The following is a 55645-nucleotide window of genomic DNA, read 5'->3' on the forward strand; positions in this document are numbered from 1 at the left end:
GCCCGGACCAGCTGCGTGCGCTGGGGCCGGCCGCGATGACGCTCGGACAAGCGGAGGGGCTGGATGCCCATTCGCGCTCGATTGGATTGCGCCTCAATCTGTCATGACCCAGCCGCCCGAACAGGACGACTCGCAGAACCGCATCGTCGGCGTCACGCTCGACGAGGACTCGATCGGCCGTTCCGGGCCCGACATCGAGCATGAGCGCGCGATCGCGATCTACGACCTGATCGAGCAGAACCTGTTCGCGCCCGATGGCGCGGACGGCAAGGGGCCGTTCACGCTGCATATCGGCATCACCGGCAACCGGCTGATGTTCGACATTCGCCGCGAGGACGGCACCCCCGTGGTTGCGCATCTGCTCTCGCTGACGCCGTTCCGGCGGATCGTGAAGGACTATTTCATGATCTGCGACAGCTATTACCAGGCGATCCGCACCGCGACCCCCGACAAGATCGAGGCCATCGACATGGGCCGCCGCGGTATCCATGACGAGGGTTCGCGCACGCTGCAGGAGCGGCTGAAGGGCAAGGTGCGGGTCGACTTCGAGACCTCGCGCCGGCTGTTCACGCTCATCACTGTCCTGCACTGGAAGGGCTAGGGCATGGCCCGGAAAAGTGTGCAGCGGTTTTCCGACAAGGCCATGCCCTCTACTAAAAGGGTCTAAGTGCGATGGCGGGTCCGCCACGCGCACGCGATCCGCAATCGGTGCTGTTCGCCTGCGCGATGAACAGCGTGCGCTCGCCGATGGCCGAGAGCCTGCTGCAGCACATGTTTCCGCAAGGCCTCTACGTGAAGTCCGCCGGCGCCAGGAAGGGCGAGCTCGATCCGTTCGCGGTGTCGGTGATGGCCGAGCTCGGCCAGGACATCTCCACCCACAAGCCGCAGACCTTCGAGGAGCTGGAGGACTGGGAGGGGCTGAATTTCGACCTCATCATCACGCTCTCGCCGGAAGCGCACCACAAGGCGCTGGAGCTGACCCGCACGCTCGCCGCCGACGTCGAATACTGGCCGACGCAGGATCCCACCACCATCGAGGGCAGTCGCGACCAGAAGCTCGCCGCCTACCGCGACGTCTGCGACCAGCTCCTGATGCGGATCCGCAGGCGTTTTGCCAAGGTCGGCGCGGCGTCAGGCTGATCTCGTGCCCCGGACGCAGCGCAGCGTGCAACGATGCGCTGCAGAGCCGGGGCCCATCTCACCATAAGCGCAGGCTGCCGGGTCCCGGCTCAGCGTCGCAGCATTTCATGCCGCGCCGCGTCCCGTAACACCCGCGTCACAGACTGAGGGCACACGCATGTCGGAAACCTCGAATCAGCAAAGTCCGGGTTCCCGGGTTGTGAAATCAGCCCCCTTCCGATAGGTTCCGCGCGCAATTCACCCCCTGCCTCATCCCCCAAATCACTGATGCTCGGCCGCCCCAAATTCGTACTTGCCTCCGGTTCGCCGCGACGCCTGTCGCTGCTCAACCAGGCCGGCATCGAGCCGGACGCGCTCCGGCCGGCCGACGTCGATGAGACGCCGAGACGAGGCGAGCTGCCGCGCGCCTGCGCCAACCGCCTCGCAAGAGCCAAGGCCGATGCGGCGCTCAAATCGGTGCAGCTCGACGATGAGCTGCGCGGCGCCTTCATTCTCTCCGCCGACACGGTGGTGGCGGTCGGACGCCGCATCCTGCCCAAGGCGAACCTGGTGGACGAAGCCGCGCAGTGCCTGCGGCTGCTGTCGGGCCGCAACCACCGCGTCTACACCGCGATCTGCCTGGTCACGCCGCGCGAGGCCTTCCGCCAGCGCCTGGTTGAGACCCGCGTCCGCTTCAAGCGCCTCTCGGAGGACGACATCCAGGCCTATATCGGCTCCGGCGAATGGCGCGGCAAAGCCGGCGGCTACGCCGTGCAGGGCATCGCCGGGTCGTTCGTGGTGAAGATGGTGGGCTCCTACACCAACGTGGTCGGCCTGCCGCTCTACGAGACCACGACGCTGCTCGGCGGCGAGGGCTTCCCGATCCGCTTCGGCTGGCTCAACGCCACGGCCGTCTAGGCCAGCCTCAGCAAAAATCTCGAAAACAACCCCATGCACAGTAGAATGGGGCTCTCCGACCCGGCGGGGACCGCATGCGCGCCTGCCGGAGGAACCGCATTGCCGACAGGCTCTTGAACCCTCTCACCCCGTGCAAGCCGCCGACATCATGGACGACCAGGTCAAAAAGCCCGTCGGGCCCCTCAAAACCTGCCCGATCTGCGGCAAGCCGCAGGCGCAGGCCACCCGTCCGTTCTGCTCCTCGCGCTGCCGTGACGTCGACCTGAACCGCTGGCTGAAAGGCTCCTACGTCATCCCCGGTCGCGACGACGAGGTGGATGACGTTGAATAGTCGAGCAATATCAATTGCTTGATTTGGCGCCCGCTGCGCCGCGCGACAGCCGCGGCCAGCCCGCCCCGGCTTGTGCACAGCGAGGGGATGCCCCGCGAAGCCAAAGGCGAAGCGTGGGTGGACAGGCCGCTCCGAGCCCACTATAAACCGCCCGCTCGATGGGCTTTGGCCCCTCTCTTGGAGCACGCCCAGGTAGCTCAGTTGGTAGAGCATGCGACTGAAAATCGCAGTGTCGGTGGTTCGATTCCGCCCCTGGGCACCATTCCCGAGCAGATCTGCGAACCTGCGGCGCGGGCTGGCCCTTGGGGCCGAATGTGGATCGGATGTCGTCGCTTGAACCGACGATCCGGATTTTCTCCTCCGACACGATGATCGCGTCCATCACGCTGGACAGGTAGGTCCGACGGGCGGCCAGCTCACCCGAGGTGAGCTGCTCGCGCATCAGCCGGGCGTGCGCAGTTGCATGCTCCGACGATGCAACTTCAGCCAGTGCGTGATATCCTGATCCGGGAGGATGGAATTGACCGTCCCGCATCTGGAAGGACATGGCCATGACGTTGTCGTCACGCTTCGTTGCGCGTCCCGCTGTTGTCGTCTCTTCGATTGCGCTGCTCCTCTGCGCCCTCGGCGGCACGGCGATGTCGCAACCGACGCCCGCCGTCGACACCCAGATTCCCGGCGTCACGGTCGATGCGCCGAAGCAGGTGATGCGGCCGCACAGGCCGTCACATCATGTGACAGCCGGCAGGACCATATCGCGGACGTCGCCGGCGATCGCGACGGCTGCGCCGATGACCGATGCCGCTAGACTTGCCAAGCTCGAACGTGAAACGGGTAGCTGTGCCGGCGGTTGCCAATCGAGCTTCAGGACGGCCGACAAGCCCTGGGTCGGCTGCAACGCCTCGGGCGGTGTTTACTCGGCCACGTGCCGCAACGTCGGCAACTACAAGAGCTACGACGAGTGCAAGGAAGCCGGACGCGTCACCGGCTGGCGATCCGGCGAGACCTCGGCCTATTGCAGCAGCGTGGCACTCGCGGCGGGCTGGCGTTGAACTGGCTGCAGTTGTAATTGGCGAGGCCGGCGCCGCTCAAGTCGCCCGGATGAGCGAAGTGTCGGAGCCGGCCTCTCCTCCGATTGGACGAGGTGCGATCGTGAGCGCATCGATCGTCATCGCGTGATTGACGACACATATCATTCCGGCAGGTCGATCTAGCCTGCTGTCAGGTGGCTCGCAGTGATCCACCAGGCAAAGGAAAGACTGATGCGCAATTACATCCTCGTCGCTCTCGCAGCGATCACCTTGGCAGGCGTGGCGGCGCCCTCGAACGCGACGACCATCGTCCGCGATCATCGCGATCCGCCCATCGTGCGCGACCATCGCAATCAGACCATCGTCCGGGACCATCGCAGCCAACCCGAGGTTCGCGACCACCGCCACTAAGCGTCCCCGCAGCGGAGCCGAGCCAAGGCGCGATGAGATCAATCATCATCTCGCTTTGGGCTTTCTGCCTGGGTTGATCTTACTGGAAAGCAGTTTTGTACTTTTCCGGATTATGCCCGGACAGGGTCGGCTCCGCTTCTTTCGTTCGCGGCTCACCGAGGGCCGGTGCCGGGCAAGCCTGTGGCATCAGGCGGGGACAAGACGACGACCTCTCCTGCCTCCAGGCCACTCAGAACCTCCACGCCGGTTTCGGTCGTCGATCCCAGGACGACGCGGCGGTCGATCTCGCGGCCCGCGCCCGGCTCCCGGATTCTCAGCCTCGGTTCCGCAGGGCTGCCGCCGACGGCCTCGATGGGAACGACCAGAGCCTTCGCGTTCGCGCTCAGCGCGATAGTCATCCGGGCCGACATGCCGAGGCGCACCGTCTCGCGCCGCGCTGGGTCAATCGAGAGGGCTGCGCGGATCTCGAATGACGGAACGGAATTGCCCTGTTCGGCATTCGCTTCGGCGCTCACGCCGACGATGCGTCCTGCGATCTCGCCGGTAAAGGCGTCGCTGCTGATCGTCGCGGCCTGGCCGACACGCACGCGATTGACATCAACCTCGTCGATCTTGCCGACCACGAGCAGCGTCGAGAGATCGGCGACGGAAAACAGCGCCTGCCCGCGACTGACCCGGCTCCCGGGCTCGGTCGAGGGCAAGCCCTGAGCGCTCGGTGTGGTGGCGGGCGGGCGGACCAGGATTCCGGACGCAGGTGCGAGCACCGCGCTGCCGTCGAGCTGCTGCTTCAGATCCGTCACCCTGGCCTGCGCGTTCTTCAGGTCGAGATCCGCAAGCTGGCGATTGTCGGCGTTGCCGCGCGCGAGTGTCGTTTGCAGGTCGAGGCGGCTGCCGGCGGCGGCAATCCGTTGTGCATCCCGCTGCTGCACCAGCCCCTCGAATTCGTTGCGCGAGACGATTCCCCGGTCGAACAGGGCCCTGGTCTCGGTCACCTGGCGTTCGAGCACTGCAAGCGCGGCGTCTGCCGCTTCGACCGCGCGCCTGGCGCGCGTCACATCCGGGCTGGTGTCCCACCGGAGCAGGACGTCGAGTGCCATGCCGGCCTTGAGCAGGGCTGCTTGCGCGTCGCGAAAGCGGCTTTGCGTTTCTCCGGGGTCCATGACCAGAATGGTGTCGCCGAGGGCAACACGATCGCCGAGCACCGCCCTGCGCTCGAGGATGAGACCGTCGAACGGCGCCGCGATCGGGACGATTTTTCCAGCTTTCAAGATGCCGGTCATGGTCAGCCGCGAAACGACGGCGCCTGGCGCGACCGTGAAGGTGCGGTCCGTCGCCGGGCCGGCTGGCGTTCGCGGTGGTGCGGCGCTGTCCGGCCAGAGCCACGCCGCCAGACTCAGCGCGGCAATCGCGGGCAGGGCGACCGCGATCACGACGCGTCGCATCCGTCGCGGGGCAAATCCGCTCATGCGCGCGCGCGCCGGGCGCTTCGTCTCCTCGGCGTCGGGCGTCGCGGCGTCCACGGTCAGTCTCTTAACGCGATGCGCCATGTCTCCAGTGTCGTCCCCAATTGGATATCCAGCAGCGTGAGCGCATTGAGGTAGCCGATCATGGCGCCGAGCTGCTGGCTCTCCGCCGACCGCAGATCGTTCTCCAGCCCGCGCACCTGGAAATTGGCCGAGCGGCCGGCCTTCAATTTCTCCTTCTCGATCTCCACAGCCCTGGCGGCGAGCTGACGAGCCCGGCGCGCCACTTCGAGCTGCCGCCAGCGGATGTCCACATCCGTCACCGAACCGCGCACCTGGAGCTCGACGCCCTGACGGATGATCGCAAGCTGCAATTCCGACGTCTGCAATGTGGAAGTCGCCTGCACGAAAGGTTGCTCGCGCCGCAGATCGTTGAGCGGAACGCTGAACGCCGCGCCGACCGTCATATCGGAGATCCGTTCGGCCGCGAAAGTGCCGCCCCCCGTCGTCGTCTCGCGTCCGAACCTGCCGCTTGCGAACACCGACAGGTCCCACAGCCGCTCGTTCTGGGCGACGACGAGGCCCAATTTGTTTTGCTCGACGACGAGAACCTGCCCGAGATAGTCCGGGCGCTGCGCCAGCGCGATCTGCATCAGCCGCGACAGATTGGTCGCGATCCTCGCCGGATCGGTGCTCTCCCTGGCCACGATCGCGGCGCCGAGATCAATCGACAGCAGGTTCAGCAATTGCAGCCGTGCCGCATCCAGCGTCTTTGTCCCCTCGAGCACACGAATGCGCTGGTTCTCGAGGTCGGCCTCGGTCTGTACGATGTCGACCTCGGCCATTCGCCCCGCGGTGATGAGCGCGCGGTTGATGTCGACGAGTTCCTGCGCGCGCATCACCGATGCCTGCGCCAACTTCAGCTCCTCCTGGGCCTGGAGAAGGGAACGATAGGCGAAGATGACCTGGCCGACGGTCTCCGAGACCGTCGTCTTCAGCCGCAGCCGGTTGATCCTTTCGGTCAGGCGGGCGGCCCGCACCGGCGCCATGTTGACCTCGATGCCGCCACCGCGCAGCAAAGGCTGCGACAATGTCAGCTCCGCGATGGAGCTGCGTGTGACGATGCCGGCGGTATCGGTCATCTGATTCGCCCAGGCGAGGCCGAACGTCGCCCCTGTCGGCAGCAGGGCGGTGGCGGCCGGCGTGATCTCGGCACTCGTGGTGTTGATTCCGGCGATCTGCTGACGGGTCGCACCGCCGTTGATCGTGACGTGCGGCGTGAAGCGATCCTCCGCCACCCGCAGATCGAATTTCTGCGCGATCCTGTCGATATAGGCGCTGCGGATCGTCCTGTTGTCGCGCAGCGCAATTGCGATCGCATCGGCAACGGTGAGGGCGATGCCACCCGGCCTTGCAGCGACCGTCTCGGCCGTCGGCGGCAGCGGGGCCGACGGAGGATTGGTACGCCTGGCTTTCGCGGCCGGCTTCGAGCCGGTCTCCTGCGCGGCTGCGCCGACAAGCGGAAGCGCGCCGAGCATCATAGCGAGTGCAACTCTCAACCGGTGCTTCCGCCGCGCGCCCATCTAGTCCGACCTCAAGGCGACAATCGGATCAAGCCGGGCGGCGCGCGCCGCGGGATAGCTTCCGAAGAACAGGCCGACGACGAGTGCCATGCCGGCCCCTAGCGGCAGCGCAGCCGGCGCAGCGGCGAAGGTCCAGCCGGATGATCGGGCGAAGAGCCAGCCGGTCAGCGTCCCCAGCACCGTGCCGATCGCCGAACCGGCCGCCGACAGCAGCAGGGCTTCGATCAGGAACATCACGCGGATATCGTGGCGACGTGCACCGATCGCCAGCCTGATGCCGATCTCCCGCCGCCGCTCCATCACGCTCATCAGCATCACGTTCATCACGCCGACGCCGCCCACCACCAGCGAGACCGTCCCGATCGCCAGCAGCAGGAGGCCGTAGATGCGCATCTGCTGATCGAGGGTCGCGATCAGTTGCCGCGCGGTCTGCACGCTCACGCCGCCGCCGCCGCGCATGCGCGCGCCGAAATATTCGGAGATCTTCTCCGATACGATCGTATCATCGTTCGCGATGTCGATCCGTGCCGCGACATTGGTGATTTGAGGGGACGGGATCAGGCGGCGTGCGGCCGCATAGGGAATGACGACGGATCGGTCGAGATCGAGGCCGAGGACCATATTGGAGTAGACGCCGGCGAGGATGCCGATGACGGTCATGACCTGGCCGTCGAGTGAAATCTGGTCGCCGATCCTGACCAGCCTGCCGGTGCTCGCCGCGATGTCTTTGGCGAGAACGGCCCCGAGCACTGCGAACGGCGCAAATCCGTCGAGATCGGACGTCCGTCGTCCGGTCGCGATCTCGGCCTTGGCGAGCGAATAGATACCGTCCGTCGCGGCGACGAGGTTGGCCTGAAGCGAGGAGCGGCCGATCCTGACGGACGTGCCCGTGAGGATGAAGGGAGCCGCGGCGATTACGCCGACCCCGACAGCGGCGACATCACGAGCGGTTTCGAGGGGGATCACGGCATTTTTCATTCCGTCCGATCTCGGGGTGACGTTCACGAGGTCGATGCCGAGCACGTCGAATTGCTGCATCGTTTCCTTGCGGGCATTGTAGCCGATGTGAAGCATCGCGATCACGGCGGCTGTCCCGATCGCGATGCCGACCAGCGCAAGGACGGTGCGGCCCTTGAGGGCCTGCAAGTTCGAAGCGGCATCGAACGCGAGTTCGCGCAGAACCATGCGATCGCCGCTCATGCCGTCGCTCCGACGCAGCGGAGCTCGCCCCTGTTGTCGTCGACGACGCCGCCGTCGCGCATGATGACGCGCCGGGGGCAACGCGCCGCGAGTGAGGAATCATGAGTCACGATCACCATGGTGACCCCGGACTCGCGGTTCAGGGACAGGAACAGGCTCAGGATGTCGTCGGCGGATTGGCTGTCGAGATTGCCGGTGGGCTCGTCCGCGAGAAGCAACGCAGGCTCGCCGACGAGAGCCCGGGCTATGGCCACCCGCTGGCGCTGCCCTCCGGAGAGTTCATCGGGGCGGTGCGCCAGACGATCCGCAAGGCCGACACGATCGAGAGCGGCGGCGGCAGTCTGCCGGCGCCGCGCGCCCGCGACACCGCGATACAGCAGCGGCAACGCCACATTGTCGAGTGCGGACAGGCGCGGCAGCAGATGGAACGACTGGAAAACAAAGCCGATGTGCCGGTTGCGCAGCCGGGCCGCGTCGTCCTCGCGCAGGCTTGCAACGGATATTCCGTTCAGATGAATCTCGCCGCTGTCGGGCCGGTCGAGCAGCCCCATCAGATTCATCAACGTCGTCTTGCCCGAGCCCGACGCGCCTGTCAGCGCGCACATGTCTCCGGCGTTGATCAATAGCGAGACGTTCCTCAGGACGGGCATCCCGTCCGCAACTCCGGCGTAGCTCTTGCTCACGCGGGCAATGCTCAGCATTCCGCGCGATCTCGGTAAGGATAGGGCTGCGAACCGCGGTGAAGACCTTGGACCAATGAACGCTTTCGATCGTCTGAACGATTGAGCAGGCCGGCCAAATGATCGCGATGTTGCAGCGCCACGGGTGACCCGCGCTGCTGCAACATTGCTAGTTTGTTGGGATTGTCCGGCATGGGCGTCTCGTGCCTACGAGACACCCACAGGGGCAGCATCTCTAGTTCATAGTGGTGACGTTAAAGACGTAGGTGCACGTCTTAGGGTCCTCAGTGACAAGGGCCCATTGGCAGCTTGGACTAGTGCCAGTCCCGTTACCCTTAGAAAAGGTGATGCTCTTGCCCTCACATCCTGGCCCCGGAAATGTGCTGTTCGGTCCGTAGGCGCTAACCACGAGCTGGCACGACTTCCTCGTGAGACCGTCCATATAGTAGAACCGCGTGCTCATGGTGCGAATGTACTGGGTGCTCGCGGCGGTGTGCGTGAGCACTCCGGTCGTGCCGTTGTTGATGTCATGCGGGATAGTGCAAGTGCCGCCGTTGCAGGCGTTGTATGCCGCTGTAAAGTCACGCCCCATGCCGAAGCCGGTGTTGTTGGTCCAGTTGACGGTGATGGTGTCATTGGCATGAGCCGTTGTCGCGAAGGTCGCGACGGCGACAAGGGCGGGTAGGATGGAGCGCAGTATGTTTTTCACAGTGTCTTCTCCGCTGACAGAACTGGAGAGCTGCGAGCCGCAGCATCCGGCGGAGATCTAAAGCGATCATGCGGGTGTATCACAATCTGAGATAATAAAACTTGACACACTCGCCTTGGACATTTCGACAATTTCTATGTCGCGCGCGGGCACGCGTGGCTCTCGAAGAGAGAGCGAGCGTGCGTCGCGCGTCAGGCCTCGATGATGTCGAGGCTGACGGCTCTGGCGATCGACTGCATAAGAGTCGCACATTCGAGCTTCGAGCGCGCGCCCTGGAGATAGAGGCGGACGGCGGTCGATGACAGATGCAGGTCGGCGGCAATCTGTTTCGGGCTGAAGCCGCGCGCGGCGAGCTGAAGAGTCTCGCGTTCGCGCGCGGAAAGCAATCGTTCGAGTCCTTGTGGTCGCAAGCCTGCGAGCTGCACGGCCTGATCGTGAATGAAATGGGCGATGATCAGAAAATCGCGCATGTAGGTCATCCGCCGGTCCGACCAGATCTCGGCGGTGACGTTCGCGGCGATCGACAGGCGTGCATGCTCGCCGCCCGGTCCTCGGATCGGAATAGTCATGCCGCGAACACCCGCTTCGTGAAAGACTGCGCGCGCATCCTGCGCCTCCGGCGCGGCCTGGTCCCAGTCGTATGGCAGGAAGCCGCTTCGGCCGCTTTGAAAGACGGAGCCCATTTGAAGGCCACCGTGCTCGAGGTATTGCCTCGCCAGATCATCGTCGGATGAGAGCAGCATGAGAGGGGTGAGCGGATTGATCTCGGGGCGGTGCGCAGCCTGGTAGGCTACAAGCGTGAGGCCATAGTCTTTCGAAATCCGCGCCAGCGCGCGTTTCAGTTCATCGAGAGTCGTCGCGCCCGTGATGCTTGCGAGAGTTTCTTCGATCGGTGGAAACATTTGCGTTCCCCAGTCTTATTCCAGTCGTGAGTTCGCCGGGGCGTTGAGTATTCCCGGTTGGGTTGTGGTAGTGGCGGGAGCTGGTGCGAAGCCGTTGGTATGGCGTCGCATCGTTTTGATCGCTGTCTCGCGAGCGCGAAATCCGATCGATCCATGTCACGCGTGTTCGCTGCGCGATGGTTCGTCGCGTGCGGGATCTTCGCGGTGCGTCATTTGGACGCTTGAACAGGTCGATCCCGGAGCTCAGCCCCGCCATTTAACAGTCAATTCACCATTGGGGGCTGAGTTGCAATTTCGCAGATTGCGCGGGCTTGACTGGAACCGTTAGCCTGCGAGCACTGATTCGGCTTCGCGCCTTGAGGTTGATCAGCCGTAAGTGCGATGAGCGCGGCCGGGAGCCCTGTCTATGGCGACATGGCGTCCTTATCGATGCATCCGCTTCGGCCGGTTGAAACTGATTGACGCGCGGTTGCTGTCGTGACGACTGGCATGAGGCCAGCCCCCTGCTTGTGACCCGGCAATGATTGGCGGACGTCCAGGTAACACAGACCAGGAGGCCTAAATGGTTGCCATCAATTCCGTCGGCGCGACAGCGCTCACCGTCCTGAAAGCCGCCAACGTTCAGACGGCTGCCGAACCCGACGCAAGTCCCATCGGTGTCATCCCTCATGTTAACGCCGTGTCGTCTCGCCTGGCGCCGGGCGTGTCCGACGCGCTGCTGAAGATCGACGCGCTCATCAACGGAAAGGACGCGCTCGTTAACGCAAAGACGGCCGCGGCGAATGCAGGGAAGTCTGCTGGCAGGGTCATCGCTCGCGACGGCTATGTCGAATCGCCCATGATGAAGCTCTCCGAGCTTCCGGCGGATCAGGCTGAATACGTGAAGAGGTTCGGCGCGGATGCGGCGGTGCGCATTGATGCCGTCGCGGTGAGCGATGCGGACTTCAAGCAAATGGTTCTCCAGTACGGTATGGAGGCCTGGACCGATGAGCCGGGTTTCAACGACGCGCTCGCCAACGGAACGTTGAAGATACAGCGGGCAAGCGACGTGCCCGAAATCGGCTACGAGTCGTTTCAGTACGATCTCTATAGCGGCGGAAACTATTTCGGCGGCGTAGGCTGGAGCGGCATCAACAACAAGAAGCTCTACTTTGAGATCCAGGCGCAAGGCATTAGTCAGGCCTTCGGGTCGATCCGGGGGCAGGAGTTCTACGTGACCTGGCCGGACGCGAGCCTGGCGAAACCTTCGTAGGGGCCCCGGACCAACATCATCGCGCCCTGTCGGTTCATCAGTTTCGACCTTGTCGAAACTGATGAACGTGCGACTGCAATCGTGACGACTGGCATGAGGCCAGCCCCCTGCTTGTGACCCGGCAATGATTGGCGGACGTCCAGGTAACACAGACCAGGAGGCCTAAATGGTTGCCATCAATTCCGTCGGCGCGACAGCGCTCACCATCCTGAAAGCTGCCAACGCTCAGACGGTTGCCGAGCCCGAAGCAAGTCCCGTCAGCGTCGTCCCTCATGTCAACGCTTGAACTCTCGCCTGGCGCCGGGCGTGGCTGACGCGCTGCTGAAGATCAACGCGCTTGTCAACGGAAAGACAGCTGCGGCGAATGGAGGGGGCTCTGCTGGCGGGGTTATCGCTCGCGAAGGCTATGTCGAATCTCCCATGATGAAGCTCTCCGAGCTTCCGGCGGATGAGGCCCAATATCTGAAGGGGTTCGGCGCGGATGCGGCGGTGCGCATCGATGCCGTCGCGGTGAGCGATGCGGACTTCAAGCAAATGATCCTGCAGCACGCTCTGGAGAGCTGGACCGATCTGCCGGGCTTCAATGACGCGCTCGCCAACGGAACGTTGAAGATACAGCGGGCGAGCGACGTGCCCCAACTCGGCTACAAGTCGAATCTGTACGATCTCTATAGCGGCGGAAACCTCCTAGGCAGCGTAAGCTTCGGTAGTGATACCTTCAACAAGAAGCTCTACCTCGAGATCCAGGCGCAAGGCATTCGCCAGGCGACCGGCTCGATCAATGGTCAAGACTTTTACGTGACCTGGCCGGACGCGAGCTTGGCGAAATCTTCGTAAAGGCTCCGGACCAACGCCATCGCGCCCGTGTCGATGCGTCCGCTTCGGCCGGTCGAGCCGACGAACGCGCGACGGCTATCGTGACGACTGGCATGAGGCCAGCCCCCTGCTTGTGACCCGGCAATGATTGGCGGACGTCCAGGTAACACAGACCGGGAGGCCTAAATGGTTGCTATCAATTCCGTCGGCGCGACAGCGCTCACCATCCTGAAAGCTGCCAACGCTCAGACGGTTGCCGAGCCCGAAGCGAGTCCTATCAACGTTATCCCGCATGTTAATGCCGTGTCGTCTCGCCTGGCGCCGGGCGTGTCTGATGCGCTGTTGAAGATCGACGCGCTCATCAACGGAAAGGCTGCCGCGGCTAAGGGAGGCCACTCTGCTGGCGGAGCTATCACTCTCGCTCGCGCGCGCGAAGGCCTTGTCGAATCTTCCATGATGAAGCTCTCCGAGCTTCCGGCGGATCAGGCTGAATACGTGAAGAGGTTCGGAGCGGATGCGGTGGTGCGCATTGAGGGCGTCGAATTGAGCCGGGCGGATTTTGAGCAAACGGTCCTCCAGTTCGGCATGGAGAGCTGGAAGGATCTACCGGGCTTCAACGACGCGCTTGCCAACGGAACGTTGAAGATCCAGCGGGCAAGCGATGTGCCCGAAATCGGCTACGAGTCGTTTGCCTACGATATCTATAGCGGCGGAAACCTCCTCGGAGGCGTAGGCTGGAGCGGCATCAACAACAAGAAGCTCTACTTTGAGATCCAGGCGCAAGGCATTCGACAGGCCTTCGGGTCGATCCATGGTCAGGAGTTTTATGTGACCTGGCCGGACGCGAGCCTGGCGAAACCTTCGTAGAATTGATCTGCCCTGCGGCGTCCGCCCGGGGGGAGCGGGGACCGGCGCTGAAGCAGATCGGCAGCCGCCGGGGCGTGCCGATCTCTCCGGCGAACGCCCTTGAAACGCGACCATCGCCTGCGCATGGCGCCCAAGTCCATTCGCGATTGTGAGGCTCGAGCACGCGCCAGGGGCCCGCCGTCGTGCTATGGCTGCTCCCCGCAACGACGCGAGGCCAGCCATGCTCCCCATTCCCGCCGACATCTTCACCGAGCCCGAGGACGTCTCGCCCGACGGGCTTGCCAATCTCGGGCCGCTGCGCCGGCTTGCCGGCGTCTGGCAGGCCGACAAGGGCATCGACGTCAATCCGAAGGCGGAGGGGCCGGAGCGGCGGACCTTCATCGAGCATATCCGGATGGACCCGATCGATCCGCAGGCGAACGGGCCGCAGCTGCTCTATGGCCTGCGCTATCACATCCACATCAACACACCCGAGGAAGACATCACCTTCCACGACCAGGTCGGCTACTGGCTGTGGGAGCCTGCGACCGGGCTGATCATGCAGACGCTGGCGATTCCGCGCGGGCAGGTGCTGCTCGCCTCGGGCAAGGCCAAGCCGGATGACAAAAAGATCTCCGTCACGGCGAAGCGCGGCGACACCGCTTACGGGATCTGCTCGACCGACTTCCTGGAACAGGCCTTCCGCACCGATTCCTACCGCTGCGACATCACCTTCAACGACGACGGAAGCTGGACCTATCTGATCCAGACCGAGTTGTTCGTCCGCGGCGCGCCGTTCAATCATCACGACAGCAACACGCTCAAGCTCGTCGCGCCGCCAAAACTCAATCCGCTCGCGGTGATCGTCAACGATCGCGCCAAAAGCGGCGGCGGAACGGCGGCGTGAGCCTCGTCCGGAGATCTGCATGAAACCGTATGTCATCTGCCTGATGCATTCGAGCCTCGATGGCCGCACCCATCCCAGCCGCTGGCGCCCGAAAGGCGCGGGCACGGACTGGTTCGAGAAGATCCATGACGAGCTCGGCGGCGATGCCTGGGTGATCGGCCGCATCACCGGCTCGGAGTTCGCCAAGGGCAAGCCCTATCCCGAGACGACGGGCGAGAAGCTTCCCCGCGAAAGCTGGTTCGCGCGGCGTGATGCGAAAACCTACGGCGTGGTGCTGGACGCGCAGGGCAAGATCGGCTGGGGCCGCTCCGACATCGGCGGCGACCCGATCGTCGCCGTGTTGACCGAGAGCGTGCCGGATTCGCATCTCGCGGGGCTTCGCGGCGAGGGCGTGTCCTACATCTTTGCCGGCAAATCCGAGATCGACCTCGCGCTTGCGGTCGACATCCTCAACCGCGAGCTGGGAGTGAAGCGGCTGCTGGTGGAGGGCGGCGGCGTCGCCAATGGCGCCTTCCTGCGCGCCGGTCTCATCGACGAGTTCGACCTGATCCTGAGCCCCGCGATCGATGGCGCCAAGGGCGCACCGTTCGTGTTCGATTCGACGGAGGCGGACAGCGACAAGCGCGCGCCGCTCGCGGCAATGACGCTGGAGGGCGTGCGGGAGCTCGGCGGCGGCGTCCTGCTGCTGCGCTACCTGATCAGGAACGATCCGCAAGCCGTAGCTGGGTGACGCGCCGGCATGTCGGATACGCCTGAGCACATCGTGATCGTCGGCGCCGGCGCGGCCGGCCTGATGGCGGCGCGCGAGCTCGCGCGCGCCGGCAAGAGGGTGACCATCCTGGAAGCGCGTGACCGCTGCGGTGGGCGTATCCATCCGCTGCCGGCGGAGCAGTTCGGCTACCCCGCCGATGGCGGCGCGGAATTCGTCCATGGCGAGGCGCCGGTCACGCACGCCCTGCTGCGCGACGCTGGGCTGTCCCTTCAGGAGATCGACGGCGCTCAATGGAGCTTCGACGGCCAAACACTGTCGCGCGAAACCCGCTACGATCCGCACGAGGCGGAGCTGCATGCCGTGCTCGGTGCATTGGAGGACGACCTCACCGTCGCCGATTTCCTGCGCCGTCATTTTGCCGGGCCCGAATACGGCCGGCTGCGTTACTCGATCGAGCGCATGGTGGAGGGCTACGACGCGGCCGATCCCGAACGGGCCTCCATCCTGGCGCTGCGCGAGGAGTGGATGGATGGCGGCCGTCACACCCAGGCGCGCATCGTCGGCGGCTATGGCGCGCTGATCGATTTTCTGGCGCGCGAGTGTCGCGGCCATGGCGCGACGATCCGTTTCGGCCGCGTGGTGTCGGCCATCGCCGAAGATGGCAGCGCGATCGTCGTTCGCTGCGCCAATGGCGACGTGCTCGGCTGCGATCGCGTGATCGTCACCGTTCCGCTGCCATTGCTGCGGGACATCGCCTGGCCTGCGGTCGCGCGCGAAAAGGTCGCTGCGGCCGACGACATCGGCTTCGGCAACGCGATCAAGATCCTGCTGCGGTTTGCGCGGCCATGGTGGCGCGAGGCGAGCCACGATCTTGCGGATATGATCTTCCTGCTGTCGGACCAGACCATTCCGGTGTGGTGGACGCGCTATCCGGAGCAGTATCCCGTGCTCACCGGCTGGTTCGGCGGCCCGCGAACCGCAGCGCTGCAGGGCCTCGACCCGCAAGGGCTGATCGACGCCGGGCTCTCCTCGCTCGCCGTCATCTTCGGCCTGCCGCGCGAGCGGATCGCGCGGGATCTCGTTGCGGCCGAGGCGGCCAACTGGAGCAACGATCCCTTCGCCCGCGGCGCCTATTCCTGGGCAACACCACGCACGCGCGAGGCGCAGACGATCATGGCGCGCGCCGACGGCCCCGTGCTGTTCGCCGGCGAGGCGCTCTATCGCGGCCGCGACATGGGCACGGTCGAGGCGGCGCTGGCGAGCGGACTGGAGACGGCAGGCATGATATTGCGGCGATGAAAAAAGCCCGCGCAAGCGCGGGCCTTTCGTTCGTCCGTGCCGGCTCGCTTACCAGCGGCCGCCGCCGAAGCTGAATGTCACGCCGGGACCGCCGCCGCCGTAATAGCCGTAGGGTCCGCCGCCATAATAGCCGTGGTGCCGCGGGTAATAGCCGTAGTTGCGGTAATAATGCGGGCGATGATGGCCGTAATGGTGAGGCCGCCAATGATGTTGGCGATGACCATGATGATGGTGCCGGTGCTGCGCGCTGATGTCGGTCGGCTGGCCGCCTCGCGCGTTCTGCTTCGCGCTTGTGGTGCCGGCCGCGTTCGCCGCAGATCCGCCAGCCAGCGCCGCTGCACCGACGGCCATCGCGACAATGAGATACTTCATGTCATCACTCCAGTTGAATGTCGTGAGACAATACATGGGCGTTGCCAGCGTTCCGGCCAGTGCGGGCGTCGAAACGACGCAGCGCGCGATATTCGATCGCGCAAGAATGATTGCAGATCGTGAGATGTATTGTCGCATCAGCAACGCGCGCCGCGCTGCTGTCATCACTTCGCCGCGAATGATGCGATCACGTCGTCCGTGGTGACGATGCGCGCGAATTCGCCGTTGAGATTCGACAGCGTCATCGCATGGATCACCTCGGCGGAATGCGCATCGCCATCGGGCCCGATCCGGTCGAACGTCCAGGTCGCATCGCGCACGAGGCGCGCGTCGAAGCCGAGATTGCCGGCCATCCGCGTCGTGGTCTCGACGCAATGATTGGTCGTGGCGCCGCAGATCACGAGCGTGGTGATGTCGCCGGCGCGCAGCCGCGCCTCGAGGTCGGTGCCGATGAAGGCGCTGTTGACGCGCTTGACGATGACGGGCTCGCCGGCTCGCTCGCGCGCCTCGTCCTTGACCGCGTAGCCGGACCGCGACGGCAGGAATGTGGAGTTCGGCTTGGTGCCTTCGTGGCGGATGTGGAAGATCGGCGCGCGATGCGTCCTGAACGCGGCGAGCAGGTCGACGATGCGTGCCACCGCATCGGGATTGTTGCGACGCTTGCCTGCGGCTTCCCATTCGTCGAAGGCGCGCTGGACGTCGACGACGATGAGGGCGGGGAGGGGCGTGGGCATGATCGCGGCTTTCAGACTTGCTTGCGGTGGCGATTATGCGAGGTGACCGGAAAGGCGCACAATGCCAATCTTCCCTCGTTTTGCGACGCCGTGCAGCTCCGTGCCCCGGACGCAGCGCAGCGTCTCTTCGACGGTGCGCTGCAGAGCCGGGGCCCATGCCTCCAAGACCGCCCTTGTGACGTGGGTCCCGGCTCTGCGGAGCAGCGCTACGCGCTGCGCCGCGTCCGGGACACTGAGAGTAAGTGACGCGGACCGTACTATTCCTACGGGTGCGGATCGGGAAAGCCGTGGCGTTCGGACAGCGCGGCGAGGATCGCGTCCTTGTCGGCGATGAAGGCGCGGCCGCGATGGGTGCCGGTCTGGTGCGGCGAGGTCGCGCCGTCCGCCAGCACCAGCAAAGGCAGCCACTGATTCTCCTCGCCGACCAGCTCGATGACCGGCAGCCGTGGCCGCGGCCACGCGATGCGCTCGACGTCGAGCTTTTCGGCAAGCGCTGGAAACGAGGCCAGCACGCCCTCGATCAGCGCACAATGCCAGCAATAGAAGCGCTGGCCCGGATAGGCCGGGTCCTCGAACCCGGGCCGCAGCAGAAACAGGCGGTCGCGCGTCATGGGGGCGCTCCGAGGCATGGCCGCCTTGCTGAGGATCAAGGTGGCAAGGTCTGGCCAGACTAGTGTCGAGCCCCCAGATTCCAGGGAATCGACGATCAGGAAAGGATCGCCATGCCGGGGCCGATCAGTCAACCGCAGACGCTCGCCGACGTGACGACATTGCCGGGGCTGCTCCGCTGGCGCGTCAAGGCAACGCCGGCGGCTGAAGCCTATCGCCATTTCGATGCGGAGGCCCGCCGCTGGGTCAGCCAGTCCTGGCAGGAGATCGACGCGGAGTTCGAGCCGTGGCGGCGCGCGCTGGCCGCGGAGGGCTTTGCGCCCGGCGAGCGTGTCGCCATCCTGATGCCGAACGGCATTCCGCATATCGCGATGGATCAGGCGGCGCTGTCGCGCGGCCTCGTGCCGGTGCCGATGCATGCGGTCGACAACCCCGACAGCATCGCCTACATCCTCGCCGATTCCGGCGCGCTGCTGCTGTTCGTCGACACGCTGGAGCGCTGGCAGGCGATCGTGGCCACGGGCCAGAAGCTCGATACGCTGAAGCGTATCGTCTGTGCCGATATGGCTGGGCCGTCGCCTGCCGATGCGCACATCGTCGCGCTCGACGCCTGGCTTGCGGCCGTACCGAGTGCGACCGAACCCTTGCCCGACGTCGCCGTGGATCCCGACGATCTCGCCGCCATCGTCTACACCTCGGGAACGACCGGCCGTCCCAAGGGCGTGATGCTGTCGCACCACAACGTCGTCGCCAATGTGAAGGCGATTGCGCAGCGAATCGCGGCGGCACCCGATGACGTGTTCCTGTCCTTCCTGCCGCTCTCGCACACGTTCGAGCGCACCGGCGGCTATTACTATCCGATCGCGGCCGGGGCCTGCGTCGCCTATGCGCGCTCGGTTCCGTTGCTCTCGGAGGATCTGAAGCATGTGCGGCCGACGGTGCTGATCTCGGTGCCGCGGATCTATGAGCGCATCTACGCGCTGATCATGCAGCATCGCGCCGCGGCCGGGACCATGGAGCGGACGCTGCTCGACCTTACGATTTCTGTCGGCGGCCGGCGTTTCGATGCGCGGCAGGGACGCGGCACATTCTCGGTGCTCGACCGGCTGGCCTGGCCGCTGCTGAAGCGGCTCGTCGCCGACAAGGTGCTGGCGCAGCTCGGCGGCCGGTTGCGCGTTGCCGTCTCCGGAGGCGCGCCGATCGCCGAGCCCGTCATCAGCCTGTTTCTCGCGCTCGGGCTCGACATTCTCCAGGGCTACGGCATGACCGAGACCTCGCCGGTGGTCTCGGTCAACACCCCCGAGGACAATGATCCGCATTCGGTCGGCCACGTGCTCGACGGCGTCGAGGTCAAGCTCGGTGAGAATGACGAGCTGCTGGTGCGCGGCCCCAGCGTGATGCTCGGCTATTGGCACAAGGTGGATGAGACGCGGCGCGTGAAGGAGGCCGACGGCTGGCTGCACACCGGCGACCAGGCGCGGATCGAGAACGGCCGCATCACCATCACCGGCCGCATCAAGGACATCCTGGTGACGTCCACCGGCGAGAAGATCGCGCCGGTGGATTTGGAGACCGCGATCCTCGCCGATCCCCTGTTCGAGCAGGCACTGGTGGTCGGAGAGCAGCGCCCTTTCCTCACCGCGCTGGTCGTGCTCAACGCCAAGGCCTGGGTGCAGGAGAAGGAAAAGCTCGCGGCGAGCGGCAAGCAGGGCGGTGCGGCGGAACGAACCGCGCTGCTGGCGCGTATCGCGGCAGCAGTGAAGGCCTATCCGTCCTATGCGACCCCGCGCGCGGTGTGGTGGACCCTGGATCCCTGGACCATCGCCGCCGGCCTGCTGACGCCGACCTTGAAGAACAAGCGCCCTGCGCTCGAACACCGCTTCGCGGACGAGATCGAGCAGATCTACGCGAAGAAGCCGCGGCAATAACATCGACGTGATTCCCGCCGCGCGCCTGGCTTGATCCAGCGCAACTTTGGCCGCGCCTCGCCATGCAATGTCGCCGCGAGAATCGGAACTGCAATCGAGGCAAGTCATGAAGGCGTATTTTATCGGTGGCGGCATCGGATCGCTCGCGGGTGCGGCGTTCCTTATTCGCGATGCGAAGCTGCCGGGGCGCGACATCGTGATCTACGAGGCGCAGCCGCTGGTCGGCGGCAGCCTCGACGGCGCGCTGCTCGCGAACGGCGCCTATTCGCTGCGCGGCGGCCGCATGCTCACCACCGATCATTACGAATGCACCTGGGACCTGCTCTCGGGCATCCCCTCGCTCGGGCGTCCCGATCTCAGCGTGCGCGAGGAGACCATCGCGTTCAACCTGGAGAACCCGGCGCATTCGCAGGCGCGGCTGGTCGACCGCAACCGGCACAAGATCGACGTGTCGCATATGGGCTTCTCCGCGCGCGACCGGCTCGAGCTGTTGCGGCTGACCGAGGCCTCGGAGGAGAGGCTCGGCAACAGCCGCATCACCGACTGGCTGTCGCCGCAATTCTTCGAGTCCAATTTCTGGTTCATGTGGCAGACCACCTTTGCGTTCCAGCCCTGGCACAGCGCGGTCGAGCTGAAGCGCTATCTGCATCGCTTCATGAACGAGTTCCCGCGGATCGAGACGCTCGCCGGCGTCAAGCGCACCGTCTACAATCAGTATGACGCGATCGTGCGGCCGCTCGCCGACTGGCTGAAGCGGCAGGGCGTGCAGTTCGTGCGCGGCACCCGCGTGACCGACATGGCGCTGGAGAACGAGGGCGAACGCGTGCGGGTGCGCCAGCTCATGCTCGATCGCGACGGCCGCATCGCCAATGTCCGTCTCGAGGACGACGACCTCGTGTTCTTCCAGAACGGCTCGATGACCGATGCCTCGAGCCTCGGCACCATGACCGAGCCGGCCCCGCGCCTGACCAAGCAAGACAGCCAGGGCTGGGCGCTGTGGGACAGCATCGCGAAGGGGCGTCCCGAATTCGGTAACCCGTCCGCGTTCAACTCATCGATCCCGCAATCCTACTGGCTGTCCTTCACCGTCACCTGCCGCGATCCGCGCTTCTTCGACAAGATGGAGGCGTTCTCCGGCAACAGGGCCGGCACCGGCGGACTGGTCACCTTCAGGGACTCCAACTGGCTGATGTCGGTGGTGCTGTATCACCAGCCGCATTTCGCCGGACAGCCCAAGGATTTGCAGGTGTTCTGGGGCTACGCGCTGCATCCCGACCGCATCGGCAATTTCGTTGCCAAGCCGATGTCCGAGTGCGGCGGCGCCGACATCCTGAAGGAGCTGTGCGGGCACCTGAATTTCGATAACGAGGTGTTCGACAACGCGGTCTGCATTCCCTGCCGCATGCCCTACATCACCAGCATGTTCATGCCGCGCAACCTAACCGACCGGCCGCTGCCGGTGCCCAAGAATTCAGTCAACCTCGCCTTCGTTAGCCAGTTCGTCGAAATCCCCGACGACGTCGTGTTCACGGTCGAATATTCGGTGCGCGCGTCGCAGACGGCGGTCTATCAGCTCATGAAGATCGATCGCCCGGTGCCGCCGGTGACCCGCCACGACAAGTCGCTGGCGGTGATCCTGGCGACGCTGGAGAAGGCGTTCGCGTGAGGCGTCGTTTCGCCGAGGCTAGCCGCTGTCACCTGCGACGGCGGCTAGCGCGGCGCGGCCAGCGGCAGGCTGACGTGAAACACGGCGCCGCCTGACGGCGCGTTTTCGGCCCAGATGCGTCCGCCATGCGCTTCGACGATGGTGTGCGCGATCGAGAGGCCGATGCCCATGCCTTGCGCCTTGGTCGTGAAGAAGGGCTTGAAGATCTCGGTCACCTTTTCCGCAAGGATGCCGTCGCCCGTATCGGCGATGGAGACAACGGCCAGATTGCCCTCGGCGAGACTGGTTCGTCCGACGACGCGGCGCCGATCGTCCGGCAGATGCGCAACGGCATCCATGCCGTTGACGACGAGATTCAGGATGGCCTGCTGCAGTTGTACCTTGTCGCCTTTGACGCGGATGTCCGTGGACGACGATTCCGTCGCGAGCTCGACGTCATGGGTGAGGGCCTGCACCGAGAGGAAGCGAAACACTTCGCCGACCGTCGCATTGAGGTCGAGCTCGCGCCGTTCGGTCGGGTCTCGCTTCAGAAACGTGCGCAGCCGGCCGATGACTTCGGCGGCGCGCTGATCGTCACGGCGGATGTGGTCCAGGATGTCCCTGACCTCGCCGAGGTCGGGGGCTGGATTCTTCAGCATCTGCTGGGCCGTCTCGGCATTGATCAGGATCGCGGCGAGCGGCTGGTTCAGCTCGTGGGCGATCGAGGCAGTCATCTCGCCGGCGGTGGCGCGGCGGTTCATGTGGGCGAGTTCCGACATGCGCTGGCGTGCCTCGACCTCGGCGACGAAGCGCAAGCGGCGTTCGCGCAGCAGAATGCTGATCAGCAGCGCCTGCACCAGCACCACGCTCGCGACGATCATCGAGTGCCAGTAATATTGCTGCCAGAAGCTCAATTCCCGGAAACGTATCTCGCTACCCGCAGGCAGATTGGCTTCATCCACGTTCCAGCGCTTCAGTTCCCGCCAGTCGAAGATCGGCTTCACATTGGCGCCGTCGAAGGGCGCGATGCTCGAGGGCGCTTCGCCGTCGAGAATCCGCATCGCCACTTCGCCGGCTTGCCGTCCGATGATCTCGGGCAGCAGCAGGAAGCCACCGACGCCCGACTTCCCGAGAAACGTGTCGGACGTGATGACGATCGGGCTGTTCGCGCTCTCGGCGACGCGCGCGAGGGCCGCGGCGGGGGAATAATAGGTGCCTTCGCCGTCGGAATACATCGCCGAGGTCAGGATCGCGGAGCGGGCGGGCAGGGAGGCGACGCGCTGGCGCACCTCGCGCAGCACTGCGTCGGAGAGATCGATGACTTCGAGACCCGGCATGGCGGCCGCGAAATCCTGCTTCCAGTATCCGTAGACCAGCGGATTCCTCCAGGCGTCGCCGACGAGGACGACCGTGGAGAGGTCAGGAACGATGGCGCGTGCCGCGGTCAGGAGATGCGTCGGCCTCACCCTTGCGAAGACGGCCGTCGTGTCGGGCAGGAAGAGGGCGCGCGTCTCGGGCAGATCGGGTACGAAGCCGTACACGACGGGTGCGGCGGGCCAGATGTCCTGCTTGCGCTTCTGAAGGAATTTCGCCGATGCGACGCCGATCGAAACGATGACGTCGATCGGCCGATGCGCATATTTGGTCTTGAGGTGGCCGACCAGGCTCTCTTCGTAGTCCGGTCCCGGAAAGCGGGCGAGATCGAGGCTCTCGCCGTAGATGACCGTGTGTTCCTTTCCGTTCTGCTTCGCGGCGGCGCGGATGCCGGCAAAGATCTCCGAGTAGAACGGCGAGCGAAAATCGGCTTCTTCCAGCACCAGGATCGAACGCTGCTGCGGACCGTCAGCCGCAATGCATTCACGTGACAGGCTTGCACACGACAGGCCGGCGAACAGGCAGAGGATCAGGGCGCGTGCGAGCCCGGTGATCGTACACATTGCTGGACTCCCGGCCCCGCCTCCGGTTGCAATCGGGCCTCCTCGCCGATGACCCGAGGCGAGAGCATACAAGCCGGACCTGGAGTTTCAACGGAAGGATGCGCGCCCGGTCCTGATGTCAGCCACGGCGCGGCGAAGAGCCGCTACTTGAACGGATCCTGGATCGACGGCGACGATTGCCTGATGCGGCGCACGCTCACCGGTTTACCGTCGGAGACGAACAGCAGTTCATACCTGCGGCCCTGGCTGTCGGTGGCCGAGCAGGTGACGTCGTTCACCTTCTTGGCGGCGAAATTGCCGGTCTGGCGGCAGACACCGGTCGAGATCTGCTCGGCCGGTACCGGCAGACCGTCGACCTTCGGCCGGTCCTTGGAGTTCAGCAGCATGCGGTCGATCGGCAGTTCGTAGGAGTTGTCGTCGGCCCGCTTGCCGTTCTCGCCGGAGAACGACACGACGTGGTTGGCGTCAGTGGGGTCGTCGACGGCGACCGCGAAATTGACCCGGCCCTTATCGCCATGGGCGTAGGCCACCGTCTTGCAGGCGAAGGTGCGGCCGGCGACCTTCAGTGTCTTGCAGTGGCCGGACATCAGCGCCAGCAGGTCGATGAAGGCGCTCTGCTGCGCCGGCGGATTGTTGACGCGGATCGGCGCGGAAGATTCGGCAAAACAAGGACTTGCGAAGGCGGCGAGGGCTGCGGCGAGAACCGGTTTGCAGAGGCGCATGGTCAGGCTCGCGTGCCAGGGGGCTGCGGTCAAGTTCCGTCCAACAACCATCGAACCCGAAATTGGTTGCGATCCCGTTTGTGCTGCAATTCCAGACTGGAATACCACCGCGCCACCCATCGGCGATTCGCCCAGATCGCCCCATCCGCCCCGGCAGGCACTTGTCGCCAAGCCGATGTTTTTTTCGTGGCAGAGCTAGCCCATTGCCGCCTGCCAGCGCCTGTCGCGCAAGGAGGGGCGGCGGTGCAGACGGGTGTCGAGCAGGTTGCGGGCGCGGGGGAGATCGCCGCCGCGCATCAGGGCGACGATGAAAGTGTCCTCGATCAGCTCGCGCTGGGCGTGGCTGCCGCCGATGCGGACGACGTCGTCGAGCACAGGCGCGAGCATTTGCGCGCAAGCCGCATAATCCTCGTCGACGAAGGCGGCCAGCGCGCGGCAGATCGCCGGCACCACGGGGCCGGCCGGTAGCTTGCCCTCGGCGAGCCGCTGCTCGATCACGGCGAGCCGGGCCGTGAGCGCATCCTGATTTTGCGTTGCGGCGGCGAACAGCGCCATGTGGACGTCGGCGAACGGCAAGCCCGACTTCGGAAACAGTTTTTGCGCAGCAGCGTCGGCCTCTACCCAGAGCGGCTTCGGAACGGCGTGGCCGTAGGCCGACAAGCGCCACAGCAGCGAGGCGCTGTCGGTGATGACGTTGAGCGGCGGTGCCTGCGTGGCGGTGGGCTGGAGCACATCAGCGTAGATTTGGAACGCACGCGTCGCATCGCCGTGCTCGAGCGCGCCAAGCGCCTGGTGCCAGAGGATATGGCCGTGCAGGATTCCAGCACGGTCGTAGGTCGGAATCCATTCGTCGACGAGACGGTCCGCTGCCTCGATCGAGCCGTCCTCGAACATCGCATGCAGCACCGCGTGCGCGGCGTGGGCGTTCGCCCGGCGAAGATCGAAGCCGCGCTCGGTGACCGCGCGGCCGCGCGCGACGTCGCCATTCTCGGTCATCGCCCAGCCGGACATGGTGAGGAACCACCAGTCCTCGCCATAATGCTGTGCGACGCGTTCGCACAGCTCATGCCGGGCGCGGTCGTGATCGGCCATGCCGGAGAACGCGAACAGGCCGAACGCGCCGAGCGGCAGCGACAGCACCACGGCATCGCGCGGCCATGCCTCGATGTGCTTGCGCATCGCTGCGATCGCGTCGGGGCCGCGTCCCTCGATCGCGAGCGCCAGCGTCTCGACATGCGAACGTTCACGCTCGGTGCCGCGCTTGGCGACGAGCTCGCGCGCGGTCGTCGCCTTCTGCCGCGCGAGATCGCCCTGCTGATAGAAGGCATGCACGCGGGCGCGGGCGATATGGGCCAGCGCAAAATCCGGATCGGCCGCGATCGCGCGCTCCAGCGTCTCCGCGGTGCCAGTCCACCCCGCCAGCATGAGATCGACGCCTTCGCGATAGGCGGCCGCCGCCGTATCGGACGCAGTAGAGATCGGCAGGCCGTAGCGGTCTTCATGCGGCATCGTCGTCTCCCGCTGTTACGCCGTCCGCGCGCGGCGGCCCTCGATCGGATAGGCTGGGTCGTTGTAGCCGGGCGTTGACGGATGGCCCGGCACGACCAGCCGGTCGATCAGCGCCTCGTCGTCGGCGGTGAAGCGGTAGTCGAGCGCGCTGACATAGCCGTCCCACTGTTCCTCGGTGCGGGGACCTGCGACGATCGAGGAGACGAAGGCGGAGTTCAGCACCCAGGCGACGGCGAACTGGCCGGCGGTGATGCCTTTCCTCTCGGCGTGGCTCTTGATCTCCTGCGCGAGCTGGAGCGATTCCGGCCGCCATTCGGTCTGCATCATGCGGGTGTCGTTGCGGCCGGCGCGCGTCTCCTTGTCGGGGGCGGCATCCGGCTTGTACTTGCCGGTGAGCACGCCGCGCGCCAGCGGGCTGTAGGGCACGATGCCGAGACCATAATAGGAGCAGGCCGGAAAGTGCTCGACCTCCGGCATGCGGTTCATCGCGTTGTAATAAGGCTGGCTCACCGCGGGCCGGTCGATGCCGAGCCGGTCGCAGATGTTGCAGATCTCGGCGACGCGCCAGGCGCGATAATTGGAGACGCCGAAATAACGCACCTTGCCTGATCGGATCAGATCACCCATCGCGCGCACCGTCTCTTCCAGCGGCGTCGCGTGGTCCTCCTTGTGCAGATAGTAGATGTCGATGTGGTCGGTGCCGAGCCGCTTGAGGCTTTCGTCCGCGGCCTGCAACACCCAGCGCCGCGACAGGCCGACGCGGTTGGGATCGTCCCCCATGGGGTTGGCGAGCTTGGTGGCGAGCACCCAGGCGTGGCGATGAGCGGCGATGGCGCGGCCGACGACTTCCTCAGAGCCGCCCTTCGAATAGGCGTCCGCTGTGTCGATGAAGTTGATGCCGGCGCCGCGCGCCTTGTCGATGATCCGTTTCGATGCGGCTTCATCGGTCGGCCCGCCGAACATCATGGTGCCGAGACAGATCGGCGAGACTTTCAGGCCGGTGCGGCCGAGCTGGCGGTATTGCATGGGGCGGTCCTCAATATTTCATTGGCGTGCAGCATAGCCAGCTAGCGCCGTCATTGCGAGCGCAGCGAAGCAATCCAGAGATGCGTCCGCGGAGAGATTTCTGGATTGCTTCGCTGCGCTCGCAATGACGGGTGTGGCGCGCAGCGGTGGTCGCCTCGCTGAGCAGAGTTACGCCGGCCCCTTCAAGATCTTGAAGACGCCGTTCGCCATCACGATGCAGCGATCGTCCACGGTGACCTCGGTGCTCATGAAGATCAGGCTGCGGGTCGAGCGCACCACGCGCGGGCGGGAGATCAGGATGTCGCCGATCTGGCCGGCTTCGACGAAATGGGTGTCGAGCTGCACGGTTGCCATGAACTCCTTGCCGGAGACGTAGCGGGCGGTCATGCCGCAGGTGCGGTCGGCGAAGGTCATCATCACGCCGCCCTGGACCATGCCGCGGCGGTTGTGGTGCTTGTCTTCGGTCGCGAGCGCGAATTCGTGCTGGCCGTCGACCTTGCGCTCCCACAACGGGCCGATCAGGTGCATGAAGCCCGTGGTCTCGAGGATGCTCCAGCCCTCTGATTTCAGCCTTGTGGCGGTCTTGGTGGTCATCTCTCCGTCCATCCTTGCGGGCGCTTGATCTCCGCTCGTTTCATCAAGCGCAGTCCTGGTGTAGTCAAGCATCATGAGAACTTTCGACGATGCCACCAGACGGAATATCGCAGAGGCCTGCGCGGCATTCGCGCGGCTGCCCGACGAGGTCGAGCCATCGGCACTGAAGCGCGCCGCAGTGGTGCTGGCGCTGACCGAATCCAATGACGGCAGCGATACGGCTTTTTTGCTGACCAAGCGTGCATCGAGCCTGCGCGCGCATCGCGGCCAGTGGGCGCTGCCGGGCGGACGCTGCGACGCCGGCGAGACGCCGGTCGAGGCGGCGCTGCGCGAGCTCGATGAGGAGCTCGCGCTCAGGCTTTCGGCCGATGCGGTGCTCGGCCTGCTCGACGACTATCCGACGCGCTCCGGTTATCTGATCACACCGGTCGTGGTCTGGGCGGCCGACAGTGCTGCGATCCAGCCGAACCCGGACGAGGTTGCCTCCGTGCATCGCATCGCGCTTGCGACGATCGAGCGCGACGAGGCCTTCGATTTCACCGCGATCCCCGAAAGCACCCGCCGCGTGATCCGCTTCCATCACCAGATGAGCCTGATCCATGCGCCGACGGCGGCGTTGATCTACCAGTTCCGCGAGGTGCTGGCGGGGCGGCACACCCGCGTCACTGACCTGGAACAGCCGGTGTTCGCCTGGAAGTGACGCAAGAAAAAAATAGGTAAACGGCACGTTAACGTGACGGTTACCGGATGCCTGCTAAGAGGGCTGCATGCATCATTCGATTCGAAAATCCCTGAGGCTGGTTCCATTTGCGCTCGTGCTGCTCGCGCCCACCGCACGCGGTGGCGAGGCCGATGCGCTGCCGCCCGCCGTCCGCGACGCCAACGCCCAGCTGCTGTCGCAGTTTTTTGGGCAAGGTGGGGCGTCGCCCGCCGTGCTGGAGTATCGCCGCAAGCTGCAGGAATATCAGGCCGCACGCGCGGCCTTCGACGAGGAGGCTGGCACCTATTGGAGCCAGATCTCCGAGAAGCGAAAAGGCCGCAACGCCAAGCGGCGCAGCGGACAGCAGATCACGCTGGACGATTACGTGCTGGAGCATCCGCCGCTCTATACCGGGCCGAAGCGGCCGGTGAACCCGGAGCCGGAGGAGACGCCGTCGCGCCCCGAGCGGAAGCCCATTCCCGTCGTCTCCGATCTCCTGCGCGCGGCGCAGGAGCTCTACCAGTTCACGCCGCAGCGCCCGTCCAGCGAGGTCGAGTTCAAGCGCGCCTATGCGCGCTACGCGCTCGCCTCGGGGCTGACGCGCGAGCAGGCGGTGCGGGTCTATTCGTTCGAGACCGGCGGCACCGGCAGTTACGACGTGCAGGCCGGCATCGAGCATGGCGGCAAGCGCGCGATCTCGACCGCGATGGGCTACAACCAGCTCTTGACCACCAACAGCGTCGAGCTGCTGGCCGAGCAGGGCCATGAACTCATTCGCGCGCTGTCCGACAAGGTAGGACGGACCTCGGGCCCCGCGCGCCAGGCGCTCGAGCACAAGCTCGGCGTTCTCAAGAAAATGGTGGCGCATGCGAAGGCGGTGCCTGACACCTGGTCGGAGCACGAGAAGATCGGCAACACCGCGCAGGGTTGGGCCATGCATGCGATGGTGCTCGACATCGATATCGGCCCGATGCTGCAGACCCACAAGCTGCTGACGTCGGTGCTGTTCGCGCGCGCCAAGGGTTACACGCGCCCGCTCACCGCCGCCGAGCTCGAGATGATGAACCTCACCGGCGACGGCACCGGCCTCGACATGGTGACCATGCCGCAGGCGATGCGCGAGCAGGTGCCGACCTCGAACTTCTTCCAGCGCGGCGGCTATGAACGCAACCCGGTCGCGATCCGCCACAACACGGTGGCGAAGCTGCTCGCGGTGACGGATACGCGGATGGACAGCAACAGCAACAATGCCGGCGCGCGGGAGCTCGCGGGGGCGTTTTAGATCTCGGTTGCTGTCATGCCCCGCCTAGTGCGCAATTGCGCACGGGGGGCGGGGCATCCAGTACGCTGCGGCTTCTCCGTATCCCATCGCTGTCTCTGGAATACTGGATCGCCCGGTCCCGGCTCCGCCAAGGCTACGCCGAGGCCCACACGAGCGCTCGGCACGCCGAAGCTTCAGCGAAGGCGGCAAGCCGGGCGATGACACCGGATATGTGGGTACCTTACCGCTCCGGCCCGAACTTGAAATTGCCGTCGCCTTCCAGATACGGGCCGCTGCGCATGTAGAGCTGGCCGTTATGGCCGATGAAGAAGAGCGTGCCCTTCGGCACCTTCTTGGCGCCCTTCAGGAGCTCGCCGGCATTGCTGGTGCCCATCTTGTAGGAGAAGGTCTTGCCTTCCTTGTCATAGGCATAGCCGGTGTCGGACTTGAGCTCCCACGGCGTCGCCGCGGTTTGTGCGCGTGCGGGTGCGGCGAAAGTGCCGAGCACCATGACCAGTGCAGCCGAAACAAATGTCTTTGTTGGAAATGCCATCATCCATCCTCCCCGTCGTTGGGGTTGCCGTTTTGAACAAATCACGAACGGCATTTTCGGGTCAATTCGCAAAACGCCGCAGCGCATCACGTCTTGCCTAGCAGTTTGTGATTTTCCCTTCGTCCCCTCGCGACTATGTTCCGCTTTCCGTCTAGAACGCAATTCGACAAAAAGATTGGTAGGGGATGATTCGTATGAACCATGTCATGAAAGCCTGCTCGGCTGCCGCGTTGCTTCTGACGGCGCTGGCGCCGGCTGCCCGGGCCGATGATTACCAGCTCAGCCATAACCAGCGGATCTCGTGCAGCCGCGGCCTCGCGCCGGGAAAGCTGAACACGGCAACCTGCAAGTCCTACACCTATCTTTTCAACACCAAGACCTCGGAATATTTCCGCTGCCAGGTCTCGCTGGCGCTGACGCGGGACAACAAGGAAGTCATCAACGTCCAGACCGACGGCGGCTGCACCAAGAAGCCGCGCATCTTCGAGACCGATGGCAAGTATGATTTCGACGCCACCGAGACCGAGCCGCCGAACACCAATTCGTTCTTCGGCCCCGGCGGCTACTCGATCTGGGCTGCCGACATGACGGCGCAGAAGATCCGCGGCTGCATCACCATCTCCTCCGGCCTCGGCTCCGACATCTCCAAGTGCCTGGACATGACGTTCCAGTGAAGGTTTGCGAGTGACGTCGTGTAGCCTCCCCCGCCCGGCGGGGGGAGGCTGCGCCACCTCGCCGCACCCGCCGGTTCCCGAAAAATCCAGCCGGAACGACCATTTACCGCAGTCCTGTTTTGCCTTTTGGATGGGTTGACCCGCATCCCTCATCCGGCCAACTTCGCCGCCGGTTTGGGGAGTACAACAACCATGAAACGGACGATTTTCGGCGCGGCCGCGGCTCTTGCTCTGGCGGCGTCGGCACCTTGCGCGCATGCGCAATCCTTCATCAACGTGCTGACCGGCGGCACCTCCGGCGTCTACTATCCGCTCGGGGTCGCGATCGGGAAGATCTACGGCGACAAGATTCCGAACGTGAAGACGCAGGTGCAGGCCACCAAGGCGTCGGTCGAGAATCTGATCCTGCTGCAGCAGGGCCGCGGTGAACTCGCGTTCACGCTCGGCGATTCGCTGAAAGCCGCCTGGGAAGGCGAGGAGGAAGCCGGCTTCAAGAACAAGCTGGACAAGCTGCGCACCATCGGCGCGATCTATCCGAATTACATCCAGATCGTCGCGACGGCGGAGAGCGGCATCAAGACGCTCGCGGACCTCAAGGGCAAGAGCCTGTCGGTCGGCGCGCCGAAATCGGGCACGGAGCTGAATTCCCGCGCGATCCTGGCCGCCGCCGGCATGAGCTACAAGGACCTCGGCAAGGTCGAATACCTGCCGTTCGCCGAATCCGTCGACCTTATGAAGAACCGCCAGCTCGGCGCGACGCTTCAGTCGGCCGGTCTCGGTGTCGCCTCGCTGAAGGATCTCTCGACCTCGGCCTCGATCACGGTGGTGTCGGTGCCGAAAGAGACGGTCGACAAGATCGGCCCGCCCTTCATCTCCGCGATCATCCCGGCCAACACCTATACCGGCCAGGACAAGGACGTGCCGACGGCGGCCGTGGTCAACTACCTCGTGACCAGCTCGGCCGTGTCCGACGACCTCGCCTATCAGATGACCAAGCTGGTGTTCGAATCGCTGCCCGAGCTCGCCAACGCGCACGCGGCCGGCAAGGAGATCAAGCTCGAGGCGGCCGCCAATGGCAGCCCGGTTCCGCTGCACCCCGGCGCGATCCGCTATTACAAGGAAAAAGGGCTGATCAAGTAGGTCGGCTCCCTCCTGCGTGGTCATTCCGGGATGGTCCGAAGGACCAGACCTCAGGTGCGCAATTGCGCACCGGGGAATCTCGAGATTCCGGGTTCGATGCTTCGCATCGCCCCGGAATGACGGCGGAGAGAGTCTTCGTGGATGCCCGGGCCTTCGCCGCGCCGAAGGGGCTTCGGCCCCGCAGGCGGGACAAGCCCGGGCATGACGGCGCGGGTAGACCGTGTCGGTGCTTTGAAGTTTGCCGGTTGGACTGGGGCGATTTGAGATGCTGGAAAAGGCAGAGGGCACCGCGGCGCCCATCAAGGTTGAATTCGACAATTTCGAGCATGGCTTTCCGGAGGGCTTTGGCCCGGGCTGGTGGGGCCAGCTCGCCTACTGGATCGGCATCGCGTTCGCGACCTTCCAGCTCTATGTCGCCGCCTTCAACTACCTGCCGAGCCAGGTGGTGCGCGGCGTCCATGTCGGCTTCCTGGTCCTGCTCACCTTCGGCCTGATCGCCAATTTCACCGCGAAGAGCAATGCCGGGCGCGCGCTCGGCTGGGTGATCGGCGCCGCCGGCTTCTTCTGTGGCCTGTATCAATGGATTTTCTACGCCGACCTGATCGCGCGCGACGGCGATCCGACCCGGCTCGATCTCGCGGTCGGTACGCTGCTCGCGGTGCTGATCTTCGAGGGCACGCGGCGCCTGATGGGCGCGGCGCTGCCGCTGATGTGCGGTGCCTGCATGCTCTACTGGTTCTTCGGCCAGTACCTGCCGTCGCCGCTCAACCATCGCGGTTACGATTTCGACCAGATCGTCACGCATCTGTCGTTCGGCACCGAGGGCTTTTACGGCGTGCCGATCTACGTCTCGGCGACCTACATCTTCCTGTTCATCCTGTTCGGCTCGTTCCTGGAGCGCGCCGGCATGATCCAGCTCTTCACCGACGTTTCTCTGGGGTTATTTGGCAGGACCCGCGGCGGCCCAGCCAAGGTCGCGGTGTTCGCCTCGGGCATGATGGGCACGATCTCCGGCTCGGGCGTCGCCAACGTCGTCACGGTCGGCCAGTTCACGATCCCGCTGATGATCAGGTTCGGCTACCGCCGTGCATTCGCCGCGGGCGTCGAGGCGACGGCCTCGATGGGCGGCCAGATCATGCCGCCGGTGATGGGCGCGGTCGCTTTCATCATGGCGGAGACGCTCGGCGTCCAGTATTCGGAGGTCGTCAAGGCGGCGGCGATCCCCGCGATCCTCTATTTCGCCTCGGCATTCTGGATGGTGCATCTGGAAGCCGGCAAGCATGGCCTCACCGGCATGAAGAAGTCGGAGACGCCGAGCGCCTGGAGGGCGTTGGTGAAGGGCTGGTATCTCGTGCTGCCGCTCGCAGCCCTCGTCTACATGCTGTTCGAAGGCTTTACGCCGCTCTATGCCGGCAGCATGGGCCTTGCCCTGACGGTGGCGTTGATCCTCGGGGCCAGTATCACGGCCGGCGTCTCGTCGAATGTGATCCGGTACATCTTCTGGATCGGCCTCGCGCTCGTCGTGGCGGCGCTGTCGCGTGAGGGTCTCCAGATCGTGCCGGTCGGCTGCGTCGTCGTCGCGCTGATCCTCATCACTGCCTTCGTTCGCGGCGGAATGTCCGCACTGCGCTCCTGTCGGGACTCGCTGGCCGAAAGCGCCAAGTCGGCGATCACCGTCGGCATGGCCTGCGCCATCGTCGGTGTCATCATCGGCATGATGTCGCAGACCGGCGTCGGCACCATCTTCGGGGGCTGGGTGATCGGCCTCGGCGAGAAGAGCCTGTTCCTGGCGTTGATCATGACCATGCTGCTGTCGATCCTGCTCGGCACCGGCATTCCGACCATCCCGACCTACATCATCACCGCCGCGCTCGCAGCACCTGCGCTGGCGAAGCTCGGCGTGCCCCTGATCGCGAGCCACATGTTCGCGTTCTATTACGGCATCATGGCCGACCTCTCGCCGCCGGTGGCGCTCGCAGCGCTCGCGGCGGCGCCGATCGCGAAGGAGAATCCGGACAAGATCGGCTGGGAGGCGATGCGCATCGCGCTCGCCGGCTACGTCATCCCCTTCATCTTCGTCTATTCGCCGGCCTTGATGCTGCAGGCGGGCGATCCCATGGCGGCCAAGCTCGGCTTCTACGGCGCGGTGGCGCTGGCGGCCTTCAAGGCGCTGGTGGCGATCGCGCTGTTCGGCATGGTCGCGATCGGCTTCCTGTTCACGCGGCTGACGCTGATCGAACGCGTGGTGGCGCTGGGCGCCGCGATGTGCCTGCTGGGCGACTTCGCTTTCAGCGACACCGCGGGCTTCGTGCTCTCGGCCGCGCTCGTGCTGTGGCAGTGGCGGCAGCGTCCGCCTGCTGTCGTCGAGGCGGCGTGAGCCTCTGCCTCGCAACGGCTGGAGGCGTGAAAGCGCTCGCGCTGTCCGCCTTCACGCTGGCGTGGACGCATTCGATCGCCAAGGTCGACTGGCAGGAAGACTGGCGCGTCACGCCTGCCGGCCTCGAGCTGGTGCAGGCCCGCGTCAAGGGCACCGGCCCCGGCATGGAGCCGCCGCCGGAGGCGCGGCTGGTCGACGGCTGGTTTCAATGGCAGCCCGCGCGTGCACCGATGCCGGAAGTGGTGCTCGGTAATTCCGGCGCGGCGGGAGAGTGGCGGCTGTGCCGTGAGGGAAGCTGCCAGACGCTTTCGGAGATTGTCGGCCATCCCGTCGGTGCTAACGTCACCACGATGAAGGTCTGCAAGGATCCGTAGCCCGGATGAGCGGAGCGACATCCGGGAACGGTGGCCCCGGATGTCGCTGCGCTCATCCGGGCTACAAGTACAACAACACGGGAGACACGCGATGGATCGGCTCAAGGGCAAGGTTGCGATGGTGGTGGGAGCCGGTTCGATCGGACCCGGCTGGGGCAACGGCAAGGCGACCGCGGTCACCTTTGCGCGTGAGGGCGCGCAGGTGTTTTGCGTCGATCGCAACGGCGCGGCGGCCGAGGAGACCGCGAAGATCATCAACGGCGAAGCCGGCAAGGCGACGGCCTTCACGGCCGACGTGGCGCGACATAACGAGATCGAGGCGATGGTCGCGGCGTGCCTGAAGGCCTATGGCCGCATCGACGTGCTCGACAATAATGTCGGCATCGCCGAGATGGGCAGCGTGGTCGATGTCGCCGAGGAGAGCTGGGACCGCGTCTTCACCGTCAACCTCAAGAGTGCCTATCTCACCATGAAGCACGTCATCCCCGTGATGGTGAAGCAGGGCGGCGGCTCGATCATCAACATCTCCTCGATCGCCTCGATCCGCCATGTCGGGATTTCCTACGTCAGCTACAATGCCAGCAAGGCGGCGATGAACCAATTGACGCGCTCCACCGCGATCGAGTTCGCGAAGAACCATGTGCGGGTGAACGCGATCCTGCCCGGCCTGATGAAGACGCCGATGGTGGAGCATTCCGCCGGCCTCGCCAACAGCTACGCCAAGGGCGATGTCGAGGCGATGTGGCGCGCCCGCGATGCGCAGGTGCCGATGGGACACATGGGCGAGGCCTGGGACGTCGCGAATGCCGCGCTGTTCCTGGCGTCGGACGAGTCGAAATATGTGACGGGGATCGAGCTCGTGGTCGACGGCGGGATCACGTGCAAGGCGGGGGCTTGATTTAGCTCCAGTCTCCGCTGTCGTCCCGGGGCGCGCAAAGCTCGTCCGGGACGACAGTGGCGTGTTTGGCGACTTACTGCGCCAGCGCCAGAATTCCGCCGGCGAACGAATGCCACGCCGCCGTCTCGCTGACCGGCCAGTTCAGGAACTTCACCGCGAGCATCGCGAGCGTGCCGTAGATGTAGACCGGATGCACGCGGCCTTCGGTGCGCCAGTCGCGCACCATGGCGACGACGAGCAGGAGCGAGGCGACCACGGCAGGGGCGATCGTCACCGGGACCGGCGGCGGGCCGGGCGGTCCGGGAGGGGCGAGGAAAGTCAGGAACCAGCGGGCGATGGCGGCGTCGAGGATCGAGACCGCGGCCAGCAGCATCAGGCGCTTGTGAATCTCGGGCCTCCGCGTGTTCATGATCGCAAGCACGAACACCGATGCAAAGAACGCGATGCCGCTCATCGGCACGATCGAGAAGGCGATGCCCGCATCGGTCTGGCCGAGCGCGGCCGCGTGCTTCATCGAGGTCACCGAGGCAAGGAAGCCGAAGATTGTCATTGCGGTCGCGAGCGAGACGCCGGCGATGCCGAGGGCGCGGTGATTGACCACGCGGCCCGACGCCGCGAGCCAGGTCTGGAGCACGAAATAGAGCGTCCAGGTGAAGAACAAGAAACCGTGAAAATGAATGACCGGGCTCGCGGACAGTTTCCCGTGGGCGAGCGGCATCCAATAGGTCGGTGCGAAGCCGAGAAAGGCGGTCGCCGCGCAGGCCAGAGCCATGTGGAGATAAAAATATCGTGCAGGCGACGCATCTCGCGCGCGTACACGACGGTCGTCGATCAGGACTGTCATAAGGGATGAGTCTGTGAGGAGACCGCCCGGTTCAACGCCAGATTGCCCTGTGTGATCTGGCGCACGTTGATCAGCCGCCCGCGCTCAATTCTGCGCGATCAAGCTCCTCCTCGAGGCGATGGAATGCATCGTCGCCGATCACCTCGGTGGCGCGGAGATGGAAGATCGATTTGCGCGCGGCGGCGATGGCGCGGCGGCGCAGCGGATCGGCGGGCAGTTCGCCATTGGCGATGCCGCCGTGCGGATCGTCGTCGGCCTGCATCAGGATGGCGCGGTATTCGAGCCGCAGGATTTCCGCCTCCTCCGACGGATCGTCCTCGATCGCATCGAGCGCAGCGCGATAGCACGCGGCGCGAGCGCGCGCGACCTCGATCCCGACGGGGTCGTCGTCCTTGAGACCGAAAGCCAGGATCAGCGGCCGCAGCGTCAGGCCCTGGATGATGAGCGATCCGAGCACGACGGCGAAGGCGATGAAGACGATGAAGTCGCGATAGGGAAAGTTCTCCGGCAGCGCGAAGGCGGTGGCGAGCGTGACGAGGCCGCGCATGCCGCACCAGGAGATGATGAGGCCGCCCTTCGGCGAGGCCACCTGCTTGGGATCCTTCGGATGGTAGATGTCGTGTGCGATCAGCACGCGCAGCGTGGTGCGGTAGAACGTGATCCATGCAAGCCGCACCAGGACCACCGTGAGCAGGATCCAGGCCGCCGCCACGCAATACTCCCAGCGGATGTCCGCATCGAGCCGCGTCCAGATCGGCCGCATCTGCATGCCGATCAGCATGAAGGCGAGCACGTTGAGCACGAACACCATCGTTTCCCACACCGCATAGGACGGCACCCGCAGCCGCGCCGGCATCCGTTCGCTCGCGGTGCGCGCCATGGCGATGGCGTAGACCACGATGGTGAGGATGCCGGAGAGGCCGAGATGCTCGGCGGCGATCCACACCAGGAATGTGGTGGCGAACTGAACGATGATGGCGCTCGGTGCTTCCTTGACGCGCTCCATGATGGGCGGGATGAGACGGGCCGCGACAAGACCGGCGATGACGCTGCCGACCAGCGCCAGCGCCATCGTCGGCGCGACCTGGCTCCAGCTCAGATGCTCGGTGACGACCGCGCCGACGGCGATGCGATAGATCAGGAGCGCGCTGGCATCGTTGAGCAGGCTCTCGCCCTCCAGCACCTTCACCATGCGGTAGGGCAGCTTGACCTGGCTCAGGATCGCAACCGCGGCCGCAGCGTCCGGCGGCGCCACGATCGCGCCGAGCGCGATCGCGGCGGCCCAGGGCATGTCGGGCACCAGCCGGTGTGCGACATAGGCCACGCCGGCCGTGGTCAGGCCGACCGCGGCGACGACCAGGGTCGAGACCGGAACCCAGTTGTTGCGGAGGTCCCGCAGCGAGGTGTCGAAGGCGGCATCGAGCAGGACCGGTGCGACAAAAAGCGCCAATGCGAGGTCCGGCTCCAGCGTCCAGGTCGGGCTGTTCGGCACGAAAGCGATCAGCGCGCCGCCGATCGCCAGAAAGGTCGGGTAGGGGACCTTGATCCGCCGCGCCAGCGCCGATAATGCAACGGCGCCGAGCAGCAGCGCGATGATCCATTCGAATGTCGACACGATCGTCCCCGAAACCGGTTTTGGCGGTGCCACAGGCTAGCACCAATCCGGCCGTATGATGGATAGTGCGGCCCCAAGGCAAGAGCGAACAAGAGCGAACAAGACTTTCCGACTGCAACAAGCATGCGTTTTCAGAAACTGATTCGACTGTCCGGGGCCGTGGTGCTCTCAGCGTTTTCGCTCAACGCGGGCTTTGCTGCGACCGGCGGCGAGCCGGCCGCTGTTGCGCAGGTCGATATCGCGCCCTGCCTTGCCGCCAGCGCGGCCGACGACATGGACAAGGCCAGTTCCGCCTGCGCGGCCGTGATCGACAACGAGAAGACGGCGAAGGCGGATCTGGTCAAGGCGCTGGTTGCGCGCGGTGCGCTATACGCGCGGCATGACCAGATCGATCGCGCGATTGCCGACGACAGCCGGGCCTTGCAGCTCGACCCCACGCTCGCGGATGTCTTCAACGCGCGCGGCGAGCTCTGGCTGAAGAAGGGCGACAAGCCCAAGGCGGTGCAGGATTTCGGTGCGGCGCTCAAGATCGATCCGAACCAGGAGAAGGCCAAGGCCAATCACAAGGCGATGGCGCGCGAGCTCGAGCGGATCGGGGCGCAGATGGCGGTCGCCGGCAAGCCCAGCTTCAATTGCAAGGGCGCGACGCGTGCCGTGGAGAAGGCGATCTGCGGCAATCGCGAGCTCGCCGATCTCGACCGCGAGATCTTTGGCTCGAACGAGCGTGCGATCCGGGAGGCGCGCAACCCTGCGGAAGCCAAGGTGCTCCAGCGCGAGCAGGACGAGTTCATTGCCCGCCGCAATGCCGGTTACGGGCGGCCGGGATACGATTTGAAGAAGGCGATGCAGGAGCGGCTGCAGCGGATCAACGGCGTGGACGGGTATTGAGGTCTTCTTCGCCTCTTCCTGAGGGAGTGCAGACGCCCGTGCGCCCCTGACAGGCCCGAAATTGAACCCATCCCTTGCCTGCCGCGACAATGGTGAAAACCTGAAGTCACGGAGTCTTCCTGATGTGCGGCACGCGTTCTTCCGCGCAAATGTTCCCGTTTGCCAAACTCCCGCTTGGCGCTTTCCTGCTCAGCGCGGCCATGAGCCTTGTTCTCGCGGCTCCGGCCTCGGCTGCCGTCGATTGCGTTCCCGGCAGCAAGGCCGCTCCGGCCGAGCTGATCACGGCGTGCAGCGCTATTGTCGACCAGGCTTCGAATCCATCCTCCGACCGCGCCGCGGCGCTGTTGGTTCGCGCCGACGCCAACGCGCGGACTTCGGGCGGCCTCACGCAGGCGCTGCGGGACATCGATCGCGCCATCGCGCTCGACGGCAAGAATGCAAAGGCCTGGCGCCTGCGCGGCGACCTGCTGCGCGAAGCCGGTGGTGACCTCAACCGCGCCGCCTCCGACCTCAGCAAGGCGATCGAGCTCGATCCGCAGGATGCGGAGGCTTACGAGCTGCGTGGCGTGGTCTACACCAGCCAGCGCCGGCTCGACCGCGCGCTCGCCGATTACGACCAGGCGATCAAGCTGAAGGCTGATTATGCGCAGGCCTGGTCCGACCGCGGCGTGACCTATTATCTCGGCGGTGACAACGACAAGGCGGTCCGCGATCTCAGCGAGGCCCTGCGGCTCGATCCGAACCGGCCGCGCAGCTACACCAATCGCGGCGCGGCCTACAAGAAGCTCGGCCAGCTCGACAAGTCCGTCGCCGACGACGGCGAGGCGATCAGGCTCGATCCCAAGGTGCCGGAATATTACGACAATCGCGGCCTGTCGCTGGCCGCGATGGGCAAGTACGACGAGGCGATCGCCGATTACGGTCAGGCGCTGCGGCTGGCGCCGAGGCCGAACTTCTTCACCAACCGCGGCGATTCCTATCAGCTCAAGGGCGAGCTCGGCTCGGCCTTGAGCGACTATGAAGCCGCGCTGAAGCTCGATCCGAATTTCGCGCAGACCTACAACAACCGCGCCGTGCTCTACAAGAAGATTGGCGAGCGCAGGAAGGCGCTGGCCGATTACGAGACCGCGCTGAAGCTCGATCCCGGCAACGACAACGCCGCCAACGGAAAGCGGACCATGATCGCGGAGATCGCGAAATTCGGCGATGAGCCGCAGCGTCCGCTCGCGGCCAATTCCGGCAACGGTCCCTCCTTCGATTGCGCCACGGCGAGGCGCGAGGTCGAGAAGGTGATCTGCGCCGATCCGCAGCTTGGCGTGCTCGACCGCCAGATCGCCGAGACCTATGAGCGCAAGCTCAAGGTGGTGAGCAAGCGCTCGGCCAGCGATTTGCGCAAGACCCAACGCGATTTCCTCGCGACCCGGAACGCGAGTTTTGGAAGGCCCGGCTACGATCTCCGGAAGGTCATGCAGGATCGCTTGCAGCGGCTGAATGCGATGGAGAGCTAGCTGCTACCACGTGCACACTGTGTTCCCTCCCCCCTTGCGGGGAAGGGTTAGGGAGAGGGGTAGCCACACACTCGGAGCGGAGTTCGCGGCTACCCCTCTCTCCCGCTCTCCCCCGCAAGGGGGGAGAGGGCTCACCCTCGCGCCGGCTTTCAGTTTGCCTCAATCGCCCTTCTGACGATCATTGCTCCCCCCAAAAGGCCGATCCTTTTCAGCTTGAACCGCGCCCCGATCCCGGGAAAATACCCCTCAAACAACGCCGGTCCTTGATCCCTGTCATGGCGGGACGCTCGTCCTGTCGGTCAGGTCCGGGCCAGGCGAACAAAGGTAACGGGAGCGCGGGAATGAACGTCCAGGGGAAGAAGAGTCTCTATCACGAGGTCCATGCGCGCTCGCTGGCCGATCCGCAGGGCTTTTGGGCCGAGGCGGCCACGGAGATCGACTGGATCGAGCCGCCGAAGACGATCTTCGATGCCTCGCAGGGCGTCTACGGCCGCTGGTTCACGGGCGGCGTCGTCAACACCTGCTACAACGCGCTCGACCGCCATGTCGAACGCGGCCGCGCCGACCAGGTCGCGCTGATCCATGATTCGCCGCTGACCGGCTCGGTTACCAAATTCACCTATGCAGAGCTGCTTGCCGAGGTGCAGGCGCTCGCCGCCGTCATGCAGGATTTTGGCGTCGCCAAGGGCGACCGCGTCATCCTCTATATGCCGATGGTGCCGGAGGCCGTGGTTGCGATGCTCGCCTGCGCGCGCATCGGCGCGGTGCACTCCGTGGTGTTCGGCGGCTTTGCCGCAAAGGAACTCGCCACCCGCATCGACGATGCGCAGCCCAAACTCATTCTCTCCGCAAGCTGCGGCATCGAGCCGGGCCGCATCGTGCAATACAAGCCGCTGCTCGACGAGGCCATCAAGCTTGCTGGCAGCAAGCCCAAGGCCTGCATCGTGCTGCAGCGGCCGCAACTCACCTGCGACCTCACGCCCGGCCGCGATTATGATTGGACCAGCTTGCGCCGCAAGGCGATGAACGACGGCAAAAAGGCGCCTTGCGTGCCGGTCGCCGCCACCGATCCGCTCTACATTCTCTACACCTCGGGCACGACAGGCATCCCCAAGGGCGTCGTGCGCGACAATGGCGGCCATCTCGTCGCGGTGAAATGGTCGATGTTCAACCTCTACGGCGTCAAGCCGGGCGAGGTCTGGTGGTGCGGCTCGGACATCGGCTGGGTGGTCGGCCACAGCTACATCATCTACGGCCCGCTGCTGCATGGCGCGACCTCGATCATGTACGAGGGCAAACCGGTCGGCACGCCCGATGCCGGCGCGTTCTGGCGCGTGATCTCCGAGCACAAGGCGGTGGCGTTCTTCACCGCGCCGACCGCGTTCCGCGCCATCCGGAAGGAGGATCCGGAAGGAAAGTTCATCCGGCAATATGATCTCTCCAAGTTCCGCACGCTGTTCCTCGCCGGCGAGCGCGCCGATCCGCCGACGGTGGAATGGGCGGAGCAGCAGCTGAAGGTGCCTGTCATCGACCATTGGTGGCAGACCGAGACCGGCTGGTGCATCGCCGGCAATCCGGTTGGCCTTGGCATGCTGCCGGTGAAGCACGGCTCGCCGACCGTGCCGATGCCGGGCTATCAGGTGGACGTCGTGGACGAAGCTGCAAAGCCCGTCGGTCCCAACACCATGGGCTCGATCGTCATCAAGCTTCCGATGCCGCCAGGTTGCCTGCCGACGCTGTGGAATCAGGATGCGCGTTTCAAGGAAGCGTATTTGAGCGAATTCCCCGGCTATTACAAAACCTCCGACGCCGGCTACAAGGACGAGGACGGCTATGTCTTCGTCATGGGCCGCACCGACGACATCATCAACGTCGCCGGTCATCGGCTCTCCACCGGCGGCATGGAGGAGATTCTGGCTTCGCACCCCGATGTCGCCGAATGCGCCGTGCTCGGCGTCAAGGACGCGATCAAGGGCGAGGTGCCGTGCGGCTTCCTCGTGCTCAAGGCCGGCGTGAAGCGGGCACCAGCCGAGATCGAGAAGGAGATCATCGCACTGGTGCGCGACAAGCTCGGCCCAGTCGCCGCCTTCAAGCTCGCCATCACCGTCGGCCGCCTGCCCAAGACGCGCTCCGGAAAGATCCTGCGCGGCACCATCAAGAAGATCGCCGATGGCGAGGCCTGGACCATGCCGGCGACGATCGAGGATCCCAAGGTGCTGGACGAGATCGGGGAGGCGCTGAAGGGGCGGGTGTGAGGTTTGGGCCCGTCATTCCGGGGCGATGCGAAGCATTGGACCCGGAATGACGGTGTGCCGACTTACAATCTCCTCATTCCGCGCTAAACAGGGCCGGCCAACAGGGGACCTCCTATGCCACTCGCCGCCGCGCCGCGCCTGCTTGCAGCCGTAGCTCTCGCCATCGCCCTCTCCGCCTGCTCGGCGCGCTACCAGACGCCGGTGGCCATGGGCGGCGATGATGACGATGCGGTGTGCCAGAGCCGCGGCTATGCGCAGGGCTCGCCCGAATACGTGGCCTGTCGCAAGGACCGCGACGTCCAGCGTAACGCCGCCACCGCCCGCTCCGACCGCCGCCAGCGCGATCTCGGCGAATACATGCTGAACCATCCCGAGCGTCCCTGACACCGGCTGCGGAATTATCCTGCGCACTCCTCGCGTTTCTCGTGACACATCTGCAACGCCGCGGCCAAATCGTGTCGCGTTTGTCCTGATTTGATCGGCGTCAAATCCTTGGCCATCCCCTTTCTGCTCTGACGCACATGTCGCGCAACGAAGCGCGCCTATGGCTGAAGGGGAATGCAATGAACGGAACGATAAGAAACGTGGCGCGGCTTGCGACGTTTGGCGCGATGCTCGCGGGGACTTTTGCCTCGGCGCAGGCGGCCGATCTGCCTGTCTACAAGAAGGCGCCGCCGCCGGCCGAGAGCTTCAATCCGTGGATGGTGCGTTTGCGTGTGCTCGGCGTGTTGCCGGATGCAGGCGGCTCGACCGTCAATGTCGCGGGCGTGCCTTCGCTGTCGTCGCCGAATTCCGGGCTCTCGATCAGCGACCAGGTCGTGCCCGAGCTGGACATCAGCTATTTCTTCACGAAGAACATCGCGGCCGAATTGATCCTCGGCGTGACCAGGCATTCGATCAGCGGCACCGGCTCGCTGGCGAATTTGCCGATCGGCAAGACCACGCTGCTGCCGCCGACGCTGACGCTGCAATATCACTTCGACAATTTCGGCGCGTTCAAGCCGTATATCGGCGCCGGCGTGAACTACACCGTGTTCTTCAACAATTCGGCTGCGAATGCGCCGTCCGTCATCGCCGGCCCGCCCGCGATCGCCGCCACCACCACGGGCCTCCATGTCAGCAATGCCTGGGGCGGCGCCGTGCAGTTCGGCTTCGACTACATGCTCGACCGGCACTGGGGTCTCAACGTCGACGTCAAGAAGCTCTGGCTGCGGCCGGATTACAGCGCGACCGTCTCGGGCCTGCCCGTCACCGGCACCGCGCATATCGACCCGTGGCTGGTCGGCGGCGGTGTGACGTACAAGTTCTGAGGGCACGGCAGTAACCATACAAAACAAAAACGCGGCGGGTTTTCCCGCCGCGTTTGCATTCGGTTGCGGTTGGACGGCGGAGGATTACTCCTCTTCGTCCTGCTTCTTGCCGCCGAGCGTCTTGAGCTTGGCGAACACGGCGTCGACGTTGAGGTCGTCGCTGGACTTCTCCGCCGGCTCGTACTCGTCCTTGCGGGTGGTCTCCGAGGCCGGCAGCAGGGTGGCGCCGCCATAGGCTGCGTCGATCGGCTTTTCCTTCGCCGCGCGCTGCACCTCGAAATCGAGCTCGATCTGCGAGCAGAGGCCGAGGGTGACCGGATCGATCGGGGTCAGCTGGGACGTGTTCCAATGGGTGCGGTCACGCACGCTGGCGATGGTGCTCTTGGTGGTGCCGACCAGGCGCATGATCTGGGCGTCCTTGAGCTCCGGATGGCTGCGCAGCAGCCAGAGGATGGCGCTCGGGCGCTCGTGGCGGCGCGAGACCGGGGTGTAGCGCGGGCCCTTGCGCTTGGGCTGCGGCGGCAGCACCACCTTGCTCTCCTGGAGGCGGAGCCGGTAGTCCGGATTCTTCTCGCCCTTCTCGATCTCCTCGCGGGTCAGCTGGCCGTTGGAGAGGGGATCCATGCCCTTGATGCCCTGGGCGGCGTCGCCATCGGCGATCGCGCGCACCTCGAGGGGATGCATCTTGGTGAAATCGGCGACCTGGTCGAAGGTCAGCGCGGTGTTGTCGAGCAGCCAAACGGCGGTCGCCTTGGGCATCAGAGGTGCGTTGCTCATGGCAAATCTCCTTTGTGCTTCGCCCACCCCTCTGGAGGCGAAACCGGTGGTCATCAGCGATGACAGGGAATTCGCGCTATATAAGCCCGGAGGGGGTAGCCACGCAATGGTTCTGCTATAGATAGTGCCTTGACAGCGCCCGAAAGGGGGCCCAATTCCCTTTCAAGTCCTGTAGGCCCGTACCTAAGCCCTATTCCATCCACCGACCGCGGTCCCGCCCATTTGGCGAGGTGATTCGGTCCCGAGATTGCTCAATGTCAGCCAAACCAGACCTCAAGATCGTGCTTTGTTCTCCCCGCGGCTTCTGCGCCGGGGTGGTCCGGGCAATCGACACCGTGGAACGGGCGCTCGATAAGTACGGCGCCCCCGTCTATGTTCGCCATGAGATTGTGCACAACAAGTATGTCGTCGACGGGTTGAAGAAGAAGGGCGCCATCTTCGTCGAGGAGCTGGCCGAAATCCCCGAAAACACCACCGCACCGGTGGTTTTCTCGGCCCATGGCGTCCCCAAGTCGGTTCCCGCCGACGCCCAGTCCCGCAATTTGTTCTCGCTGGATGCGACCTGCCCGCTGGTGACCAAGGTTCACCGCGAGGCCGCGATCCACTTCAAGCGCGGTCGCGAGATCTTCCTGATCGGCCACTCCCACCACCCCGAAGTGGTCGGCACGCTCGGCCAGCTCCCGGTCGGCGCGGTCACCCTGATCGAGACCGCCGAGGACGCCAAGACCATCAATCCGAAGGATCCGAACAATCTGGCCTTCGTGACCCAGACCACATTGTCGATCGACGACACCGCCGAGATCGTGGCGCTGCTCAAGGAGCGCTTCCCGAACATCAACGGCCCGCACAAGGAAGACATCTGCTACGCCACCACCAACCGCCAGCTCGCGGTGAAGAAGGTGGCGCCGGTGGTTGACGCCTTGATCGTGGTCGGCGCCCCCAATTCGTCGAACTCGCAGCGCCTGCGCGAGGTCGCCGAGCGCGAGGGTTGTGGGATCGCGGTGCTGGCGCAGCGTGCCACCGACATCGACTGGAGCAAGTTCGGCAACATCAAGAGCCTCGGCATCACCGCGGGTGCGTCTGCGCCTGAAGTGATCGTCGAGGAGATCATGGACGCGTTCGCCGAGCGCTACACGCTGCATGTGGAGACGGTCTCGGCCGCGCAAGAGAACGAGTTCTTCCCGCTGCCGCGCCAAGTGCGCCCCGAAGCCGCCGCCGAGTAGACCTTTATGGCGGTCTATACCGACGTCGCCGCCGACGAGCTTGCGGATTTCCTCAATCAATACGATCTCGGCGAGTTGCTCTCCTACAAGGGCATCGCCGAGGGCGTCGAGAATACCAACTTCCTGCTGCACACGACCAAAGGCTCGTTCATCCTCACGCTCTATGAGAAGCGCGTGGCGAAGAACGATCTGCCGTTCTTCCTCGCGCTGATGACGCATCTGGCCGAGCACGGCGTGAGCTGCCCGCTGCCGGTGAGAGCGAAGGACGGCGAGGCGCTGCGCGAACTGTCCGGCCGCCCCGCCGCGATCATCACCTTTCTCGAAGGCGTCTGGCCGCGCAAGCCGAACGTGGCTCATTGCGCCGGCGTCGGCGAGGGGCTGGCCAGGATGCATCTGGCCGGCGAGAACTTCGCGATCAAGCGCGCCAATGCGCTTTCAGTCGCGGGCTGGCGGCCGCTGTTCAATGCGGCGGCGGACCGCGCCGACGAGGTGCAGCCGGGCCTGCGTGCGTTTCTCGCGGCCGAGCTCGATCATCTCTCGGGTGGCGTTTGGCCGACCCATCTGCCGGAAGGCGTGATTCACGCCGATCTCTTCAACGACAACGTCTTCTTCCTCGGCGACAAGCTCTCGGGGATCATCGACTTCACCTTCGCCTGCAACGACATGCTGGCTTATGACGTCGCGATCTGCCTGAATGCCTGGTGCTTCGAGCCGGATCATTCCTTCAACGTCACCAAGGCGCGCGCCTTCCTCAATGCCTATGGCCGGGTGCGAAAGCTGACCGAAGCCGAAGAGGCCGCGCTGCCGCTGCTCGCGCGTGGTGCCGCGATCCGCTTCCTGCTGACGCGGCTGGTTGACTGGCTCAACGTGCCGCCCGGAGCGCTGGTCAAGCCGAAGGATCCCTTGGAATATGTCCGCAAGCTGCGCTTCCACCAGAGCGTGACGAGCGTGCGCGATTACGGGCTGATGCCGTCAGGACTGGTCGCGTGAGCGAGCGTCCCAATGTGACGATCTATACCGACGGCGCGTGCTCGGGAAATCCCGGGCCCGGCGGCTGGGGCGCAATCCTGAAGTTCGGCGACAAGGAAAAAGAGCTGAACGGCGGCGAGCGCCACACCACCAACAACCAGATGGAATTGATGGCGGCGATCTCCGCGCTCGAAGCGCTGAAGAAGCCGTGCACCGTCGATCTCTACACCGACAGCCAGTATGTCCGGCAGGGCATCACCGGCTGGATCCACGGCTGGAAGCGCAACGGCTGGCGCACCGCCGACAAGAAGCCGGTGAAGAATGTCGAGCTATGGCAGCGCCTGGATGCGGCGCTGAAGCCGCACGAGGTCCGCTGGCACTGGGTCAAGGGCCACGCCGGGCATCCCGAGAACGAGCGCGCGGATCAGCTCGCGCGGGACGGGATCGTGAAGGCCAGGACGCAGCAGCGGATGGCGGAGTAGAGGCGCCGTCGACGTCGTCGCCGTTGCAGCCTCGTGTTCAACTGTCATCGCCCGGCTTGACCGGGCGATCCAGTATTCCAGAGACGCTTGTGATTGAGCCGAGAAGCCTCGGCGTACTGTCATCGCCCGCCTTCGCGGGCGATGACAGTTGTGCAAGTGGCGCGAGGACGTCTCGCCTTACAGCTGCCCCAGCAGCGTATCGCCGCCGGAGACCTCGACCTTGCCGGGCATCGCCTCAAGGTTCAGCTTCTTGACCACGCCGTCCTCGACCAGCATCGAATAGCGCTTGGAGCGGATGCCGAGGCCGTTGGCGGAGGCGTCGAGCTCCATGCCGATCGCCTTGGTGAAGTCGGCATTGCCGTCGGCCAGGAAGACCGCTTCGTCGCGCTGGTCGGTGTCGCGCTTCCACGCGTTCATGACGAAGGCGTCGTTGACGGAGATGATGGCGATGGTGTCGACGCCCTTGTCCTTGATGGCGTAGGCGTTGAGGAAGATGCTCGGCAGATGCATCTTGTGGCAGGTGCCGGTGTAGGCGCCGGGCACGGCGAACAGCGCCACCTTCTTGCCCTTGAAGATATCGTCGGTGGTCTTCACCTGCGGGCCTTCCGCCGTCATCACGCGGAATTTCGCCTCGGGCAGCTTCTCGCCAGTCTGGATCGCCATCGTCAGTCTCCCTGAAAATCGGTCCCGCTTTTTAGACCGTGCGGACGGACTGCACAATATTGCCGGTGGCGGAAGTGGCAGGGGCCGCGGCCCTTCACCGTGATGTCATCAGCCGGCAAAACCGCCGCCGTCGAGGAAGGCCTGCTCGTCTTCGGTGGTGTCGCGGCCGAGCAGGCGGTTGCGGTGGGGGAAACGGCCGAACCGCTGGATGATATCGGCGTGCTCCCGGGCGTATTTCTGGTTTTCGGCGTTATCGGTGTTTTCAAACAGCGCGACGCAGTGCAACTGGTCGGGCAGGTGCTCGGAATGCATGAAGGGCATGTAGAGGAATTCGAGCAGCACAGGATCGATCCTGCGATTGGTGCCTCTTTCGATGGCACGGCGGGCGACGTCGCGCGCCAGCGCATCGCTGGCGAAGGCCTGCGGCGTGCCGCGAAACATGTTGCGGGGAAATTGGTCGAGCACGATGACGAGCGCCAGCGCGCCGTCGTCGCTGGCTTCCCAGGATGCCAGCCCGCCGCCGGCCGCCTTCTGCCAGAGTGGGAGAAAGCGGCGGCGGACCTCCGCGTCGAACGCGTCGTGGTGCTTGTACCAGCGCTCGCGGCCGCCCTTGCGCCAAAAGGCGAGAATGCCTGATGGCGTGATGTTGCCGATGTCGGTCATCAACCGGAAAGGCGGCCTTATGCCGCCTGAGCCTTCTTCTCGTCGCGCAGCTCGCGGCGCAGGATCTTGCCGACATTGGTCTTGGGCAGGTCGGAGCGGAATTCGATCTGCTTGGGCACCTTGTAGCCGGTGAGCTGCTCGCGGCAGAACTTGATGACGTCCTCTGCCGTGAGGTTCGGGTCCTTCCTCACCACGAAGGCCTTCACCGCTTCGCCGGATCCGCTGTCGGGCACGCCGATCACGGCGCATTCGAGCACGCCCGGATGGCTCGCGATCACTTCCTCGACCTCGTTCGGATAGACGTTGAAGCCGGAGACCAGGATCATGTCCTTCTTGCGATCGACGATCTTGGTGAAGCCCTTCTCGTCCATCACGCCGATGTCGCCGGTGCGGAAATAGCCGTCGGCGGTCATCACCTTGGCGGTCTCTTCCGGCCTGTTCCAGTAGCCCGACATCACCTGCGGACCCTTGGCGCAGATCTCGCCGGCCTGGCCGAGCGGCAGCTCGTTGCCGTCGTCGTCGCGGATCGAGATCCAGGTCGAGGGCACGGGAATGCCGATCGATCCCGAGAATTCGGTCGTGGTCGCGGGATTGCAGGTCAGCGTCGGCGAGGTCTCGGACAGGCCGTAGCCCTCGGCGATGAAGCAGCCGGTCACCGCCTTCCACTGCTCGGCCACGGGGCGTTGCACGGCCATGCCGCCGCCGTTGGAGATCTTCAGCTTGGAGAAGTCGAGCTTCTTGAAATCAGGATGGTGCATCAACCCGTTGTAGAGCGTGTTGACGGCCGGGAAGCTGTTGACCTGGTACTTGGCCAGCTCCTTGATGAAGCCGGGGATGTCGCGCGGGTTGGGGATCAGCAAATTGCAGCCGCCGGCGCGCACCGCGAGCAGATAGCAGGCCGTCAGCGCGAAGATATGATAGAGCGGCAGCGCGCAGACGATCATGAGCTGCTCGACATGCGGCGGCGCGGCAATCGCCGGCTGGAGCCAGGCATCGTTCTGCAACACATTGGCGACGATATTGCGGTGGAGCAGCGTGGCGCCCTTGGAGACGCCGGTGGTGCCGCCGGTATATTGCAGGAAGGCGACGTCGCCGGGCGACAGCTTCGGCTTGTTGAACGTCATGCCGCGGCCGGCCGACAGCGCATCGTTGAACGACACCGAGCCCGGCAGCGACCAGGCCGGCACCATCTTCTTGACGCGGCGGACGACGAGATTGACGATCACGCCCTTGAAGCCGAGCAGGTCGCCCATGCTGGCGACGATGACGTGCTTGACCGGCGTCTTCGCGATCACCTGCTGGACGGTGTGCGCGAAATTCTCCAGCACGATGATGGCTTCGGCGCCGGAATCCTTGAGCTGATGCTCGAGCTCGCGCGGGGTATAGAGCGGGTTGACGTTGACGACGGCAAAGCCGGCGCGCAGCACCGCGGCGGTGGCGACCGGATATTGCAGCACGTTCGGCATCATGATCGCGACGCGCGCGCCGCGCTGGAGTCCACGGCTCTGCAGGTAGGCGCCGAGCGCGACCGACATCTGGTCGAGGTCGCGATAGCTGATCGACTTGTCCATGCAGATGAACGCCTTGCGGTCGGCGAACTTGGTGAAGCTCTCCTCCAGGAGGTCGACCAGCGATGCGTATTGCGTCGGCTCGATATCAGCGGGCACGCCGGGCGGATATTGCTTGAGCCAGATGCGCTCCATGGAAACTCCCCTCATTTGCCTGAGCCCGTTGTGTCTCGGGCTTGCCTCATTGCCGGCAGTATCGAGCCTGCCGGAACGGGTGGCAAGCCGTGGAGGCTTAGGACAAAGGTCCGGGAGTGGCTACTGGAATCGGCGCAAACCGCGTTGCCGCAACTGCGAAGCGCGGGCGGAGGTTTAATTCCGAGGCGGCGTTAACTGTTGTTGGCCGGCTTCGCGGCAGCAGGCTTGGTCGCGGCCTTGGGCTTGGCGGGCTTCGCCGCATGATCAGCGCTTGCCGCAGGCTTCTCAGCGGGTTTCGCCGCCGCATCAGGCTTGGCCGCGGCGTGCTTGGCGCCGGCCGGCTTGGCTGCGGTCTTGGCGTCCGACTTTGCTTCGGGCTTGGCCGCCGGCTTCGCCGCGGCAGTCTTGCTGTCCTTGGCCGTGTCCTTCGGCTTGTCGGCGGCGTCAGGCTTGGCGTCAGGTTTCTTGGCGACGCGCGACTTCTTGCCACGCGCTTTCGGCGTGGCTTGCTGGTCGGCATCGGCCGCGACCGCCGCGATCAGGGCGGTGCCGGTGCGGGTCGGGCCGGTATAGACCAGCACGGGCTCTGTCGCCGCGGGAGCGGTGGCCATCAGCTCGGAGGCCTTCATCAGAGGTGGCTGCAGGCCGGCGGTGAAGAAGGTGACCTGGGCTTCGCCGCCGGTGGCGGAGGCCGATCCTGACGTGCCGCCATTGGTGGCGATCAGCGCATCGTCGTCGTCGCTGGCCGGCCGCTTGCGGTGGCCGCCGCACATGTCCTCGCGCAGGTTCGGCGGCGAGGCGTCGACCGGCACCAGCCTGTCGACGGTACCGAGCGAGGGGCGGAGCCAGGTGAGATTGTCCTGGCTGAAGCCGCGCTCGAGCAGCTGCGCCGCCTTCACCGCACGCGCGGTGCCGGAATTGGCGCCGAGCACGACGGCGATCAGCCGGCGGCCGTTGCGCGTAGCGGAGGCCACGAGATTATAGCCGGAGGCGCAGATGAAGCCGGTCTTGAATCCGTCGGCGCCGGGATAGCGGCCGATCAGCTTGTTGAAATTGCCGGTGACGCGCTTGCCGAAGCGGATCGCCGGGATGTGCACGAAGTATTCGTATTCGGGCAGGTCGCGCAGGAACGAGCGCGCGAGAATGCCGAGGTCGCGCGCGGACGTGATCTGGCCGTCCGCGGGCAGGCCGTTCGGATTGACGTAGCTCGTCTGCGTCATGCCGAGCCGCTGCGCGGTGTCGTTCATCATCGCGGAGAAGCCGTCGATCGATCCGCCGACGCCTTCGGCGAGCACCACGGCCATGTCGTTCGCCGACTTGACCATCATCATCTTCAGCGCGTTGTCGACGGTGAGCTGCGTTCCCGGCCGGAACCCCATCTTCGACGGCGATTGCGAGGCGGCGGTCGGCGACACCGTGAGCAGCGTGTCGAGCGTAAGCCTGCCGTCCTTCACCGCCTTCAGCGTCACATAGGCGGTCATGATCTTGGTGACGGACGCGGGGTACCACGGGATCGTCGCGTTCTCCGCCTGCAACACCTTGCCGCTGTCGGCTTCGATCAGCAGCAGCGCTTCGGCATGCGCTGCGCGCGGCGCGAACAGAGCGGCGCATGCGATCGTCGCAGCGACCAGGTTGAACAGCGATTTGCGAAGCAGCGGGCGAATGGCGTGCACTATCCGATTCCGGTCCTTGGAGACCCGCCGGTTCCGGTCGGCTCTCGTGATCTGATGTTCGGTTCTTGAAATCCAGCGCCGCCGCTTGCGGCGTCGCAAACCTATACCGGCTCGTGCGTCGAGAATAGGGGCTTCGGCGGGGTATTCCGCAATGAAATAGGCCGAATTTCGACGGTCCTACGGGGACTTGCTAGGGGGATTTGGCTGCTGTCGCTGCAGCCTCGGCGGCCGTCACACTGGCCCGTGCAGTCTCGTGAACCATGAACTGGGCCTTGGCGAGCTCGGCAAAATGGCCGCCTTTGGCCACGAGTTCATCAAAGGTTCCGCTTTCGATCACGCGGCCATTCTCGAACACCAGGATTCGCGTTGCATTGCGGATGGTCGAGAGGCGGTGGGCGATCACGAAGGTGGTCCGGCCCTTCATCACTTCGTCGAGAGCGGCGTTCACCTTGGCCTCGGTGACCGCGTCGAGCGCGCTGGTGGCCTCGTCCAGGATCAGGATCGGCGGGTCCTTCAGCAGCGCGCGGGCGATCGACAGGCGCTGGCGCTCGCCGCCGGAGAGCATGCGGCCGCGTTCGCCGGCATTGGTCGCAAAGCCGCCGCTGCGCTCGATGAAGTCGAGCGCCTGCGCGCGCTCGGCGGCCTTGCGCATCTCGGCCTCGGTCGCATCAGGCTTGCCGACGCGCAAATTCTCCTCGATCGAGCGGTTGAACAGCAGCGCTTCCTGGAACACGACGCCGATGTTTCGCCGCAGCGAGGTCAGCGTCACGCCGCGCACGTCCATGCCGTCGATCTTGATGATGCCGGATTGCGGATCGAAGGCGCGATGCAACAGCGCGATCGCGGTGGACTTGCCGGCACCGGTCGGGCCGACCAGCGCGATGGTCTGGCCTGGCAGCGCGGTGAAGGTGAGGTCCTCGATCGCCGGGCGCTTGCCGTCATAGGAGAAGGTGACGTCGTTGAACTCGACGAGGCCGGACAGCCGGCCGGCATCGATCGCGTCGGGCCGGTCGTGCACCGCGGGCACGGCGTCGAGCACGTTGAAGAACTCGCGCAGGCGCGGCGCTTCCATGAACACGTTGTTGATGAAGCTCACGACCTGCTCGAGCTTCTGGATCAGCATCGTCGCGAAGCTCACGAACATCACGATCTCGCCGACCGAGGTCAGCCCCTGGTCGTGCAGGGCGATGCCGAGCGTGAAGATCGCCAGCACCGTGATGGTGGTCGAGGCGCGCGTGATGACGGTGACGAGCGCCCACCAGGACAGCACCGGCATCTGCGCGGCCAGCAGGTCGTCGGCGACGGAGCGCAGCCCCTTCACCTCGGATTCGACGCGCACGAAGCTCTGCACCAGCGCGACGTTGCCGAGCGCGTCGGAAGCGCGTGCGGAGAGTTCGCTGTAGTGCTCCTCGACCGCCATCTGCATGCCGAAGGTCTTGCGCACCACGAAGGTCGTCAGCGCGGTGAAGACGACGCAGAGCACGAACAGCAGGATCGCCAGCCGCCAGTTCAGATAGAGCGACAGCGGCAGCAGCACCACGACCGAGAGGATCGCGGCAAAGTGCTCGCGGAAGAAACCGAGCCAGAGCCGCCACAGCGCATCGGTGCCGTTGAGCATCACCTTCATCAGCCGGCCCGAATGGGTGCCGGAGTGGAAGGTCAGCGGCAGCTGCAGGATGTGCTCGAAATAATCCGTCAGCACCGCCTGGCGCTGGCGGTGGGAGAGCCGATCGGCCTGCAGCGCCACGAGCGCGCTGCAGCCGATGGTGAACAGTCCGAACGCCACCCAGGCGCCCAGGAACGGCCATGCCGAATTCGAGCCGGCGACCGCCTTGCCGGAGAGCACGTCGACGATCCGGCCGAACAGCACGGGTTCCGCGAATTGCGAGGCCGCCAGCAGCAGATTGGCGACCGCGAGCAGCCAGCCAAGCCGTGCTTCCTTGCCGAGCAGCTCGAGAACGCGGGTGTAGAGGCGTAAGATGGACATGCGGGCGAAGAACTCGGGCTCGGCGACGACGGATGAGCCCATATTCTAAGCAGGGATTGGGTGCGAGATACAGCGGAAGCTAGCGGTTTTGCTCAGTTGATCAGCCGGCTTTCGACCGGCGGCAGGAACTGGTCGTCGAAGACATCGCCCGCCACCGGACGTTTTCGGAACTTGAAGTCCTGCGCGACCTGCTCGATCGAGCGGTCGAGGCGGGCCGGGTCGATGCCGCCGAGGCCGTTGCGCTTGACCTCGTCGGTCAGGATGTTGTCGACGAGCACGGTGCGCAGGCGCTCGAGCTCGAGATCGCGGTCCCCGTCGTCGATACGGCTCGCGGCCTCGTCCGCGGCGCGCGCCGGCTCCTTGACCGTGGCGTTGATGCCGCTGATCAGCGCGCGGATAAAGCCCTTCACCGCGTCGGGCTTCGCTGCGGCGAAGGCGGGGTTGATCACCACCGCAAAACCGTAGGCCTCGCAGCCATAATCGGCATAGCGCAGCACGACGAGATCGGCGCCGGGCACACCGCGGTCGCGCAGGTTCACCGCGGAGAGATAGCTGAAGCCCGCGACCGCATCGACCTGCCCCGCGGAGAGGATCGGCTCGCGCACCGCCGCGCTGATCTTGTGGAATTTCACCCGCGAGACATTGATGCCGTTCTGCTGTGCCAGCGCCGGCCACAATCGCATCGACAGATCGCCGTCGGCGACGCCGACGGTCTTGCCGTCGAGATCGGGCAGCAAATGGATGCCGCGGCTCCTGCGCGCGACGATCGCATAGGGCGCGCGGTTGAACAGCACGAACACCGCCTTGATGGGCGCAGCGTCGTCCTTGTCGCGATAGCGGATCAGCTCGTTGATGTCGACGAGTGCGAGCTCGCTGTCGCCCTTGGCGACGCGCGTCAGCGCTTCCGGCGATCCGGCCGCATTGTTGAAGGTGACGTTGAGGCGCTCGGTGCCGAAGCTGCCGTCCTTTGCAGCCAGAAAGAACGGCGCCATGCTCGCGTCGACCGGACGATCGAACGTGAAGTGGATCGCGGTGGACGGCGCGGCGGTCTCGGCCGCGATGGCGTCGCGTGCCGTCAACGCGGCAAGCGACATTGCAGCGGCCAGCAGAGCGCGAAGAACGATTGTCTTGAATCCTGCCATCAGTCGCGCCGGTCCCGCATTGTTGTGGGTTCGTGACGCTCGCAGCGCCGGCCGATGAGGAGCGTGCGCGCGTCAACATGAACGGCGGATGAGCGGCGGTTGCGTCATGATCACGCAACCCCGTTCAGCTTGTGTTGGGGTTGGGGAACCCAACATGGGATGCGGGTGTTTGAGAGACATGAGCCTGTCGTCAGGCACCACATTCGAGGTCCCAAGGAGGGTCCAGGACATGTTCGACAGATTTTCCAGATTTGCGGGCCGCAAGGCCGTCCTTGCCACGGCCGCCGTGGTGGCGCTGACCGCAGTCGCCCCGACCGCCTCTTACGCGGGCGGCCGCCATTGGCATGGTGGTGGCGGCGCAGCGGCTGCCGCAGCGATTGCCGGCATCGTCGGCACCGGCCTTGCGATCGCCGCGACCCGCGACGCCTATGCTTACGATTACGGTCCGGGGCCGGGCTACGGCTATTATGGCGGCCCTGCGTATTACAGCGGCCCGGCCTATGGTCCCTATTACGGCCCGGGCCCGAACTACCAGTACCAACGCTACGGCGGCTCGGCCCCGTCCGAGCTCTGCGGCCAGGGCTACGTCCAGAACTGCTACTAGCCTTGGCTAGCAAGTCCTTGGCTAGCAAGTCTTGACCATAACCGGCCGTCGCGCTTGCCGCGGCGGCCGGCTTTTTGCTTTTACTGTCGAACGTTAACACGCTCGCC

Annotated in this window: 55 protein-coding genes and 1 tRNA gene (1 of these 56 cut by a window edge); 32 read left to right on the forward strand and 24 right to left on the reverse strand. The window is 65.1% G+C overall.

Annotated features, from left to right (window positions below):
* From hisD to VGR99_RS02450, 8 genes are all read left to right on the forward strand, one after another.
* Positions 1-107, forward strand: partial view of a histidinol dehydrogenase gene (hisD, locus tag VGR99_RS02415; protein ID WP_326896705.1) — the end only. It extends 1189 nt beyond the left edge of the window; 107 of the gene's 1296 nt are visible here — the last part of the coding sequence; the start codon falls outside the window, past its left edge; it ends in the stop codon at positions 105-107.
* On the forward strand, positions 104-601 hold the full coding sequence (locus VGR99_RS02420) for a UPF0262 family protein (RefSeq protein WP_326896706.1): 498 nt from the start codon (positions 104-106) through the stop codon (positions 599-601). Before hisD ends, VGR99_RS02420 begins: the two co-directional genes overlap by 4 nt.
* Positions 602-672: 71 nt before the next feature.
* Positions 673-1140 carry a low molecular weight phosphatase family protein gene (locus tag VGR99_RS02425; RefSeq protein WP_326896707.1) on the forward strand — a complete coding sequence of 156 codons (468 nt, stop codon included), beginning with the start codon at positions 673-675 and terminating at the stop codon, positions 1138-1140.
* A gap of 267 nt (positions 1141-1407) precedes the next feature.
* Positions 1408-2037: a Maf-like protein gene (locus tag VGR99_RS02430; RefSeq protein WP_128963902.1), complete on the forward strand. Its 630-nt coding sequence runs from the start codon at positions 1408-1410 to the stop codon at positions 2035-2037.
* Between the two features lie 148 nt (positions 2038-2185).
* Complete coding sequence (yacG, locus tag VGR99_RS02435) at positions 2186-2368, forward strand: DNA gyrase inhibitor YacG (RefSeq protein ID WP_326896708.1); 183 nt, start codon at positions 2186-2188, stop codon at positions 2366-2368.
* A 186-nt stretch (positions 2369-2554) separates the two neighbouring features.
* Positions 2555-2630 (forward strand) — tRNA-Phe (locus VGR99_RS02440).
* 289 nt (positions 2631-2919) lie between these two features.
* Positions 2920-3420, forward strand: coding sequence for a hypothetical protein (locus VGR99_RS02445; RefSeq protein WP_326896709.1), 501 nt, complete (start codon positions 2920-2922; stop codon positions 3418-3420).
* 210 nt (positions 3421-3630) lie between these two features.
* On the forward strand, positions 3631-3810 hold the full coding sequence (locus VGR99_RS02450; protein ID WP_326896710.1) for a hypothetical protein: 180 nt from the start codon (positions 3631-3633) through the stop codon (positions 3808-3810).
* Between the two features lie 152 nt (positions 3811-3962).
* Here VGR99_RS02450 and VGR99_RS02455 read toward each other — a convergent pair whose 3' ends face one another.
* The 6 genes from VGR99_RS02455 to VGR99_RS02480 all read right to left on the reverse strand — a co-directional run bounded on the left by VGR99_RS02455 (position 3963) and on the right by VGR99_RS02480 (position 10347).
* Positions 3963-5330 (reverse strand): efflux RND transporter periplasmic adaptor subunit, encoded by a 1368-nt coding sequence (locus tag VGR99_RS02455; RefSeq protein WP_326896711.1) that lies wholly within the window; start codon positions 5328-5330, stop codon positions 3963-3965.
* Positions 5331-5332: 2 nt separating this feature from the next.
* Positions 5333-6832, reverse strand: coding sequence for a TolC family protein (locus VGR99_RS02460; RefSeq protein WP_326896712.1), 1500 nt, complete (start codon positions 6830-6832; stop codon positions 5333-5335).
* A gap of 24 nt (positions 6833-6856) precedes the next feature.
* Positions 6857-8056, reverse strand: coding sequence for an ABC transporter permease (locus tag VGR99_RS02465; RefSeq protein WP_326896713.1), 1200 nt, complete (start codon positions 8054-8056; stop codon positions 6857-6859).
* A complete protein-coding gene (locus VGR99_RS02470) occupies positions 8053-8757 on the reverse strand; it encodes an ABC transporter ATP-binding protein (RefSeq protein WP_326896714.1) in 705 nt (234 codons plus the stop codon). The genes VGR99_RS02465 and VGR99_RS02470 overlap by 4 nt, the downstream gene beginning before the upstream one ends.
* 214 nt (positions 8758-8971) lie before the next feature.
* Positions 8972-9445: a hypothetical protein gene (locus VGR99_RS02475; protein ID WP_326896715.1), complete on the reverse strand. Its 474-nt coding sequence runs from the start codon at positions 9443-9445 to the stop codon at positions 8972-8974.
* A gap of 191 nt (positions 9446-9636) precedes the next feature.
* The gene (locus VGR99_RS02480; protein ID WP_326896716.1) at positions 9637-10347 is read right to left on the reverse strand and encodes a helix-turn-helix transcriptional regulator; all 711 of its coding nucleotides are present in this window, start codon (positions 10345-10347) and stop codon (positions 9637-9639) included.
* A 562-nt stretch (positions 10348-10909) separates the two neighbouring features.
* Between VGR99_RS02480 and VGR99_RS02485 the strand changes: the two genes are divergently transcribed.
* The 6 genes from VGR99_RS02485 to VGR99_RS02510 all read left to right on the forward strand — a co-directional run bounded on the left by VGR99_RS02485 (position 10910) and on the right by VGR99_RS02510 (position 16179).
* Complete coding sequence (locus VGR99_RS02485; RefSeq protein WP_326896717.1) at positions 10910-11599, forward strand: hypothetical protein; 690 nt, start codon at positions 10910-10912, stop codon at positions 11597-11599.
* A 306-nt stretch (positions 11600-11905) separates the two neighbouring features.
* The gene (locus VGR99_RS02490; RefSeq protein WP_326896718.1) at positions 11906-12436 is read left to right on the forward strand and encodes a hypothetical protein; all 531 of its coding nucleotides are present in this window, start codon (positions 11906-11908) and stop codon (positions 12434-12436) included.
* 165 nt (positions 12437-12601) lie between these two features.
* Positions 12602-13282, forward strand: a complete 681-nt coding sequence (locus tag VGR99_RS02495; RefSeq protein WP_326896719.1) for a hypothetical protein — start codon at positions 12602-12604, stop codon at positions 13280-13282.
* A gap of 220 nt (positions 13283-13502) precedes the next feature.
* The gene (locus VGR99_RS02500) at positions 13503-14168 is read left to right on the forward strand and encodes an FABP family protein (RefSeq protein ID WP_326896720.1); all 666 of its coding nucleotides are present in this window, start codon (positions 13503-13505) and stop codon (positions 14166-14168) included.
* A gap of 19 nt (positions 14169-14187) precedes the next feature.
* On the forward strand, positions 14188-14898 hold the full coding sequence (locus VGR99_RS02505) for a RibD family protein (protein ID WP_326896721.1): 711 nt from the start codon (positions 14188-14190) through the stop codon (positions 14896-14898).
* 9 nt (positions 14899-14907) lie between these two features.
* A complete protein-coding gene (locus tag VGR99_RS02510; RefSeq protein ID WP_326896722.1) occupies positions 14908-16179 on the forward strand; it encodes an NAD(P)/FAD-dependent oxidoreductase in 1272 nt (423 codons plus the stop codon).
* Positions 16180-16227: 48 nt separating this feature from the next.
* On the opposite strand, the gene VGR99_RS02515 is transcribed toward VGR99_RS02510, so the two are convergent.
* The 3 genes from VGR99_RS02515 to VGR99_RS02525 all read right to left on the reverse strand — a co-directional run bounded on the left by VGR99_RS02515 (position 16228) and on the right by VGR99_RS02525 (position 17896).
* Complete coding sequence (locus VGR99_RS02515) at positions 16228-16551, reverse strand: hypothetical protein (protein ID WP_326896723.1); 324 nt, start codon at positions 16549-16551, stop codon at positions 16228-16230.
* A 164-nt stretch (positions 16552-16715) separates the two neighbouring features.
* Positions 16716-17285, reverse strand: coding sequence for a cysteine hydrolase family protein (locus tag VGR99_RS02520; protein ID WP_326896724.1), 570 nt, complete (start codon positions 17283-17285; stop codon positions 16716-16718).
* Positions 17286-17548: 263 nt separating this feature from the next.
* Complete coding sequence (locus tag VGR99_RS02525) at positions 17549-17896, reverse strand: DUF3088 domain-containing protein (RefSeq protein ID WP_326896725.1); 348 nt, start codon at positions 17894-17896, stop codon at positions 17549-17551.
* A 111-nt stretch (positions 17897-18007) separates the two neighbouring features.
* Between VGR99_RS02525 and VGR99_RS02530 the strand changes: the two genes are divergently transcribed.
* Together VGR99_RS02530 and VGR99_RS02535 are read left to right on the forward strand one after the other, a co-directional pair.
* On the forward strand, positions 18008-19822 hold the full coding sequence (locus tag VGR99_RS02530) for an AMP-dependent synthetase/ligase (RefSeq protein WP_326896726.1): 1815 nt from the start codon (positions 18008-18010) through the stop codon (positions 19820-19822).
* A 67-nt stretch (positions 19823-19889) separates the two neighbouring features.
* The gene (locus VGR99_RS02535) at positions 19890-21488 is read left to right on the forward strand and encodes an oleate hydratase (protein WP_326896727.1); all 1599 of its coding nucleotides are present in this window, start codon (positions 19890-19892) and stop codon (positions 21486-21488) included.
* Positions 21489-21532: 44 nt separating this feature from the next.
* On the opposite strand, the gene VGR99_RS02540 is transcribed toward VGR99_RS02535, so the two are convergent.
* The 5 genes from VGR99_RS02540 to VGR99_RS02560 all read right to left on the reverse strand — a co-directional run bounded on the left by VGR99_RS02540 (position 21533) and on the right by VGR99_RS02560 (position 27255).
* Positions 21533-23404, reverse strand: a complete 1872-nt coding sequence (locus tag VGR99_RS02540; protein WP_326896728.1) for a sensor histidine kinase — start codon at positions 23402-23404, stop codon at positions 21533-21535.
* A gap of 143 nt (positions 23405-23547) precedes the next feature.
* Complete coding sequence (locus tag VGR99_RS02545) at positions 23548-24126, reverse strand: hypothetical protein (RefSeq protein WP_326896844.1); 579 nt, start codon at positions 24124-24126, stop codon at positions 23548-23550.
* Positions 24127-24321: 195 nt separating this feature from the next.
* Complete coding sequence (locus VGR99_RS02550) at positions 24322-25635, reverse strand: tetratricopeptide repeat protein (protein ID WP_326896729.1); 1314 nt, start codon at positions 25633-25635, stop codon at positions 24322-24324.
* Positions 25636-25650: 15 nt separating this feature from the next.
* A complete protein-coding gene (locus VGR99_RS02555; RefSeq protein WP_326896730.1) occupies positions 25651-26661 on the reverse strand; it encodes an aldo/keto reductase in 1011 nt (336 codons plus the stop codon).
* Between the two features lie 168 nt (positions 26662-26829).
* A complete protein-coding gene (locus tag VGR99_RS02560; RefSeq protein ID WP_326896731.1) occupies positions 26830-27255 on the reverse strand; it encodes a PaaI family thioesterase in 426 nt (141 codons plus the stop codon).
* A 73-nt stretch (positions 27256-27328) separates the two neighbouring features.
* On the opposite strand from VGR99_RS02560, the gene VGR99_RS02565 reads away from it, so the two are divergent.
* Together VGR99_RS02565 and VGR99_RS02570 are read left to right on the forward strand one after the other, a co-directional pair.
* Positions 27329-27955 carry a CoA pyrophosphatase gene (locus VGR99_RS02565; protein ID WP_326896732.1) on the forward strand — a complete coding sequence of 209 codons (627 nt, stop codon included), beginning with the start codon at positions 27329-27331 and terminating at the stop codon, positions 27953-27955.
* A 67-nt stretch (positions 27956-28022) separates the two neighbouring features.
* Entirely contained in the window at positions 28023-29237 is a 1215-nt protein-coding gene (locus tag VGR99_RS02570; protein ID WP_326896733.1) for a hypothetical protein, read from the forward strand.
* A gap of 220 nt (positions 29238-29457) precedes the next feature.
* Here VGR99_RS02570 and VGR99_RS02575 read toward each other — a convergent pair whose 3' ends face one another.
* On the reverse strand, positions 29458-29769 hold the full coding sequence (locus VGR99_RS02575) for a hypothetical protein (RefSeq protein WP_326896845.1): 312 nt from the start codon (positions 29767-29769) through the stop codon (positions 29458-29460).
* Between the two features lie 194 nt (positions 29770-29963).
* Between VGR99_RS02575 and VGR99_RS02580 the strand changes: the two genes are divergently transcribed.
* From VGR99_RS02580 to VGR99_RS02600, 5 genes are all read left to right on the forward strand, one after another.
* Positions 29964-30443 carry a hypothetical protein gene (locus VGR99_RS02580; RefSeq protein WP_326896734.1) on the forward strand — a complete coding sequence of 160 codons (480 nt, stop codon included), beginning with the start codon at positions 29964-29966 and terminating at the stop codon, positions 30441-30443.
* Between the two features lie 192 nt (positions 30444-30635).
* Positions 30636-31583 carry a TAXI family TRAP transporter solute-binding subunit gene (locus VGR99_RS02585; protein ID WP_326896735.1) on the forward strand — a complete coding sequence of 316 codons (948 nt, stop codon included), beginning with the start codon at positions 30636-30638 and terminating at the stop codon, positions 31581-31583.
* A 265-nt stretch (positions 31584-31848) separates the two neighbouring features.
* Positions 31849-33960: a TRAP transporter permease gene (locus VGR99_RS02590; RefSeq protein WP_326896736.1), complete on the forward strand. Its 2112-nt coding sequence runs from the start codon at positions 31849-31851 to the stop codon at positions 33958-33960.
* Positions 33957-34334 carry a DUF1850 domain-containing protein gene (locus tag VGR99_RS02595; protein ID WP_326896737.1) on the forward strand — a complete coding sequence of 126 codons (378 nt, stop codon included), beginning with the start codon at positions 33957-33959 and terminating at the stop codon, positions 34332-34334. The genes VGR99_RS02590 and VGR99_RS02595 overlap by 4 nt, the downstream gene beginning before the upstream one ends.
* A gap of 91 nt (positions 34335-34425) precedes the next feature.
* Positions 34426-35232, forward strand: coding sequence for a glucose 1-dehydrogenase (locus VGR99_RS02600; protein ID WP_326896738.1), 807 nt, complete (start codon positions 34426-34428; stop codon positions 35230-35232).
* A gap of 73 nt (positions 35233-35305) precedes the next feature.
* On the opposite strand, the gene VGR99_RS02605 is transcribed toward VGR99_RS02600, so the two are convergent.
* Positions 35306-36076 (reverse strand): hypothetical protein, encoded by a 771-nt coding sequence (locus VGR99_RS02605; RefSeq protein WP_326896739.1) that lies wholly within the window; start codon positions 36074-36076, stop codon positions 35306-35308.
* A gap of 70 nt (positions 36077-36146) precedes the next feature.
* The gene (locus VGR99_RS02610; RefSeq protein ID WP_326896740.1) at positions 36147-37724 is read right to left on the reverse strand and encodes a sodium:proton antiporter; all 1578 of its coding nucleotides are present in this window, start codon (positions 37722-37724) and stop codon (positions 36147-36149) included.
* 90 nt (positions 37725-37814) lie between these two features.
* Here VGR99_RS02610 and VGR99_RS02615 point away from each other — a divergent pair, with 90 nt between their 5' ends.
* The 5 genes from VGR99_RS02615 to VGR99_RS02635 all read left to right on the forward strand — a co-directional run bounded on the left by VGR99_RS02615 (position 37815) and on the right by VGR99_RS02635 (position 43652).
* Positions 37815-38579, forward strand: coding sequence for a tetratricopeptide repeat protein (locus VGR99_RS02615; RefSeq protein ID WP_326896741.1), 765 nt, complete (start codon positions 37815-37817; stop codon positions 38577-38579).
* Positions 38580-38701: 122 nt separating this feature from the next.
* Positions 38702-40087, forward strand: a complete 1386-nt coding sequence (locus VGR99_RS02620; protein ID WP_326896742.1) for a tetratricopeptide repeat protein — start codon at positions 38702-38704, stop codon at positions 40085-40087.
* Between the two features lie 341 nt (positions 40088-40428).
* A complete protein-coding gene (locus VGR99_RS02625) occupies positions 40429-42342 on the forward strand; it encodes a propionyl-CoA synthetase (protein WP_326896743.1) in 1914 nt (637 codons plus the stop codon).
* A 114-nt stretch (positions 42343-42456) separates the two neighbouring features.
* Positions 42457-42726: a hypothetical protein gene (locus VGR99_RS02630; protein WP_326896744.1), complete on the forward strand. Its 270-nt coding sequence runs from the start codon at positions 42457-42459 to the stop codon at positions 42724-42726.
* 179 nt (positions 42727-42905) lie between these two features.
* The gene (locus VGR99_RS02635; protein WP_326896745.1) at positions 42906-43652 is read left to right on the forward strand and encodes an OmpW/AlkL family protein; all 747 of its coding nucleotides are present in this window, start codon (positions 42906-42908) and stop codon (positions 43650-43652) included.
* Between the two features lie 84 nt (positions 43653-43736).
* On the opposite strand, the gene VGR99_RS02640 is transcribed toward VGR99_RS02635, so the two are convergent.
* Positions 43737-44429 (reverse strand): DUF1013 domain-containing protein, encoded by a 693-nt coding sequence (locus tag VGR99_RS02640; protein WP_326896746.1) that lies wholly within the window; start codon positions 44427-44429, stop codon positions 43737-43739.
* 254 nt (positions 44430-44683) lie between these two features.
* Between VGR99_RS02640 and ispH the strand changes: the two genes are divergently transcribed.
* The 3 genes from ispH to rnhA are packed head-to-tail and all read left to right on the forward strand — an operon-like array spanning position 44684 to position 47103.
* A complete protein-coding gene (ispH, locus tag VGR99_RS02645) occupies positions 44684-45652 on the forward strand; it encodes a 4-hydroxy-3-methylbut-2-enyl diphosphate reductase (RefSeq protein ID WP_326896747.1) in 969 nt (322 codons plus the stop codon).
* A 6-nt stretch (positions 45653-45658) separates the two neighbouring features.
* Positions 45659-46642 carry a homoserine kinase gene (locus VGR99_RS02650; RefSeq protein ID WP_326896748.1) on the forward strand — a complete coding sequence of 328 codons (984 nt, stop codon included), beginning with the start codon at positions 45659-45661 and terminating at the stop codon, positions 46640-46642.
* On the forward strand, positions 46639-47103 hold the full coding sequence (gene rnhA, locus VGR99_RS02655) for a ribonuclease HI (protein ID WP_326896749.1): 465 nt from the start codon (positions 46639-46641) through the stop codon (positions 47101-47103). Before VGR99_RS02650 ends, rnhA begins: the two co-directional genes overlap by 4 nt.
* A 177-nt stretch (positions 47104-47280) precedes the next feature.
* On the opposite strand, the gene VGR99_RS02660 is transcribed toward rnhA, so the two are convergent.
* The 6 genes from VGR99_RS02660 to VGR99_RS02685 all read right to left on the reverse strand — a co-directional run bounded on the left by VGR99_RS02660 (position 47281) and on the right by VGR99_RS02685 (position 54934).
* Complete coding sequence (locus tag VGR99_RS02660) at positions 47281-47766, reverse strand: peroxiredoxin (RefSeq protein WP_326896750.1); 486 nt, start codon at positions 47764-47766, stop codon at positions 47281-47283.
* 108 nt (positions 47767-47874) lie between these two features.
* Positions 47875-48429, reverse strand: a complete 555-nt coding sequence (locus tag VGR99_RS02665) for a DUF924 family protein (protein ID WP_326896751.1) — start codon at positions 48427-48429, stop codon at positions 47875-47877.
* 17 nt (positions 48430-48446) lie between these two features.
* Positions 48447-50132 (reverse strand): long-chain fatty acid--CoA ligase, encoded by a 1686-nt coding sequence (locus tag VGR99_RS02670; protein WP_326896752.1) that lies wholly within the window; start codon positions 50130-50132, stop codon positions 48447-48449.
* A 191-nt stretch (positions 50133-50323) separates the two neighbouring features.
* On the reverse strand, positions 50324-51805 hold the full coding sequence (locus tag VGR99_RS02675; protein WP_326896753.1) for a D-alanyl-D-alanine carboxypeptidase family protein: 1482 nt from the start codon (positions 51803-51805) through the stop codon (positions 50324-50326).
* Positions 51806-51995: 190 nt separating this feature from the next.
* Positions 51996-53792, reverse strand: a complete 1797-nt coding sequence (locus VGR99_RS02680) for a glucan ABC transporter ATP-binding protein/ permease (protein ID WP_326896755.1) — start codon at positions 53790-53792, stop codon at positions 51996-51998.
* 92 nt (positions 53793-53884) lie between these two features.
* Positions 53885-54934, reverse strand: a complete 1050-nt coding sequence (locus tag VGR99_RS02685) for an ABC transporter substrate-binding protein (RefSeq protein WP_326896756.1) — start codon at positions 54932-54934, stop codon at positions 53885-53887.
* A gap of 229 nt (positions 54935-55163) precedes the next feature.
* Between VGR99_RS02685 and VGR99_RS02690 the strand changes: the two genes are divergently transcribed.
* Positions 55164-55538: a hypothetical protein gene (locus tag VGR99_RS02690; protein WP_326896757.1), complete on the forward strand. Its 375-nt coding sequence runs from the start codon at positions 55164-55166 to the stop codon at positions 55536-55538.
* Positions 55539-55645 lie beyond the last annotated feature (107 nt).

The sequence above is a fragment of the Bradyrhizobium sp. genome, from assembly GCF_035935975.1.
Classification (GTDB): Bacteria; Pseudomonadota; Alphaproteobacteria; order Rhizobiales; family Xanthobacteraceae; genus Bradyrhizobium.

What these genes read in the sequence shown, in the direction of transcription:
- VGR99_RS02420 (WP_326896706.1), top strand. Translation starts at nt 104, where the DNA reads ATGACCCAGCCGCCCGAACAGGACGACTCGCAGAACCGCATCGTCGGC.
- VGR99_RS02425 (WP_326896707.1), top strand. Translation starts at nt 673, where the DNA reads ATGGCGGGTCCGCCACGCGCACGCGATCCGCAATCGGTGCTGTTCGCC.
- VGR99_RS02430 (WP_128963902.1), top strand. Translation starts at nt 1,408, where the DNA reads ATGCTCGGCCGCCCCAAATTCGTACTTGCCTCCGGTTCGCCGCGACGC.
- yacG (WP_326896708.1), top strand. Translation starts at nt 2,186, where the DNA reads ATGGACGACCAGGTCAAAAAGCCCGTCGGGCCCCTCAAAACCTGCCCG.
- VGR99_RS02445 (WP_326896709.1), top strand. Translation starts at nt 2,920, where the DNA reads ATGACGTTGTCGTCACGCTTCGTTGCGCGTCCCGCTGTTGTCGTCTCT.
- VGR99_RS02450 (WP_326896710.1), top strand. Translation starts at nt 3,631, where the DNA reads ATGCGCAATTACATCCTCGTCGCTCTCGCAGCGATCACCTTGGCAGGC.
- VGR99_RS02465 (WP_326896713.1), bottom strand. Translation starts at nt 8,056, where the DNA reads ATGAGCGGCGATCGCATGGTTCTGCGCGAACTCGCGTTCGATGCCGCT.
- VGR99_RS02470 (WP_326896714.1), bottom strand. Translation starts at nt 8,757, where the DNA reads ATGCTGAGCATTGCCCGCGTGAGCAAGAGCTACGCCGGAGTTGCGGAC.
- VGR99_RS02480 (WP_326896716.1), bottom strand. Translation starts at nt 10,347, where the DNA reads ATGTTTCCACCGATCGAAGAAACTCTCGCAAGCATCACGGGCGCGACG.
- VGR99_RS02485 (WP_326896717.1), top strand. Translation starts at nt 10,910, where the DNA reads ATGGTTGCCATCAATTCCGTCGGCGCGACAGCGCTCACCGTCCTGAAA.
- VGR99_RS02495 (WP_326896719.1), top strand. Translation starts at nt 12,602, where the DNA reads ATGGTTGCTATCAATTCCGTCGGCGCGACAGCGCTCACCATCCTGAAA.
- VGR99_RS02500 (WP_326896720.1), top strand. Translation starts at nt 13,503, where the DNA reads ATGCTCCCCATTCCCGCCGACATCTTCACCGAGCCCGAGGACGTCTCG.
- VGR99_RS02505 (WP_326896721.1), top strand. Translation starts at nt 14,188, where the DNA reads ATGAAACCGTATGTCATCTGCCTGATGCATTCGAGCCTCGATGGCCGC.
- VGR99_RS02510 (WP_326896722.1), top strand. Translation starts at nt 14,908, where the DNA reads ATGTCGGATACGCCTGAGCACATCGTGATCGTCGGCGCCGGCGCGGCC.
- VGR99_RS02515 (WP_326896723.1), bottom strand. Translation starts at nt 16,551, where the DNA reads ATGAAGTATCTCATTGTCGCGATGGCCGTCGGTGCAGCGGCGCTGGCT.
- VGR99_RS02520 (WP_326896724.1), bottom strand. Translation starts at nt 17,285, where the DNA reads ATGCCCACGCCCCTCCCCGCCCTCATCGTCGTCGACGTCCAGCGCGCC.
- VGR99_RS02525 (WP_326896725.1), bottom strand. Translation starts at nt 17,896, where the DNA reads ATGACGCGCGACCGCCTGTTTCTGCTGCGGCCCGGGTTCGAGGACCCG.
- VGR99_RS02530 (WP_326896726.1), top strand. Translation starts at nt 18,008, where the DNA reads ATGCCGGGGCCGATCAGTCAACCGCAGACGCTCGCCGACGTGACGACA.
- VGR99_RS02535 (WP_326896727.1), top strand. Translation starts at nt 19,890, where the DNA reads ATGTCGCCGCGAGAATCGGAACTGCAATCGAGGCAAGTCATGAAGGCG.
- VGR99_RS02540 (WP_326896728.1), bottom strand. Translation starts at nt 23,404, where the DNA reads ATGTGTACGATCACCGGGCTCGCACGCGCCCTGATCCTCTGCCTGTTC.
- VGR99_RS02545 (WP_326896844.1), bottom strand. Translation starts at nt 24,126, where the DNA reads ATGCGCCTCTGCAAACCGGTTCTCGCCGCAGCCCTCGCCGCCTTCGCA.
- VGR99_RS02550 (WP_326896729.1), bottom strand. Translation starts at nt 25,635, where the DNA reads ATGCCGCATGAAGACCGCTACGGCCTGCCGATCTCTACTGCGTCCGAT.
- VGR99_RS02555 (WP_326896730.1), bottom strand. Translation starts at nt 26,661, where the DNA reads ATGCAATACCGCCAGCTCGGCCGCACCGGCCTGAAAGTCTCGCCGATC.
- VGR99_RS02560 (WP_326896731.1), bottom strand. Translation starts at nt 27,255, where the DNA reads ATGACCACCAAGACCGCCACAAGGCTGAAATCAGAGGGCTGGAGCATC.
- VGR99_RS02565 (WP_326896732.1), top strand. Translation starts at nt 27,329, where the DNA reads ATGAGAACTTTCGACGATGCCACCAGACGGAATATCGCAGAGGCCTGC.
- VGR99_RS02570 (WP_326896733.1), top strand. Translation starts at nt 28,023, where the DNA reads ATGCATCATTCGATTCGAAAATCCCTGAGGCTGGTTCCATTTGCGCTC.
- VGR99_RS02575 (WP_326896845.1), bottom strand. Translation starts at nt 29,769, where the DNA reads ATGGCATTTCCAACAAAGACATTTGTTTCGGCTGCACTGGTCATGGTG.
- VGR99_RS02580 (WP_326896734.1), top strand. Translation starts at nt 29,964, where the DNA reads ATGAACCATGTCATGAAAGCCTGCTCGGCTGCCGCGTTGCTTCTGACG.
- VGR99_RS02585 (WP_326896735.1), top strand. Translation starts at nt 30,636, where the DNA reads ATGAAACGGACGATTTTCGGCGCGGCCGCGGCTCTTGCTCTGGCGGCG.
- VGR99_RS02590 (WP_326896736.1), top strand. Translation starts at nt 31,849, where the DNA reads ATGCTGGAAAAGGCAGAGGGCACCGCGGCGCCCATCAAGGTTGAATTC.
- VGR99_RS02600 (WP_326896738.1), top strand. Translation starts at nt 34,426, where the DNA reads ATGGATCGGCTCAAGGGCAAGGTTGCGATGGTGGTGGGAGCCGGTTCG.
- VGR99_RS02605 (WP_326896739.1), bottom strand. Translation starts at nt 36,076, where the DNA reads ATGACAGTCCTGATCGACGACCGTCGTGTACGCGCGCGAGATGCGTCG.
- VGR99_RS02615 (WP_326896741.1), top strand. Translation starts at nt 37,815, where the DNA reads ATGCGTTTTCAGAAACTGATTCGACTGTCCGGGGCCGTGGTGCTCTCA.
- VGR99_RS02620 (WP_326896742.1), top strand. Translation starts at nt 38,702, where the DNA reads ATGTGCGGCACGCGTTCTTCCGCGCAAATGTTCCCGTTTGCCAAACTC.
- VGR99_RS02625 (WP_326896743.1), top strand. Translation starts at nt 40,429, where the DNA reads ATGAACGTCCAGGGGAAGAAGAGTCTCTATCACGAGGTCCATGCGCGC.
- VGR99_RS02630 (WP_326896744.1), top strand. Translation starts at nt 42,457, where the DNA reads ATGCCACTCGCCGCCGCGCCGCGCCTGCTTGCAGCCGTAGCTCTCGCC.
- VGR99_RS02635 (WP_326896745.1), top strand. Translation starts at nt 42,906, where the DNA reads ATGAACGGAACGATAAGAAACGTGGCGCGGCTTGCGACGTTTGGCGCG.
- VGR99_RS02640 (WP_326896746.1), bottom strand. Translation starts at nt 44,429, where the DNA reads ATGAGCAACGCACCTCTGATGCCCAAGGCGACCGCCGTTTGGCTGCTC.
- ispH (WP_326896747.1), top strand. Translation starts at nt 44,684, where the DNA reads ATGTCAGCCAAACCAGACCTCAAGATCGTGCTTTGTTCTCCCCGCGGC.
- VGR99_RS02650 (WP_326896748.1), top strand. Translation starts at nt 45,659, where the DNA reads ATGGCGGTCTATACCGACGTCGCCGCCGACGAGCTTGCGGATTTCCTC.
- VGR99_RS02660 (WP_326896750.1), bottom strand. Translation starts at nt 47,766, where the DNA reads ATGGCGATCCAGACTGGCGAGAAGCTGCCCGAGGCGAAATTCCGCGTG.
- VGR99_RS02665 (WP_326896751.1), bottom strand. Translation starts at nt 48,429, where the DNA reads ATGACCGACATCGGCAACATCACGCCATCAGGCATTCTCGCCTTTTGG.
- VGR99_RS02670 (WP_326896752.1), bottom strand. Translation starts at nt 50,132, where the DNA reads ATGGAGCGCATCTGGCTCAAGCAATATCCGCCCGGCGTGCCCGCTGAT.
- VGR99_RS02680 (WP_326896755.1), bottom strand. Translation starts at nt 53,792, where the DNA reads ATGTCCATCTTACGCCTCTACACCCGCGTTCTCGAGCTGCTCGGCAAG.
- VGR99_RS02685 (WP_326896756.1), bottom strand. Translation starts at nt 54,934, where the DNA reads ATGGCAGGATTCAAGACAATCGTTCTTCGCGCTCTGCTGGCCGCTGCA.
- VGR99_RS02690 (WP_326896757.1), top strand. Translation starts at nt 55,164, where the DNA reads ATGTTCGACAGATTTTCCAGATTTGCGGGCCGCAAGGCCGTCCTTGCC.